Source organism: Fontimonas thermophila (assembly GCF_900113085.1).
Taxonomy (GTDB): Bacteria; Pseudomonadota; Gammaproteobacteria; order Nevskiales; family Nevskiaceae; genus Solimonas; species Solimonas thermophila.
This window is the reverse complement of record NZ_FOOC01000002.1, coordinates 57,672-114,827: the sequence shown is the minus strand read 5'-3', so window position 1 is coordinate 114,827 and position 57,156 is coordinate 57,672. Positions and strand designations below refer to the sequence as shown.

General features: G+C 64.6%; 54 protein-coding genes and 1 tRNA gene (1 of these 55 cut by a window edge). 8 read left to right on the top strand and 47 right to left on the bottom strand.

The window, feature by feature from the left end:
- The 12 genes from accD to leuC form a co-directional block, all read right to left on the bottom strand.
- Positions 1-408 carry the 5' end (the start) of an acetyl-CoA carboxylase, carboxyltransferase subunit beta gene (gene accD / locus BMZ48_RS02150; RefSeq protein WP_091531084.1) on the bottom strand. It extends 465 nt beyond the left edge of the window, so 408 of the gene's 873 nt are visible here — the first part of the coding sequence; its start codon is at positions 406-408; its stop codon lies off the left edge, out of view.
- Between the two features lie 81 nt (positions 409-489).
- Positions 490-1,308 (bottom strand): tryptophan synthase subunit alpha, encoded by an 819-nt coding sequence (trpA, locus tag BMZ48_RS02145; RefSeq protein ID WP_091531080.1) that lies wholly within the window; start codon positions 1,306-1,308, stop codon positions 490-492.
- Complete coding sequence (trpB, locus tag BMZ48_RS02140; RefSeq protein ID WP_091531882.1) at positions 1,305-2,504, bottom strand: tryptophan synthase subunit beta; 1,200 nt, start codon at positions 2,502-2,504, stop codon at positions 1,305-1,307. The genes trpA and trpB overlap by 4 nt, the downstream gene beginning before the upstream one ends.
- A 70-nt stretch (positions 2,505-2,574) precedes the next feature.
- Complete coding sequence (locus BMZ48_RS02135; protein ID WP_091531076.1) at positions 2,575-3,207, bottom strand: phosphoribosylanthranilate isomerase; 633 nt, start codon at positions 3,205-3,207, stop codon at positions 2,575-2,577.
- Positions 3,207-3,986, bottom strand: a complete 780-nt coding sequence (gene truA / locus BMZ48_RS02130) for a tRNA pseudouridine(38-40) synthase TruA (protein ID WP_091531879.1) — start codon at positions 3,984-3,986, stop codon at positions 3,207-3,209. The genes BMZ48_RS02135 and truA overlap by 1 nt, the downstream gene beginning before the upstream one ends.
- Positions 3,986-4,576 carry an energy-coupling factor transporter transmembrane component T family protein gene (locus BMZ48_RS02125; RefSeq protein ID WP_234981476.1) on the bottom strand — a complete coding sequence of 197 codons (591 nt, stop codon included), beginning with the start codon at positions 4,574-4,576 and terminating at the stop codon, positions 3,986-3,988. Before BMZ48_RS02125 ends, truA begins: the two co-directional genes overlap by 1 nt.
- Positions 4,577-4,653: 77 nt before the next feature.
- Positions 4,654-7,146, bottom strand: coding sequence for a motility hub landmark protein FimV (locus BMZ48_RS02120; RefSeq protein ID WP_159431047.1), 2,493 nt, complete (start codon positions 7,144-7,146; stop codon positions 4,654-4,656).
- A gap of 171 nt (positions 7,147-7,317) precedes the next feature.
- Positions 7,318-8,337 (bottom strand): aspartate-semialdehyde dehydrogenase, encoded by a 1,020-nt coding sequence (locus BMZ48_RS02115; RefSeq protein WP_091531063.1) that lies wholly within the window; start codon positions 8,335-8,337, stop codon positions 7,318-7,320.
- 38 nt (positions 8,338-8,375) lie between these two features.
- The gene (gene asd, locus BMZ48_RS02110; protein ID WP_091531060.1) at positions 8,376-9,497 is read right to left on the bottom strand and encodes an aspartate-semialdehyde dehydrogenase; all 1,122 of its coding nucleotides are present in this window, start codon (positions 9,495-9,497) and stop codon (positions 8,376-8,378) included.
- A complete protein-coding gene (leuB, locus tag BMZ48_RS02105; protein WP_091531055.1) occupies positions 9,494-10,573 on the bottom strand; it encodes a 3-isopropylmalate dehydrogenase in 1,080 nt (359 codons plus the stop codon). Before leuB ends, asd (BMZ48_RS02110) begins: the two co-directional genes overlap by 4 nt.
- Before the next feature lie 14 nt (positions 10,574-10,587).
- Positions 10,588-11,226: a 3-isopropylmalate dehydratase small subunit gene (gene leuD / locus BMZ48_RS02100; protein WP_091531052.1), complete on the bottom strand. Its 639-nt coding sequence runs from the start codon at positions 11,224-11,226 to the stop codon at positions 10,588-10,590.
- Positions 11,226-12,632: a 3-isopropylmalate dehydratase large subunit gene (gene leuC / locus BMZ48_RS02095; RefSeq protein WP_091531049.1), complete on the bottom strand. Its 1,407-nt coding sequence runs from the start codon at positions 12,630-12,632 to the stop codon at positions 11,226-11,228. Before leuC ends, leuD begins: the two co-directional genes overlap by 1 nt.
- A 115-nt stretch (positions 12,633-12,747) precedes the next feature.
- On the opposite strand from leuC, the gene BMZ48_RS02090 reads away from it, so the two are divergent.
- Both BMZ48_RS02090 and BMZ48_RS02085 read left to right on the top strand, forming a co-directional pair.
- Positions 12,748-13,632: a LysR family transcriptional regulator gene (locus BMZ48_RS02090; RefSeq protein ID WP_091531046.1), complete on the top strand. Its 885-nt coding sequence runs from the start codon at positions 12,748-12,750 to the stop codon at positions 13,630-13,632.
- 50 nt (positions 13,633-13,682) lie between these two features.
- Complete coding sequence (locus BMZ48_RS02085; RefSeq protein ID WP_091531043.1) at positions 13,683-14,063, top strand: hypothetical protein; 381 nt, start codon at positions 13,683-13,685, stop codon at positions 14,061-14,063.
- 4 nt (positions 14,064-14,067) lie between these two features.
- Here BMZ48_RS02085 and BMZ48_RS02080 read toward each other — a convergent pair whose 3' ends face one another.
- From BMZ48_RS02080 to prmB, 3 genes are read right to left on the bottom strand one after another with little or no spacing between them, the layout of a single operon-like run.
- Positions 14,068-15,234, bottom strand: coding sequence for an MFS transporter (locus tag BMZ48_RS02080; protein WP_091531040.1), 1,167 nt, complete (start codon positions 15,232-15,234; stop codon positions 14,068-14,070).
- Between the two features lie 4 nt (positions 15,235-15,238).
- Entirely contained in the window at positions 15,239-16,339 is a 1,101-nt protein-coding gene (gene aroC / locus BMZ48_RS02075) for a chorismate synthase (RefSeq protein ID WP_091531036.1), read from the bottom strand.
- Between the two features lies 1 nt (position 16,340).
- Positions 16,341-17,243 carry a 50S ribosomal protein L3 N(5)-glutamine methyltransferase gene (gene prmB, locus BMZ48_RS02070; RefSeq protein WP_091531033.1) on the bottom strand — a complete coding sequence of 301 codons (903 nt, stop codon included), beginning with the start codon at positions 17,241-17,243 and terminating at the stop codon, positions 16,341-16,343.
- Positions 17,244-17,332: 89 nt separating this feature from the next.
- Here prmB and BMZ48_RS02065 point away from each other — a divergent pair, with 89 nt between their 5' ends.
- The 4 genes from BMZ48_RS02065 (at position 17,333) to BMZ48_RS02050 (ending at position 20,874) form a co-directional block, all read left to right on the top strand.
- Positions 17,333-17,965 (top strand): SCO family protein, encoded by a 633-nt coding sequence (locus tag BMZ48_RS02065; RefSeq protein ID WP_091531030.1) that lies wholly within the window; start codon positions 17,333-17,335, stop codon positions 17,963-17,965.
- Positions 17,962-18,393 carry a copper chaperone PCu(A)C gene (locus tag BMZ48_RS02060; RefSeq protein WP_091531028.1) on the top strand — a complete coding sequence of 144 codons (432 nt, stop codon included), beginning with the start codon at positions 17,962-17,964 and terminating at the stop codon, positions 18,391-18,393. The genes BMZ48_RS02065 and BMZ48_RS02060 overlap by 4 nt, the downstream gene beginning before the upstream one ends.
- Before the next feature lie 5 nt (positions 18,394-18,398).
- Positions 18,399-19,292 (top strand): archaetidylserine decarboxylase, encoded by an 894-nt coding sequence (gene asd, locus BMZ48_RS02055; protein ID WP_091531022.1) that lies wholly within the window; start codon positions 18,399-18,401, stop codon positions 19,290-19,292.
- Between the two features lie 97 nt (positions 19,293-19,389).
- Positions 19,390-20,874: a M48 family metalloprotease gene (locus BMZ48_RS02050; protein ID WP_091531018.1), complete on the top strand. Its 1,485-nt coding sequence runs from the start codon at positions 19,390-19,392 to the stop codon at positions 20,872-20,874.
- 31 nt (positions 20,875-20,905) lie between these two features.
- Here BMZ48_RS02050 and BMZ48_RS02045 read toward each other — a convergent pair whose 3' ends face one another.
- The 18 genes from BMZ48_RS02045 to rnr all read right to left on the bottom strand — a co-directional run bounded on the left by BMZ48_RS02045 (position 20,906) and on the right by rnr (position 40,906).
- Positions 20,906-21,889 carry an NAD-dependent epimerase/dehydratase family protein gene (locus tag BMZ48_RS02045; protein ID WP_159431046.1) on the bottom strand — a complete coding sequence of 328 codons (984 nt, stop codon included), beginning with the start codon at positions 21,887-21,889 and terminating at the stop codon, positions 20,906-20,908.
- Positions 21,890-21,951: 62 nt separating this feature from the next.
- Complete coding sequence (locus BMZ48_RS02040) at positions 21,952-23,130, bottom strand: tetratricopeptide repeat protein (protein ID WP_091531012.1); 1,179 nt, start codon at positions 23,128-23,130, stop codon at positions 21,952-21,954.
- A gap of 52 nt (positions 23,131-23,182) precedes the next feature.
- Positions 23,183-23,482, bottom strand: a complete 300-nt coding sequence (locus BMZ48_RS02035; RefSeq protein ID WP_091531009.1) for a lipopolysaccharide assembly protein LapA domain-containing protein — start codon at positions 23,480-23,482, stop codon at positions 23,183-23,185.
- Between the two features lie 16 nt (positions 23,483-23,498).
- Positions 23,499-23,840, bottom strand: coding sequence for an integration host factor subunit beta (locus tag BMZ48_RS02030; RefSeq protein ID WP_091531006.1), 342 nt, complete (start codon positions 23,838-23,840; stop codon positions 23,499-23,501).
- A gap of 92 nt (positions 23,841-23,932) precedes the next feature.
- Positions 23,933-25,612, bottom strand: coding sequence for a 30S ribosomal protein S1 (gene rpsA / locus BMZ48_RS02025; protein WP_091531002.1), 1,680 nt, complete (start codon positions 25,610-25,612; stop codon positions 23,933-23,935).
- Positions 25,613-25,727: 115 nt separating this feature from the next.
- Entirely contained in the window at positions 25,728-26,453 is a 726-nt protein-coding gene (gene cmk / locus BMZ48_RS02020) for a (d)CMP kinase (RefSeq protein WP_091531877.1), read from the bottom strand.
- Between the two features lie 8 nt (positions 26,454-26,461).
- The gene (gene aroA / locus BMZ48_RS02015; protein ID WP_091531873.1) at positions 26,462-27,772 is read right to left on the bottom strand and encodes a 3-phosphoshikimate 1-carboxyvinyltransferase; all 1,311 of its coding nucleotides are present in this window, start codon (positions 27,770-27,772) and stop codon (positions 26,462-26,464) included.
- A gap of 38 nt (positions 27,773-27,810) precedes the next feature.
- Positions 27,811-28,680, bottom strand: coding sequence for a prephenate dehydrogenase (locus tag BMZ48_RS02010; RefSeq protein ID WP_091530998.1), 870 nt, complete (start codon positions 28,678-28,680; stop codon positions 27,811-27,813).
- Complete coding sequence (hisC, locus tag BMZ48_RS02005) at positions 28,677-29,810, bottom strand: histidinol-phosphate transaminase (RefSeq protein WP_091531870.1); 1,134 nt, start codon at positions 29,808-29,810, stop codon at positions 28,677-28,679. The genes BMZ48_RS02010 and hisC overlap by 4 nt, the downstream gene beginning before the upstream one ends.
- 24 nt (positions 29,811-29,834) lie before the next feature.
- Positions 29,835-30,941 (bottom strand): prephenate dehydratase, encoded by a 1,107-nt coding sequence (gene pheA, locus BMZ48_RS02000; protein WP_091530994.1) that lies wholly within the window; start codon positions 30,939-30,941, stop codon positions 29,835-29,837.
- A 94-nt stretch (positions 30,942-31,035) separates the two neighbouring features.
- Positions 31,036-32,211, bottom strand: coding sequence for a phosphoglycerate dehydrogenase (locus BMZ48_RS01995; protein WP_091530990.1), 1,176 nt, complete (start codon positions 32,209-32,211; stop codon positions 31,036-31,038).
- A gap of 98 nt (positions 32,212-32,309) precedes the next feature.
- A complete protein-coding gene (serC, locus tag BMZ48_RS01990; protein WP_091530987.1) occupies positions 32,310-33,392 on the bottom strand; it encodes a 3-phosphoserine/phosphohydroxythreonine transaminase in 1,083 nt (360 codons plus the stop codon).
- A gap of 41 nt (positions 33,393-33,433) precedes the next feature.
- Complete coding sequence (locus BMZ48_RS01985; protein WP_091530984.1) at positions 33,434-33,832, bottom strand: PIN domain-containing protein; 399 nt, start codon at positions 33,830-33,832, stop codon at positions 33,434-33,436.
- The gene (locus BMZ48_RS01980) at positions 33,829-34,083 is read right to left on the bottom strand and encodes a ribbon-helix-helix domain-containing protein (protein ID WP_091530980.1); all 255 of its coding nucleotides are present in this window, start codon (positions 34,081-34,083) and stop codon (positions 33,829-33,831) included. The genes BMZ48_RS01985 and BMZ48_RS01980 overlap by 4 nt, the downstream gene beginning before the upstream one ends.
- 124 nt (positions 34,084-34,207) lie before the next feature.
- Positions 34,208-36,886, bottom strand: a complete 2,679-nt coding sequence (gene gyrA / locus BMZ48_RS01975) for a DNA gyrase subunit A (RefSeq protein ID WP_091530978.1) — start codon at positions 36,884-36,886, stop codon at positions 34,208-34,210.
- A 173-nt stretch (positions 36,887-37,059) separates the two neighbouring features.
- A complete protein-coding gene (gene rlmB / locus BMZ48_RS01970) occupies positions 37,060-37,806 on the bottom strand; it encodes a 23S rRNA (guanosine(2251)-2'-O)-methyltransferase RlmB (protein WP_091530974.1) in 747 nt (248 codons plus the stop codon).
- 83 nt (positions 37,807-37,889) lie between these two features.
- Entirely contained in the window at positions 37,890-38,585 is a 696-nt protein-coding gene (locus BMZ48_RS01965; RefSeq protein WP_091530971.1) for a YiaD family glycine zipper/OmpA-like lipoprotein, read from the bottom strand.
- The gene (gene rnr / locus BMZ48_RS01960) at positions 38,582-40,906 is read right to left on the bottom strand and encodes a ribonuclease R (protein WP_234981474.1); all 2,325 of its coding nucleotides are present in this window, start codon (positions 40,904-40,906) and stop codon (positions 38,582-38,584) included. The genes BMZ48_RS01965 and rnr overlap by 4 nt, the downstream gene beginning before the upstream one ends.
- A 40-nt stretch (positions 40,907-40,946) precedes the next feature.
- Here rnr and BMZ48_RS01955 point away from each other — a divergent pair.
- A tRNA-Leu gene (locus BMZ48_RS01955) sits at positions 40,947-41,031 on the top strand.
- A 107-nt stretch (positions 41,032-41,138) separates the two neighbouring features.
- On the opposite strand, the gene BMZ48_RS01950 is transcribed toward BMZ48_RS01955, so the two are convergent.
- The 12 genes from BMZ48_RS01950 to BMZ48_RS01895 all read right to left on the bottom strand — a co-directional run bounded on the left by BMZ48_RS01950 (position 41,139) and on the right by BMZ48_RS01895 (position 53,612).
- The gene (locus BMZ48_RS01950) at positions 41,139-42,431 is read right to left on the bottom strand and encodes an adenylosuccinate synthase (RefSeq protein ID WP_091530967.1); all 1,293 of its coding nucleotides are present in this window, start codon (positions 42,429-42,431) and stop codon (positions 41,139-41,141) included.
- A gap of 48 nt (positions 42,432-42,479) precedes the next feature.
- Positions 42,480-43,469, bottom strand: a complete 990-nt coding sequence (locus tag BMZ48_RS01945; RefSeq protein ID WP_091530963.1) for an ATP phosphoribosyltransferase regulatory subunit — start codon at positions 43,467-43,469, stop codon at positions 42,480-42,482.
- A gap of 10 nt (positions 43,470-43,479) precedes the next feature.
- Positions 43,480-43,671, bottom strand: a complete 192-nt coding sequence (locus BMZ48_RS01940; protein ID WP_091530958.1) for a DUF2065 domain-containing protein — start codon at positions 43,669-43,671, stop codon at positions 43,480-43,482.
- Positions 43,668-44,519, bottom strand: a complete 852-nt coding sequence (gene hflC, locus BMZ48_RS01935) for a protease modulator HflC (protein ID WP_091530954.1) — start codon at positions 44,517-44,519, stop codon at positions 43,668-43,670. Before hflC ends, BMZ48_RS01940 begins: the two co-directional genes overlap by 4 nt.
- A 14-nt stretch (positions 44,520-44,533) precedes the next feature.
- A complete protein-coding gene (gene hflK / locus BMZ48_RS01930; protein WP_091530950.1) occupies positions 44,534-45,679 on the bottom strand; it encodes an FtsH protease activity modulator HflK in 1,146 nt (381 codons plus the stop codon).
- Between the two features lie 131 nt (positions 45,680-45,810).
- Positions 45,811-47,133: a ribosome rescue GTPase HflX gene (gene hflX / locus BMZ48_RS01925; protein ID WP_091530946.1), complete on the bottom strand. Its 1,323-nt coding sequence runs from the start codon at positions 47,131-47,133 to the stop codon at positions 45,811-45,813.
- A gap of 49 nt (positions 47,134-47,182) precedes the next feature.
- Positions 47,183-47,452 carry an RNA chaperone Hfq gene (gene hfq / locus BMZ48_RS01920; protein ID WP_091530943.1) on the bottom strand — a complete coding sequence of 90 codons (270 nt, stop codon included), beginning with the start codon at positions 47,450-47,452 and terminating at the stop codon, positions 47,183-47,185.
- Between the two features lie 86 nt (positions 47,453-47,538).
- Positions 47,539-48,474, bottom strand: a complete 936-nt coding sequence (gene miaA, locus BMZ48_RS01915) for a tRNA (adenosine(37)-N6)-dimethylallyltransferase MiaA (RefSeq protein WP_091530939.1) — start codon at positions 48,472-48,474, stop codon at positions 47,539-47,541.
- Positions 48,474-50,240, bottom strand: coding sequence for a DNA mismatch repair endonuclease MutL (gene mutL, locus BMZ48_RS01910; protein ID WP_091530934.1), 1,767 nt, complete (start codon positions 50,238-50,240; stop codon positions 48,474-48,476). The genes miaA and mutL overlap by 1 nt, the downstream gene beginning before the upstream one ends.
- A 105-nt stretch (positions 50,241-50,345) precedes the next feature.
- The gene (locus BMZ48_RS01905; RefSeq protein WP_091530930.1) at positions 50,346-51,578 is read right to left on the bottom strand and encodes an N-acetylmuramoyl-L-alanine amidase; all 1,233 of its coding nucleotides are present in this window, start codon (positions 51,576-51,578) and stop codon (positions 50,346-50,348) included.
- A gap of 94 nt (positions 51,579-51,672) precedes the next feature.
- Positions 51,673-52,143, bottom strand: coding sequence for a tRNA (adenosine(37)-N6)-threonylcarbamoyltransferase complex ATPase subunit type 1 TsaE (gene tsaE / locus BMZ48_RS01900; RefSeq protein WP_091530926.1), 471 nt, complete (start codon positions 52,141-52,143; stop codon positions 51,673-51,675).
- Positions 52,140-53,612, bottom strand: a complete 1,473-nt coding sequence (locus tag BMZ48_RS01895; RefSeq protein WP_091531863.1) for an NAD(P)H-hydrate dehydratase — start codon at positions 53,610-53,612, stop codon at positions 52,140-52,142. Before BMZ48_RS01895 ends, tsaE begins: the two co-directional genes overlap by 4 nt.
- 40 nt (positions 53,613-53,652) lie before the next feature.
- On the opposite strand from BMZ48_RS01895, the gene queG reads away from it, so the two are divergent.
- Positions 53,653-54,732 (top strand): tRNA epoxyqueuosine(34) reductase QueG, encoded by a 1,080-nt coding sequence (queG, locus tag BMZ48_RS01890; RefSeq protein ID WP_091531860.1) that lies wholly within the window; start codon positions 53,653-53,655, stop codon positions 54,730-54,732.
- On the opposite strand, the gene pgi is transcribed toward queG, so the two are convergent.
- Positions 54,726-56,348, bottom strand: coding sequence for a glucose-6-phosphate isomerase (gene pgi / locus BMZ48_RS01885; RefSeq protein WP_091531857.1), 1,623 nt, complete (start codon positions 56,346-56,348; stop codon positions 54,726-54,728). The two genes, queG and pgi, sit on opposite strands and share 7 nt — an antisense overlap.
- A gap of 167 nt (positions 56,349-56,515) precedes the next feature.
- Entirely contained in the window at positions 56,516-57,064 is a 549-nt protein-coding gene (locus tag BMZ48_RS01880) for an Hsp20/alpha crystallin family protein (protein ID WP_091530922.1), read from the bottom strand.
- Positions 57,065-57,156 lie beyond the last annotated feature (92 nt).

Genomic DNA, 57,156 nt, shown 5'->3' with positions numbered 1-57,156 from the left:
CGATCCGCCCATGAAGCCGAATTCAAAGGCGCAGGCCACCAGCGGCAATCCCATCAACTGCCCGCGTATCACCACCAAGGCGTCTTTTTCGTTGGTCTCGGCCTGCGCCTCGCGCAGACGCTCGGTGTACTTGCGGCTGTCCTTGAATTTGAGCGGATCCTTGGGGGCAATCTCGGTGCCAAGCTCGTGCCGCGGCTCGGGATCGAGGAAGTGATCGAGACGCTGACGCGCCGTGATCGCGTGGTGCGCGCCACATTTGGGGCACACCTCGAGCGTACGCTCCAGCTCGGCGCGATACAGCACGGACTGGCAGCTTTCGCACTTGGTCCACAGCCCTTCCGGGACGTTACGCTTGCGCGATCCGCTGGACAGCAGCTTGGAACCGGCGATCTTGTCGAGCCAACTCATAGGTCCGGAGACGAATACGGTAGCGGGAACCTCGGCAATGGTAGCGCGCCGGCCGGACACGCCACCGGCCGGTCAACTGGATCATTCCGACGACGCATCATCCAGCGCCCGCCGCAGTTCGCGCAAGCGCTCCGTAAGCGTCGGTACGATCCGCTCGGGCTGATCGGCAAGCCGCTCGATTTCGGCGACGAGCGCGCTGCCGACGACGACGCCGTCCGCCACCTGCGCGATCGCGCGCGCCGCCGCCGCATTGCGGATCCCGAATCCCACCGCGAGCGGCAAGGCCGTATGCCGGCGGATCATGGCCAGCTTCTCGGCGACGCTGGCGACGTCGAGACTCGATGCGCCGGTCACGCCTTTGAGCGAGACGTAATAGAGATACCCGCTCGCGGCACGGGCGATGGTTTCGATGCGAGCCTCCGGACTGGTCGGTGCGAGCAGAAAGATGCAATCGAGCCCGTGGGCGCGCAGCTCCGGCAGATAATCCGGTGCCTCCTCGATGGCCAGATCCACGATCAGCACCCCATCGACGCCGACCTCGCGCGCGCGGCGCGCAAATGCCGCCACTCCGTACGTCTCGATCGGATTCAGATACCCCATGAGCACGACCGGGGTACGTACATCGTCGCGCCGGAATTCGGCAACCTGATCGAGGATGTCGGCAAGCCCGGTGCCGTGCTTGAGCGCACGCTCGCAGGCGAGCTGGATCACCGGGCCGTCGGCCATCGGATCGGAAAATGGAACGCCCAGTTCGATCACGTCGGCGCCACCGCGCACCAGCGCGTGCATGAGCGCAACCGTATGCTCCGGCGCCGGATCGCCGGCGGTGATGTACGGGATCAGCGCTTTGCGTCGGGCAACGGCGAGCGCGGCAAACGTCTGCTGCAATCGGCTGCTCATGTCAGCTGAATTCCTTCGAGCTTGGCGATGGTGAAGATGTCTTTGTCGCCGCGCCCGGACAGATTGACGACGATGTGCCGGTCGGCGCCGAGGCGTGGCGCGAGCTGCCTGGCGTAGGCAATCGCGTGCGCGGATTCGAGCGCGGGAATGATGCCCTCGGTGCGGGTGAGCTCATGGAAGGCGGCCAGCGCCTCGTCGTCGGTCACCGCCGTGTAAGTGACGCGCCCGCTATCCTTGAGCCAGGCATGCTCCGGTCCCACGCCGGGATAATCGAGCCCCGCCGAAATCGAATGCGTCGGCAGGATCTGGCCATTGGCATCGGCCATGATGTAAGTGCGGTTGCCGTGCAGCACGCCCGGCTTGCCGGCTGACAGCGGCGCGGCATGTTCGGACGTCTGCAGCCCGCGGCCGCCGGCCTCGACACCGTACATCGCCACACCGGCTTCGTCGATGAAGGGGTAGAACAAGCCGATCGCATTGGATCCACCGCCGACGCAGGCGACCAGCGCATCCGGCAGACGGCCGATCTTTTCACGGCTCTGTGCGATCACCTCACGGCCGATCACCGACTGGAAATCGCGCACCAGCATCGGATACGGATGCGGGCCGGCCACCGTACCGATGACATAGAACGTGTCATCCACGTTGGTGACCCAGTCGCGCAAGGCTTCGTTCATCGCGTCCTTGAGGGTTTTCGTCCCGCTTCTCACAGGCACCACCTCGGCGCCGAGCAGTTTCATGCGATAGACGTTCGGCGACTGGCGCTGCACGTCCTCCTCGCCCATGTAGACGACACATTTCAGATCCAGACGCGCCGCGATCGTCGCCGAAGCCACCCCGTGCTGACCGGCACCGGTCTCGGCGATGATGCGGGTCTTGCCGAGATATTTCGCAAGCAGCGCCTGGCCAACCGTGTTGTTGATCTTGTGTGCGCCCGTGTGATTGAGGTCCTCGCGCTTGAGCCAGATCTGCGCCCCGCCCCAACGCTGCGTCAGATGCCGCGCGTGATACAGCGGCGACGGCCGCCCGACATAGTCGCGTAAATCCTCGTCGAACTCGCGCAAGAAGTCAGGATCGTCCTTGAGCCGCATATAAGCCGCTTCCAGCCGCCGCAGCGGTTCCATCAAGGTTTCGGAAACGAACTGGCCACCGTAGGGACCGAAATGCCCGCGGGCGTCTGGATAGCGGTAGTTCATGATGCGTACTTCATCAATGGAATCATCGGCAGCCGGGATCAGCAGCGCAGCCGGTGTATGCAAGACCTCTTCATCGACGCGCCCCGTCGGCGCGGCGCACCGCGCGCACGAATGCGCGCATCCGCTCCGGATCCTTGACGCCGGGACGGCGTTCGATGCCGCTGGACACATCGACCGCATACGGACGCACCGTGCGCACCGCCCGGCCGACGTTGTCGGCCGTCAGCCCCCCGGCGAGAACCAGCGGCAAGCCCACTGGCTTGATGCACGACCAGTCGAAGGTCTTGCCGCTGCCCCCCATCGCACCCGGCGCATGGGCATCAAGCAACAAGGCCTGCGCGCTGCGGAACTGTCGCGCCGTGCGTGAAAGATCCGTCGGCCCGCTCATCGCCACCGCCTTGATGTAAGGCAGGCCGAAGCTCGCGCAGAACGCCGCATCCTCACGGCCGTGGAACTGCACGACGTCCGGACGCAGTGCATCGATGGCCGTCTGCACTTCGCCGGCATCGGCATCCATGAACAGGGCCACGACGGTCACGAACGGCGGCAGTCCCGCGCGGATGACTGCGGCACGGCCGGGATCGATATAACGCTTGCTGCGCGGCACCAGCACGAAGCCCAGTGCATCCACACCCAGATCGACCGCCAGCTCGGCGTCCTGCTTGCGGCGGATCCCACAGAACTTGATGCGCGTTCGGGTCACTAGGCCGGAAACCAGGGCTGGGGAGGAGCAGGAAGCGCGAATTCTGCCGGATATTCCGGACCCACGAAATAGAGCCCATCCGCAGGCGCCGTCATGCCGGCGCGCCGGCGATCGCGCGAAGCCAGCACCTCGGCGACCCATTCCACCGGCCGCTTGCCCAGTCCGACGAGCGCAAGCGTGCCGGTGATATTGCGCACCATGTGATGCAAAAAGGCATTGCCGCTGATGTCGATGACCACGAAATCACCGCGCCGGCGCACCTCGATGCGGTCGAGCCGGCGCATGGGCGTCGGCGACTGGCATTCGGCGTCGCGGAACGCTGAAAAATCCTGCTCGCCGAGCAGACAACGCGCCGCGGCATGCATGGCATCGGCATCCAGCGGTTGCGGCCACCAACCGACGCGCTGGCGCAGCAATGCACTGCGCGCGCGGTGATTGTGGATCACGTAGCGATAGTGCCGACGCACGGCGCTGTATCGGGCGTGGAACTCCGCCCTCACCGGACGAATCCAGCGCAGACTCAGATCGGGCGGCAGATGCGTATTCGCCCCCAGCAGCCAGGCATACTCGCTGCGCGGAGCCGGTGAATCGAAGTGGATCACCTGCTGCACGGCATGCACGCCGGCATCGGTCCGGCCGGCCGCGGTCGCGACCAGGGCATGTGCGGCCACCGCCGACAGCGCGCGCTCCAGCTCGCCCTGCACGGTGCGCCGCCCCCGCAGTCCCTGCCAACCGGAGAAACCGCTGCCGAGGTACTCCACACCAGCGGCATAGCGGATCAGGGCGTCCACGTGTGCAGCCCTCCCAGCAAAGCCAGCGGTAGCAGCCACTCCCACCAGCGCGGCCGGCGCATCGGCGGCATGGACACGGCTGCGGTCGGGCCTTCCGCGCCCGATTCGATATCTGCGATCAGCCGCGCCGCACGGGCAGCCCAGGCACCGTCTTCGATCCGCCCGGCCCGCTTGAGCCGCGCCTGCATTTCCCCGACGCCCTCCAGCGCCAGCGCGACGCGCAGACCGATACGCCGCGGATCCACGCCGAGGATCCGCAATGGTGCGAGCAACAGCGCGATGGCCCCGATCAAATCCGCCACCGGGGTGACCGCCAGCAGCAGATACACGCATACGAGCAGGTCGATCAGCACCAGCGCACGGCGGATGCCCTCTGCGAATCCTTCGCGGCTCAATCCCGGCAGCGCCGGCAGCAGGGGTTCACCTGGCGTGAACCCGACATAGAGCACGAAAATGGCCAGCAACAGCCAGCGCAGACGCCAAACTCCACTCGCCAGACGGCTCATCGCCGACGGCACCAGCCTCCAATAGGCGAGTATCCCGGCTGCACACAATGCCGCAAGGGCATGAAGGCTCATGGCCGGCAGCGCGGATGAAAGCGCCATCAGGCACAGCAGGCGGACAGCGGGATGCATCCGCTCCCCGGGCAGAAAAATCAGGCCAGACGGGCGATCAACGCCTGGGCTTGCTGCTTCTGCTGCGCGTTGCCGTGCTGGACGACCTCGTCGAGCAGCGCGCGCGCCATCTCGTTGTCCCCCATATCGACATACGCCCGCGCGAGATCGAGCTTGGTGCTGGTCTCGTCACCCACCGCCCCGCCCCCCTCGATCGGCATGTCGGCCAGATCGATATCGTCGAGCTTGATGTCCGCGACCTCGGCGGCCAGTGCCTCATCCAGCGGACGCTGCGGCGCAGCCACCTCGGCGCTCTGCGGCTTGGGCGGCTCGGTATCGAGACTGATGGTATCCAGATCGAAATCCAGGCTGCGGGCTTCGTCGCGGCCGGCAGCGGGGGCTGCCGCTGCCGGCTCGGCAAGATCGAACTGGCTCAAATCGAACTCCAGCATCTCGGCCTTGTCCGTCGTGGCCAGATCTAGCTTGGGCTCATCGAGCTTGGGCGCATCGAACTCATCGAGCCTGAAATCGAGCACCGGCTCGGCCGCACGCGCCGGCTCGGCCGCGTCTGCCGGCTCGGCGGGGCTTCCGAGATCGAGATCGACCGATGCCTCCGCCGCTACCCCTGCCGGCTCGCCAAACAAAGGGGAATCCGGCGCCAGTTGCTGGCCCATGATGGTGACCTTCTGCCAGTCCGCCGCCGACAGCAGGGCACGGGCTGCCGCCGCGGCTTCTTGGAACTCGGCTTTCCTGCCAGCGGCAAAGTAGGTCTCGAGTAGCTTGAGACGGATATCCGCGCGATGAGGTTCTTTTTCGGCAGCCTGCCGGAGCAAGAGCGCAGCTTCGTCGTACAAGCCGTATGCGAGATGGAAGTCGGCCTCGGACACGGGGTCATTGGCGTCCAGATTGATCTGGACCGTCTGCGCCTCGAACTGGCCGGTCAGATCGAAATCGACTGCCTCGGTCGCCGCGCCTGCGGAGTCGGCGGGAACACCGGCCGGCACCGCCGCCGAAGGGGGCGTAGCGGCCGGCTGCGGATGAAGCTGCTGGGTGCGGATCTGTTGCGTCGCGGCGGGCTGGAGGCCAGTGCGCTGGGTTTGCGCGGCCTCCTCCTGGTCCAGCGCTTCTTGCAGGGCCTGGATCTCCTCCTCGACGCTGCGCGCCGCCGGTGCCGCGGCGGCAGCGGCAGATGCAGCAGCCGCCGGCCTGGGCACCACCGCAGGCTTGTGCACCGGGGCATTGCGCGCCGGCGAGGGTGCGGCCTGACCGCCGGCCCTGCGCCGCGCCAACACCCGCGACAGCAAATAACCCAGCGCGCCGACGATGAGCAGCCCGCCGATCAGCGGCAATAGCAAGGTCTCGATCAGCCCGGATTCCCTCGCTGCGGATGTGCCGCTGTTCAAAGATTCTTCCTGTGGCGGCTCGGATGCGGGCGGTGTGTCGTCCTGTGCGGCCGGGGTTGCCGCCTGTGGCGCCGGCGAAGCGGCCGCCTCCGCTACCGGCTGCGCGGTTTCGGAGGTTTGGGGTGCGGAAGAAGCCGCCACAGCGGCGCTGTTGGTGCTGGATACCGGTTCCGTCGGCATGACGGACGCCGGTTCTTCCGCAGCCGGCGGCTCCGGCGGAGGTGCATTCGACGCCGCCGGAGCCGGCACGGAAAGCGTAGCGGCGGCAGGCGCTGGTTCGGCCACCGGCGCTGCGTGTACGGGCTCGGGAACGGCGGGCGGGCGGCGCGGCACAACAGCCGCGGTCGCAGCCGGTTTCGGCACACCGCGCAGACGCTGGACTTCGGCGCGCGCCTCGGCCGGGTCGAGGGCGGTGATGGCCTCGGCCGACGGCACCTTGAGCATGGCGCCTTTGAGCAAGCCATCGATACCGCCATCGAAGGCCTGGGGATTGGTCCGGTAGAGGGCGAGCAGCACCTGATCCATCGTCGCCGACGGCGGGCGCAGGCGCGTGGCAATGCTCCACAGTGTCTCGGCTGCCCGCACCGGCCCGTATTGGCTGCCCGCGACTACGGGCTCTTGTGGAATCGGAGCCGGAGCGGCACGCGGCTGCGCCTGATCCGGCTGCATCGTCTTTGCCGAAGCAGGCGCGCTCGATCGTACCTCCGGCGGTGGGACGCCGCGCTCGGCCTTGGCGGCAGCTTCGGCCGCAGTTTCATAAAACGTGACGGCGGCGGCCTCCGGCGCGGTGTAATCCGGCGGATCGAGAAAGACCGTGTACTCACGGAGCAGGCGGTTGCCTCCACTGCTGACCTCGAGCAGCAAGGTCAGGAAAGGTTCGCGCGCAGGCTGATCGCTGGTGATCTCGATGCGCGGAACGCCGTCGGTCTTCACCTCGAACTTGAGCGAAGACAAATACGCCGGCCGTTCGATGCCAGCCTTGGCGAATTCGGCATTGCTGGCCAGGCCGATCTTAAGGGTCTGCAGCTCTGCAGCGCTCGTCGATGTCAGCGGAATCGTGGCTGAGAAGCGCTGATTCAGACGCGAGCGGACATCGATGTCGCCCAAGCCCAACGCGGCGGCGGCAGACATCCATCCCGCTGCGAACAGTGCCGCCATACGTGGGAACGAGCGCCTCATAAAGTCTCCGGTTCCAGCCTGCTTGCCGCGCGGCATGGGTATTCATGCGGCAAGTGAATTTACGCGTATAAACCCTTTTATACCCGATGAATTATCGATACGGCAACACGCCTTGGGCGAATTTCAGAGGTGCTCGCGAACCAGGATCTCGGCGGATGCGAGCGCATTCAGGGCCGCGGCGCGGCGTACGTTGTCGGCGGTGAGCCAGAACATCACCGTATCGGCAGCGCTGCCGGGACGCAGGCGTGCCAGGCGGACCGCCTCCGTGCTGGTGGCGTCGGTGACCGGCGACGGACAATCCGCGGCCTCTAGGCTGTCGATCAATTCCAGACCTGGCGCCGTGCGCAGAGCCTGGACGATCGCATCGAAATCCTGCGCCGCAGCCAGCTGCACTTCCACTGCCAGCGCGTAACCATAAAACACCGCCCCCTGGACAACCGTCAAACCGACGGCCAGTTCCGGGGTGTCTAACAGTGCACGCAGATCATCGATGACGCGCCGCTCGCGCTCGGTCGCACCGCCTGCACCGGCCGGGCCGATCTGACCGATGAGATTGAAAGCGATCTGCTGCGGAAAATGACGCCGCTCGTAATGGCGCGCATTGAGCAGCGCCACGGTCTCGCGTGCGAGATCCTCGAAGGCCAGGCGGCCGGCATCGGACACCGGCACGATGGCGGTGGCCGCGATGCGGCGGATGCCGGCCAGACGGTGTAAGGGTGCCAGTGCCAGCGCCAAGGGGACGACGAGGGCATCTGGAGCGGCGACGATGCCGCGCGCCTGGAAGCCGCGCAAAGCCGGTGCGTTGATTTCCGGCACGACGCGGGGGATCTCTGGATCGCGCCACAGGGTGCCGCCGGCATCGATGACGACACAGCCGGCGTCGGCGGCGCGTTCGGCCTGGGCCGCGAGCCGCGGGTCATCGGAGGCCAGGAAACACAGCTGCGCCTGGGTGAAATCGAAAGCCGTGGCATCGTCGAGCATCAGCGTCGTGCCGGCGAAATCCACACTCGCACCCTGCTCGGCACCGAGCGCCAGAGCGCTTATTTCACCAACCGGGAAACGACGCTCCGCGATCAGTTCCAGCAGGGCATGGCCGATGACACTGTCGGCGCCGAGCACGGCCACATCGAAACGACGACTCATCGGACTTTCAGAGCAGCGTGCAGGGCATGCCGGCGATTCTAGCCGTGATGCTCGAGCAGGATGCGCAGCATGCGCCGCAAAGGCTCGGCCGCTCCCCACAGGAGCTGATCGCCGACGGTGAACGCACCGAGATAAGTCGGCCCCATGTTGAGCTTGCGCAGGCGGCCGACGGCAACCTGCAGGGTTCCGGTCACCGCAACCGGCGTCAAATGCCTGATCGAATCCTCCCGCGTATTGGGGACGACACGAACCCAGGGGTTGTCGGCGCGGATCATCGCCTCGATCTCGGCCAGCGGCACGTCGCGCTTGAGCTTGATCGTCAGAGCCTGCGAATGGCAGCGCATCGCGCCGACACGCACACAGATGCCATCGACCGGCACCGGATGCGTCTCGCGGCCGAGAATCTTGTTGGTTTCGGCCTGGCCCTTCCATTCTTCCCTGGACTGACCGTTGTCGAGCGGCTTGTCGATGTAGGGGATCAGCGATCCTGCCAGGGGCACGCCGAATTGCTGCGTCGGAAAATCGGCGCTGCGCTGCACGGATGCAACCTTGCGGTCGATGTCGAGAATCGCCGCGGCCGGATCCGCGAGCTCGCCGGCGACCGCGCGCTCGAGCATGCCCATCTGCACCAGCAGCTCGCGCATGTTGGCCGCCCCCGCGCCGGATGCCGCCTGATACGTCATCGCAGTCATCCACTCGACCAGATCGGCTTTGTAGAGCGCACCGACCGCCATCAGCATCAGCGACACCGTGCAGTTCCCGCCGATGTAGTTCCTGACGCCGCGCGCGAGCGCCTGCTCGATCACCGGCCGGTTGACCGGATCGAGGACGATCACCGCATCGTCTCTCATCCGCAGCGCACTGGCCGCATCGATCCAGTAACCCTTCCAGCCGCTTTCACGCAGCTTCGGAAATACCGCGTGCGTGTAATCACCGCCCTGGCAGGTGATGATCACATCCATCGCGGCGAGCGCATCGATGCTGTTCGCATCCAGAAGCGCCGGCGTCTCGCGGCCAGCGATCTTCGGACCGGCCGCTCCGACCGCAGAGGTCGAAAAGAAATACGGTTCGATCAGCGCAAAATCGTTTTCCTCCTGCATGCGCTGCATCAGCACGGATCCGACCATCCCACGCCAGCCCACCATTCCAACTTTTGTCATTTCGAAGTCCTCAATGCATCGACGACGGCCGCACCCATTTCCTGCGTGCCGATGACCGGCTCGCCCGGCTGTGCGATATCGCCCGTGCGCTTGCCGTCCTGCAACACCTTGCGCACTGCGGCATCGATGCGGTCGGCGAGATCGGTGCGACCGAAACTGTATTTGAACATCATGCCCACCGACAGAATCATCGCCAGCGGATTGGCCTTGTTCTGACCGGCAATGTCCGGCGCGCTGCCGTGGATCGGCTCGTACAAACCCTTGTTGTTTGCGTCGAGCGAGGCCGACGGCAGCATGCCGATCGAACCCGCGAGCTGCGAAGCCTCGTCGGAGAGGATATCGCCGAACAGATTGCCGGTGACGATCACGTCGAACTGTCGCGGATTCTTGATGAGCTGCATCGCCGCGTTGTCCACGTACAAGTGCGTGAGCTCGACATCGGGATAATCCCGGCCGACACGGATCATCACCTCGCGCCACAGCCGCGAGGTCTCGAGCACGTTTTCCTTGTCCACCGAGCACAGCCGCCGCCGGCGCTTGCGCGCCGCCTGGAAGGCGACGTGGGCGATGCGTTCGATCTCCGGCACGCTGTAGTGCATGGTGTCATAGCCTTCGTCGTGCCCATCGGCGGTCTTGCGCCGGCCGCGCGGCTGTCCGAAGTAGATATCGCCCGTCAGTTCACGGACGATCAGCACGTCCAAACCTGCGATCAGCTCCGGCTTGAGCGGTGAGGCCGCAGCGAGCGCCTCGTAGGCCAGTGCCGGGCGCAGGTTGGCGAACAAACCCAGATCCTTGCGGATGCCGAGAATGCCCTGCTCCGGGCGTACCGCGCGCGGCAGCCCGTCGTATTTGGGTCCGCCGACTGCGCCCATCAGAATCGCATCGGCGGCACGCGCGGCTTGCTGGGTCGATGGGGGATAGGGATGGCCTTCGGCTTCATAGGCGGCGCCGCCGAGATGACCGAACGACCATGCGATCGGCTCGCCTTCCGCCTTGAAGACCTCGAGCACTTTCACGGCCTCGGCCATGACTTCCGGGCCGATGTAGTCGCCCGGGAGGATGAGGATGTTTTTCATTGTTTCAGGTGTCGTCATTCGAACAGCCAGGGAGCCTCGCGCCGCCGCTTGGCCTCGTATGCCTTGATCGCGTCGGCATGAGCAAGCGTCAGGCCGATTTCGTCCAGACCGTTGATCAGGTTGTGCTTGTGATGGGGATGGATGTCGAACCGGCAGACCCGGCCGCAGGGCAAACGCACCGTCTGCGCCGGCAGATCAATCGTGAACAGCGCATCGGCATCGGCCGCGACACACTCGAAAATCGCCTGTACCTCCTCGGCGGTGAGAACGACCGGCAACAGGCCGTTCTTGAAGCAGTTCGAGTAGAAGATGTCGGCAAAGCTCGGGGCGATCACGGCCCGGAAACCGTAGTCATCGAGCGCCCACACTGCGTGCTCGCGCGAAGAACCACAGCCAAAGTTGTCGCGCGCGACCAGAATCTGCGCACCGGCGTGCCGGGGATCGTTGAGCACGAACTCGGGGTTGGGCCGACGCGTCGCCGGGTCGATTTCGAGCGTTCCGGGATCGAGATAACGCCAGTCGTCGAACAAAAACGGGCCAAAGCCGGTGCGGCGGATCGATTTCAGATACTGCTTGGGAATGATCGCATCGGTATCGACATTGGCGCGATCGAGCGGCAGCACCTTGGACGTAACGACGGTAAAGGCGCGCATCAGTGCATGCTCCGGACGTCGACGAAATGGCCTGCAATCGCCGCCGCAGCGGCCATGGCCGGTGACACTAGGTGGGTACGGCCACCCTGACCCTGGCGGCCTTCGAAGTTGCGATTGGATGTCGATGCGCAGCGCTCGCCCGGTTCAAGACGGTCGGCATTCATCGCCAGGCACATCGAGCAGCCCGGTTCGCGCCATTCAAAACCGGCATCGAGGAAGATGTGGTGAAGGCCTTCGGCTTCGGCCTGGGCCTTGACCAGTCCCGAACCGGGCACGACCAGCGCCAGTTTCACATGAGGCGCTTTGCGCCGACCCTTGACGATGGCGGCGGCCGCGCGCAAATCCTCGATGCGTGAATTGGTGCAAGAGCCGATGAACACCTTGTCGATGCGGATATCGGTGATCGGCGTGTTCGGGGCAAGCCCCATATAGGCCAGTGCTTTTTCCATGCCGCTGCGCTTGACCGGATCGGCCTCACGCGCCGGATCCGGCACGCGCGCGGAAACCGGGACGACCATCTCCGGCGAGGTTCCCCAGGTCACCTGCGGCTCGATCGAGCGCGCATCAAGCACGACCTCGGCATCGAAACGGGCATCCGGATCACTGTGCAGCTGCCGCCAGCTTGCCACGGCGGCATCCCAGTACTGGGCTTTCGGCGCGTAGGGCCGACCTTTGACATAGGCGATGGTCTTGTCATCGACGGCCACCAGGCCCGCACGCGCCCCGCTTTCGATGGCCATGTTGCACAGGGTCATGCGCCCCTCCATCGACAGCGCTTCGATCGCGGTGCCCGCATACTCGATGACATAACCGGTGCCGCCAGCGGTACCGATGGATCCAATGATGGCCAGCGCAATGTCCTTGGCGGTGATGCCAACACCCACCTCCCCATCGACACGGATCCGCATCGCCTTGGCTTTCTTGAGCACCAGGGTCTGGGTGGCCAGCACGTGTTCGACCTCGCTGGTACCGATGCCGAACGCGAGCGCGCCGAAGGCTCCGTGCGTCGACGTGTGGGAATCGCCGCAGACCACGGTCATGCCCGGCAGCGTCGCTCCCTGCTCCGGGCCGACGACATGGACGATGCCCTGGCGCGGATCGTTCATGCGAAATTCGGTGATGCCAAACTCCGCGCAATTGGCATCGAGGGCTTCGACCTGCGCACGCGAAATCGGATCGCGGATACCGCGGATCCGGTCCGCCGTGGTCGGCACGTTGTGGTCGGCAACAGCCAGATTCGCCGCCACCCGCCAGGGTTTGCGTCCGTTCAGGCGCAGACCGTCGAACGCCTGTGGGCTGGTCACCTCGTGCACCAGATGACGATCGATGTAAATCAACGCCGAACCGTCGCCAAACTCCTTGACGACGTGCGCATCCCAGATCTTGTCGTACAGCGTTCTGCCCATGGTACACACCGGACTTACCCGCAAGAGGCGCGCATCTTAAGCAGGGAAAACAAATTACTCCAATGAATCGTTTTCATCTTTAGAATGCCTCATGAGAATGGATTGAACCGCCGACATGGATACCCAGCTACTCGCGGCCTTCGTCGAGGTCGCCGACACCGGCTCGTTCACCGCCGCCGCGCAGGCCTTGCATCTGTCGCAACCCGCGGTGAGCAAGCGCATCCAGGCGCTCGAAGCGCAGATCGCAACACCGCTGTTCGACCGCGTCGGCCGTCAGGTGCTGCTCACCGATGCCGGGCGTGCCTTGCTGCCGTATGCGCGCAAGGTCTTGCAGGACATCGAGGACGGCCGGCGCGCGCTGTCGCAGCTCGCCGGCGAAGTGCGCGGACGGCTGTCGATCGGCACCAGCCACCACATCGGCCTGCACCGTCTGCCACCGGTCCTCAGCACCTTTGCCCAGCGTTATCCGCAAGTAGACCTCGATCTGCACTTCATGGATTCGGAAGTGGCCTGCGAGGCCGTGCTCGGCGGCAAACTGGAACTGGGCATCGTCACCCTGCCCCTGGTTCCCATCCCCAATTTGGATGCGCGTCCGGTGTGGCCGGATCCGCTGGCCGTGGTCGTCTCGCCACACCATCCGCTGGCCAGACTCAGGCGCCTTGCGCTGGCGCAACTGGCCGAACATCCGGCCGTCCTGCCCGACGAAGCCACGTACACCCATCGCATCGTCCGCCAAGCCCTGCGCCAGCACGGCCTCGAACCGCGCGTGCGGCTTGCAACCAACTATCTGGAGACGCTGAAGATGCTCGTCGGCATCGGGCTGGGCTGGAGCGTGCTCCCTCTGTCGATGGCCGATCGCACGCTGCGGGTGCTCGCCATCCCCGGCCTGAAGATGGAGCGCATGCTCGGTGTCGTCCGTCACCGCCAGCGTACGCCGTCCCGCGCCGCACTGGCCCTGCTCGATCTCCTTCCGGCGGCCGCGCAGCACCGTTCAGCTTAAAGATTCCGACGGCCGCGCCGAAAACCAGCACAGTCATCGGCGCATCGACGATGAAAATCACGCATACCACACTGCAGTCCGCGCTCGCCCGCGCGCTCGGGGAACGGCTCGATCCCGGAATGCCGATGAGCCATCACGATCTGGTGCAGGTCTGGAGGCTGACGGGGCTGCGCACCGATGATCTTGAGAAAATCATCGAACATCTATACGCACTGCGCTGGCTCGACCGCACGGTCGTGGACGGACAGCCCTGGTATCGGCTGACACCGGCCGGCGCGATCGGGCTGCGGCTATGCCGCGAGAGCTTCTGGGCAAGCCTGCGCGATCGCCTCACGCTGATGCGTCTGCAACTGCGCCGCCGCACCCCGCCACGACCGTCTCCTGCACAGGGGCGCCGCCGCGCAGACCGTATCGCCTGCGACACGTCGTGAGCCTTCAGGCGCGTGTCGCAGGCAGCCAGCGCCACGCCACCCACCATCCCCCCAGAGCCACGGCACCCGCCGCATAAAACACCGCCTCCGGCGCGATGTGCTCCCACACATAGCCGGCGGCGAGACTGCCGATCGAGCCACCGATGCCATAGGCCACGGCGTTGTAGATGGCTTGCGCGCGCCCCTGCAGGTCGGCGGGAAACAGCCGCTGCACGTAGTGCATCGCGACGACGTGATAAGCCCCGAAAGTCACCGCATGGGAGAGCTGTGCGGCGACCAGAACCGGCCAGGCATCGACCGCAGCCGCCGTGAGGCACCACCGCAGCGCCGTCGCCATCAGGGCCGCCAGCATCAGTGCACGCGCACCAACGTGGACGAGCACGCGCCCAATGAAGACGAACAAAGCGATCTCGGCGAGCACCCCGATGCTCCACAGCATGCCGGCCGCACCACGGCTGTAGCCGTGTGTCTCCAGAAAAAGCGTGAAGAAGTTGTAATACGGCGCGAAACTCAGCTGCGAGGCGAGACAGGCCACCAGCAAGGCCAGCACCTGTGGACGGCGCAGCACGTCCTGCACCGCGCTGCGCGGCGCATCGAGCGGATGCAGCCGCGGGGACTCGGGCACAAACCAGGTCGCAATCGCCATCCCCAGCCAGAACGCACCCACCAGCCAGGGCAACCACAGGATGCCGGTCCAATCCAGGGCCCAGCCCAGGCCCATGACCGCGACGACGAAACCGACCGACCCCCACAACCGCACGCGGCTGTAATCGCCACCGCTTGCCTGCAGATGGGCCAGGGCCACGACCTCGAATTGCGGCAGCAAGGCGTGCCAGAACAGGGTGTATCCGATCATCAGCGCGCCGATCCAGAGCACCCCATCGACGAACGGAATCGCCATGAAGGTCAACAGTGCCGCGACCGCGGCCCAGCGGATCAGACCGATGCGTCGACCGCTGTGGTCGGCCCACCATCCCCAGGCCAGCGGCACCAGGGTGCGCATCACCCCCATCAACGCGAAGGCAAGGCCCATTTGCACGGCGGTAAAACCGCGCGCCTGCAGATATGACGCCCAGTACGGCAGGAACGCACCCACCGTCGCGTAGTAGAAGAAATAGAACGCGGCCAGCCGACCGTGCAGGCGGGCGATGCCTGCGGATGGCGCCGGCATGGTCTTAGGCGATCTCGCCCGGCAGACGCGGCGTATCCGGAACGACGTCCGCGTTCTGGGCGCGGTGGCGCAGCCAGTGGTCCATCAATACCAGCGCGAGCATGGCCTCGGCGATCGGCGTCGCGCGCAGTCCCACGCAGGGATCGTGCCGGCCGGTCGTGCGCACCTCAACGGCACCGCCGGTCGCGTCGATCGACCGGCCGGGTGTCGTGATGCTGGAAGTCGGTTTGACCGCAAGCCGGGCATACACGGTCTGCCCGGTCGAAATGCCGCCGGCGATGCCGCCGGAGTGGTTGCTCAAAAACCCCTGCGGCGTCATCTCGTCGCGATGCTCGGTGCCGCGCATCTGCGCAACACGCATACCGTCTCCGATCTCCACCCCCTTGACCGCATTGATCGACATCAATGCGTAGGCGATATCGGCATCGAGCCGGTCGTACACCGGCTCACCCAGCCCTGGCGGCACGTTGCGCGCCTCCACATACAAACGCGCCCCGATGGAGTCTCCTTCCGCCCGCAGCCGGTCGATCAATGCCTCCAGCTCGGGGAGGCGCGCCGGATCGGGACAGAAAAAGGGATTGGTGTTGACCGCTGCCCAGTCCTTGCGCTCTATGACGATGTCGCCCATTTGCTCAAGACAGCCGCGGATCTCGATGCCCAAACGCTCGCGCAGGTATTTTTTGGCGATGGCGCCGGCAGCGACCCGCACGGCGGTCTCCCGCGCGCTGGAACGCCCGCCGCCGCGGTGATCGCGGATGCCGTATTTCTGGATATAGGCGTAATCGGCGTGGTTGGGCCGGAATACCTGCTTGATCTTGTCGTAATCGTACGATCGCTGATCGGTATTGCGGATCAGCAAAGCGATCGGCGTGCCCGTGGTCTTGCCCTCGAAAACCCCGGAGAGAATCTCCACGACATCGGCTTCCTTGCGCTGCGTCACGTATCGGGACGTGCCGGGTTTGCGCCGATCGAGCTCGCGCTGGATGTCCTCGGTGGACAATGCAAGCCCTGGCGGACATCCATCGACCACGCACCCGATCGCCGGACCGTGCGACTCGCCGAAGCTGGTGACACAGAACAGCCGCCCGATGGTATTGCCGGACATGTCAGAGATGCTCCGCCAATGATTCGCGGCCGATCAGGAATACCCCGTCACCGCCGCGCTCGAACTCGATCCAGGTTACCGGCAAGCGCGGCCAGCGTGCCTCGAAGGCCTCGACGCTGCCGCCGACCTCGCAGATCAGGGTACCGCCAGGGACGAGATGGTCCACCGCCCCTTCGAGAATGCGCGCCACGACATCCATGCCATCGCTGCCAGCCTCGAGCGCCATGCGCGGCTCGTGCCGGTATTCCGGCGGCAAAGTCTTCCACTCCGCCGCAGAAACATACGGCGGATTGGCGACGATGAGGTCGTAACGGGCGTCTCCCAGACCCGAATAGACGTCGGATCGACAGGCGCGGACGCGATCGCCGACACCATGCCGGGCGATGTTCTTGCGACAAACGGCAAGTGCTCCGGTGCTCAGCTCGGCCAGATCGACCCGGGCCTGCGGAAACGTCAAGGCGCAGGCGATGCCGATACAGCCGCTGCCGGCGCACAAATCCAGAATCCGTGTCGGCGGCGCGGTCAGCCAGGGCGAGAAACCCCGCTCGATCAGCTCGCCGATCGGGGAACGCGGGATCAGCACACGCTCATCGACATCGAAGTCGAAGCCGGCGAACGAAATCTCGCCCAGCAGATATGCCGCCGGCTTGCGGGTGGTCACACGTGATCGCAGCAGCTTGAGTACCGCAGCACGCTCGCGCGGCGTCACCGCCGATTCGAGATAAACAGCCGGCAGATCGAACGGCAGATGCAGGCTGCGCAACACCAGGTAATAGGCCTCGTCGAGTGCATTGTCGGTGCCATGACCGAAATGCAGCCCCGCCTCGCGAAAGCGGCTCGCACCCCAGCGGATGAGATCGCGGACCGTGATCAAGGCCTCGGCTTCGTTCGGCAGGCAGGACATACAACGACTGGCGCAGAGCCGTGTGATAATGGGCGCGCATTATGCGGCGCCCTTTTCTGCCGCGCCAATGTCCCCGCAATGTCTCCGCAATGTCTGATGCATCTTCCGCGAACAAAACCGCGCTGACACTCTTGATCGCCGTGGTCGGCCTGATCGGCGGCGTGCTCGCCGCCGTCTATGTGCGGGCACCCAAGCCCGTGACCGTGCAGTCCGCAACCCTGCTGCAAACCCCGCGGCCGCTGCCGGAATTCACACTGACCGACCAGGACGGCGAGCCATTCACCCGCGACAATCTGCGTGGCAAGTGGACGCTGATCTTCCCTGGGTTTACTTACTGCCCGGACGTCTGTCCCACGACGCTGGGCCTGCTCAAGACGGTCGAAACGGCCTTGGGTCCGCGCGCGCAGCATCTGCAAGTGCTGCTGTTTTCGATCGATCCAGAACGCGACACACCGGATACGCTCAAACGCTATGTGGGCTATTTCAGCCCCACATTCCGCGGAGCCACGACGTCGGAGCCGGAACTGCAGCGCATCGCCCAGGCCCTGGGCGTTGCCTACATCAAGGTCGCGGGCGATACACCAGAAAGTTACACGATGGATCACTCCGCGGCGCTGATCCTGATCAATCCTCAGGCCGAGATCGCCGGCTACTTCACGCCACCGCTGAACGCCGACACGCTCGTGCAGGATCTGACCCAACTGCTGGGAACCACCCCATGAACCCCCGTCGCGCCATCGCAGCAGTGCTGGCCATCGCATCCGCGAGCGCCAGCGCACAGCCCTCCGCACACGTGCTGTCCGCCACCGACGCCTGGATCCGCGAAGCGCCGCCCGGCGCGACCGTGATGGCCGGATACGTCGTCCTGCACAATGCCGGCGCACAGCCGATCCAGTGCCACGCGGCCCGCGGCGATGACTTCGGCGCCATCGAAATCCATCGCACGGTGATCGAGGACGGGCGCTCGCGCATGCTGCGCGACCAGACCGTCGAAGTACCGCCCCATGGCCGCGCAGAACTTGCGCCCGGCGGCTATCACCTGATGCTGTTCCGCCCGCAACGCCCGTTCACCGCCGGGGATACGACACGCCTGCGCATCGACTGCGGCGAGCACAGCGTGGAAACCGTTTTTACGATCCGCAAAGGCTAAAACCGATGGCCGCCGCGACCGATGCCCGCTTTCGCGACCACCTCTTCGCCGCCATCCAATGGCTGCTGCCGACACGCTGGCTATCGACGCTCGTTTTCCGCCTCACGCGCATGCGCCAGCCGATGTGCAAACGCATTCTGATCCGCGTGTTCATGCGCGCGTTCAGAATCGATTTGTCGGAAGCCGAACTCGAAAATCCCGACAGCTACGACAGCTTCAATGATTTTTTCACGCGCGCACTCAAACCCGGCGCACGCCCGCTCCCCAAGGATCTGCAAGCTTTGATCAGCCCGGTCGATGGCACGATCAGCCAGTTCGGCGACATCCGCGAAGGCCGCATCATCCAGGCCAAGGGCCGCGACTACTCGGTGCTCGAGCTGCTCGGCGGCGATACCGAAGCGGCGGATGCGTTCATGAATGGCCGTTTCTGCACAATCTACCTGGCTCCGTACAACTACCACCGCATCCACATGCCGATCCATGGCCGCTTGAAACGCTGGTCCTACGTACCGGGACGGCTGTTCAGCGTCAACGCGGCAACGGCGCGGGCCATGCCCAACCTGTTCGCCCGCAACGAGCGTCTGAACGCCATTTTCGCGACCCCGGCCGGCGACATCGCACTGACCATGGTCGGCGCCCTGTTCGTCGGCTCGCTGGAAACGGTCTGGGCCGGATGCGTCACGCCGCCGCATCTGCGCGGAGCGCCGGCGCACTACGAGCCGATGAGTCCGGTCGTGCTCGGCCGCGGCGAGGAACTGGGCCGCTTCAACATGGGATCGACGGTGATTCTGCTGGCCCCACCCGACAGCGTGGAGTGGATACCCACGCTCGCCCCTGGCCAAACCGTGCGTATGGGCGAAGCAATCGGCCGCTGGCGCGGTACCCGTGCTGCCGGCTGAAGCGCTCGTGCGCGCGGCGGCCACCGTACACAGAACCTTTGTGCCCACCGCCTGTTCTAAGGCATACACTGGCCACACGGCCCGCCTGCCCCGACCCATGTCCAGATTGCTGACCGCCGTTTTCGCCGCGCTGAGCCTCTCATCCGCGGCCCTCGCCGATCCACCGTCGGCGCTTGACCTGCCGCAGATCGGCGAACCGGCCGACAACACCTTGTCACCGATGCAGGAAAAGCAGCTCGGCGCACGCGTGGTCGCCCAGCTCTATCAGGGCGGATACATCCTCGATGATCCGGAACTGACCGACTATCTCGCGACGATGGGCTGGAAGCTCGCGGCCAGCAGCGCCACGACGCCTCCGCCTCTGACCTTTTTCGTCGTCAAGGATCCGCGCATCAACGCTTTTGCCCTGCCCGGCGGCTACATCGGCTTCAATGCCGGCCTGCTTCTCGCCGCCGACACCGAAAGCGAAGTCGCCGGTGTCATGGGCCATGAGCTCGCGCACGTCACCCAGCGCCACATCGCGCGTACCGCCGAGGACACCGAAGTCGCCAACGTCGCCACCTGGCTTTCGGTCATCGCCGCCATCATCGCCGGCTCCGCCGATCCGGACGTCGTCATCGGGGCCTTGTCCCTCGGCCAGGCCATGAGTTACCAGCGCCAGGTCAGCTATACACGCGCCCATGAGCAAGAGGCCGACCGCATCGGCATCCAGACCATGGCCAGGGCCGGCTACGACCCGCGCGGCATGGTCAGCTTCTTCCAGAAGCTCGAACAACAATCGCGGCTTTATGGCAGCGGGCTGCCAGAAATCCTGCGCACACACCCCCTGAACACCAACCGGGTCGCCGAAGCGCGCGCACGTGCCGACGAGATACCCACCGTCGAACGCACCGATCCGATCGAGTTTTCGTTGATGAAAGCACGCGCGCGGGTGCTGTCCGCCGACCGCCCGAGCCTTGCCGTCGACGAATATGGCGCCAAGCTCGCCATCGGCCGTGATACAGCGGAAAACCGCTACGGCCTGGCGCTGGCGCTGGCGCAGCTGGGCGAAAGCCGGCGCGCGCTCGAAACGCTGGCCCCCCTGACCGAGAGCCATCCCCGCCAGGCCAACATCCAACTGCTCGCTGGACGCCTGCAGATGCAGACGGGAGCCCGCGACGAGGGACTTAAGACACTGGCGCGCATGGTGCATTTGTATCCGCGTTACGCACCGGCCGTGCTCGGTTATGCCGAAGGGCTGATGATGGCGCAACGCCCGGAAGAGGCGCGCCAGATCCTGTTGTCGCACGAGCCAGCGCTGGGCGTGCAGCTGCAGACGTACAACCTGCTCGCGCAAGCCGCGCGCGAAACCGGCAACATGGCGGAAGCCTCTTACCAGATGGCGACGTTTCTGTTCCTGCGCGGCGATGCCGGCAATGCGCTGGCCCAGCTCGACGCCGGCCTGCGCCTGCATGATCTCGACGACAAACAGCGCGCGCGGCTGCTCGCCAAGCGCAAGGAAGTCCGCGATTCGCTACCGGACAACTGGCGCTCCCCTTACGAGCGCGGACGCGCCAGCGCGGCTGCAATCACCGCGCCGTAACCATCCGGACTGATCCGATCCTCACGGCAGCTCACAGCAACCCGGCTGAACGCAGCCAATCACGGCAGTCGCGCACCATCTCGTCGAGCGTGCAGCTTTTGTAACCCAATTCCCGCTCGGCCTTGCGGCTGCTGCAGTAGAGGTTTTGCGACAGCAGCGCCACGGCATCGCGGGTGACATCGGGCTCACGACCGAAAAGCGGCGCGATCCACTCCTCGATGCGGGCATAGGCACTGAGGATGCCGGGATGCATGGCAATTATCCGCCGCCTTAAACCCAGTGCCTCGGCGATCGCACGTGCCAACCCCACATAACTTGCCTGCGCACCGCCGAGCAGGTAGTTGTGTCCTACCTGCCCGCGCTCGGCCGCCGCGATTTGCGCCAGCGCCACGGCACGCGCGTGGCAGAAACTGCCGCCGCCGGGCGGCACCGCCGGCAACCGCCCCTGCTGGACGAGACGAAACATGCGCGCCCAGCTGCTGGTGTCGTAGCGACCGATGATGTTCGATGGATTGAGAATGACTGCCTTGAGTCCGGCGCTGATGGCCCTGCGCACCTCGCGTTCGGAGAGCGCCTTGCTGCGGATGTAATTGATCGGCACCGCGCTGCCGCGTGTCGGCGTTTCCTCGGTGATGGTCCCGCCATGCAGACCATAGGCGACGATGCTCGAGGTATGCACGAACCGCTTGGCGCGCGCCTCGAGCGCTGCACGCGCAACGTTGCGCGTACCGCGGACATTGACCTTCATCTGCTCGACCTGCGCACGTACCCACAAACTGGTGTTGCCTGCCGTGTGGAATACGCAATCGACATGCCGCGGAATCAGATCCTTGAGCGATCGCATGTCGGTGATATCGCCGACGACACGTTCCACATTGCGGAATCGGTGCAGGACACTGATATCGGAGTCCACCCGGTGCAGGGCAATGACATGCCAGCCCTGCTCATGCAGGGCTTCGATCAGGTTCAGTCCGACGAATCCCGTCGCACCGGTGACGAACGCGGTCTTGGCCAAGCGCATCCTCCACGGACCGAGCGGTCCATCGGATGCGCAGTGTACTCAAACACGATGACGAATCAGCCCGCAGCGGTGCGCAGCACGTCGTCGGCCGGCGCCGTCGTGCCCCAGTGCTTGCATCCCGGACATTGCCAGAACATCTGACGCGGGCTGAAGCCACAGTTGCTGCACTGATAGCGGGGCGCCGACTCCATGAGCCGCAGCAACGCCTTGCGCAGGCTTGCCGCCGGCTTGTCGAGCCCTGCGGCGATGACATCGGGCTGGCGCTCCAGCACTTCGAGGAATTCGGCAAGCACGGCCCGGCTCGGACGGGCTTCGAGGCCCTGAGCCAGATGATCCAGGGGATCGAGCCCGGTTTCGGCGAGCAAACGGGCCTCGGCAATGAACGGCAGGCTGCTCGACGACATCTCTTTTGCGTCCCGCAAAAACTGCAGATAAGTCTCGCGATCCCCGGTTTGCTCGAAACAACGCCGCAGGGGTTCGATGACATCGGCGAGAAAGCGCGGATCCTGCTCGAAAGCGCGCAAATAGGCACGCGCGGCGGCGGCGGGATTCTTCTGTGTTTCGTACAGCTCGCCGAGCAAAAGCTGGGCGCGGATGCACCCGGCATCCTCGCTCAACGCCCGCCGCGCCAGCTCGATCGCCTCATCGATCCGCCCGGCGCGCCGGGCTTCTTCTGCAAGCTCGCAGTGATACTGGGCAATCGCCATCTGCTGGGATTCGCCTTTGGCTGCCTGCAGCCGCCGCGCAGCCTCGATCGCCCGTTGCCACTCGCGCGCCTGTTCGTGAATCGTGCGGATCGCCTCGAGCGATTCGATGGTATGCACACCGCTTGCGGCCAGCGCATTGAACAGTTCCTCTGCACGATCCATCATGCCCGCGGCCATGTAATCCTGTGCGAGCTCAAAACGCGCCTCGGCCGCCACCGGCGCAGCAAGGCCAGGGCGTGCCGCGAGGGTTTCGTGGATGCGCAGGGCACGGTCGACCTCACCGCGCTTACGGAACATGCGCCCTAGTGTCAGATGCAGCTCGGCCGTCGAAGGGTCGAGATCGGACACCGCCACCAACGCCGCAATCGCCTGATCGGGATCGTCGGACGTCAGCTGGGTCAGCAGTCCACCGAGCTGCTCGCTGCTGTATGACACACGGCCCGGCGCAGCCGGCAGGCGGCGCGCCAGCGCCCAGCCCAGTGCGATTCCCAACGGCAGCAGCAGCCAGCTGAACAGCGGATCAATCATTCCGGAATCCAGGGATGCCGAAGCTCATCGGCAGCAAGCGCCGCGTCCGGCATCAGCGTTGCGGTGTATCGGAAAGCGGCAGATTGCGCAGTGTGCGCAGTTCGATCTCAAGATCGCGCACTTGCTTGCGCAGCCGCCGCAGCTCGAGCTGCAGGCCGAGGATGCGGCCCAGGGCGAGCAGCAGCGCCACCAGCACGCCGAGCACGAAATCGGCAACCAGCAATGCAATCAGCGGAACTTCCCGCGCACCGAACAGATAATCGAAACGGACGCTTTGCGCGTTGAAATAGCCGACCGACGCACCGAGCACGAGTACGGCCAGCAACAGCAGCAGCACTAGGATGCGCCCCACGGTCGGGCTTCCCGGATCAGCCCGTGACCAGGGTCTGCGCTGGGGTCTGCGCCGGCGATTGCGGCGCGACTTTTCCAGTACCCAGATTCACGCGCTCGCGCATTTCCTTGCCGGGCTTGAAATGCGGCACCCGCTTGGGGGGAATGTGGACGGGCTCACCGGTCTTGGGATTACGCCCGATACGCGCCGGGCGATGATGCAGCGCAAAGCTGCCGAAGCCGCGAATCTCCACACGGTCGTCGCGCGCCAACGCGTTGCTGATCTGGTCGAGCACCAGTTTCACCGCCAGCTCGACATCCTTGTGCATCAGGTGCGGCTGCTGCGCGGCAAGGCGATCAATCAGTTCGGACTTGGTCATGGCGCGATCGATTTTTACGTATCGGATTGAACGATAAAGAAAAAAACAGGGCCGCGCAAGCGCGGCCCCGTTGTGTCGGACCAGTGCGAGAATCAGCCGTTGCGATCGCCGCCGATCTGCTCCTTGAGCAGATCGCCCAGACTGGTCTTGCCCGTGGCGGCATTGCGGCTGTACTCGGCGACCGCCTCCTGCTCTTCCTGGATCTCCTTCTCGCGCACCGAAAGCTGGATCGTGCGGTTCTTGCGATCCACGCCGATGAAGCGCGCCTCCAGCACATCGCCTTCCTTGAGGAGTTTGGTCGCATCCTCGACCCGATCGCGGGAAAGATCGTTGGCGCGGATATAGCCCTCGACCCCGTTGCCCAGATCGATCACGGCGCCGCGCGGATCGACGGACCGCACTTTGCCGGAAACCACGGTGCCCTTGGGATTGCGGGCGATGAAATCGGCAAACGGATCAGCCGACACCTGCTTGATGCCCAGGGAGATGCGTTCGCGCGCGCTGTCGATCGCAAGGACGACGGCCTCAACCTCCTGGCCCTTGCTATAGCGGCGCACCGCCACTTCGCCCGGTTCGTTCCAGTCGAGATCGGACAGATGCACGAGTCCGTCGATGCCACCCTCAAGCCCGATGAAAATGCCAAAGTCGGTGATCGACTTGATCACACCGCGCACGCGATCGCCCTTCTGGTGGTTCTGCGCGAACTCTTCCCACGGATTGGGCTTGCACTGCTTCATGCCCAAGGAGATGCGGCGACGTTCGCCATCGATGTCGAGAATCATGACCTCGACCTCGTCACCGACCTGAACAACCTTGGCCGGGTTGACGTTCTTGTTGGTCCAGTCCATCTCTGAGACATGCACCAGACCCTCGACACCGGGCTCGATCTCGACGAAGGCGCCGTAGTCGGTGATGTTGGTGACCTTGCCAAACAGGCGGGTCTTTTCCGGATAGCGGCGCTCGATATCCACCCACGGATCGGCCCCGAGCTGCTTCAAGCCGAGCGAGACGCGACGGCGCTCACGATCGTACTTGAGCACCTTGACCTCGATCTCCTGCCCCACCTGCACGACCTCGGCTGGGTCCTTGACCCGCTTCCAGGTCATGTCGGTGATATGCAGCAAGCCGTCGATGCCACCGAGATCGACGAACGCGCCGTACTCGACGAGATTCTTGACCACGCCCTTGAGCACCACGCCTTCCTGGAGATTGGCGAGCAGGCTGTCGCGCTCGGCACTGTACTCGGCCTCGAGCACCTCGCGGCGCGAGACCACGACGTTGTTACGGACCTTGTCGAGCTTGATGACCTTGAACTCGAGCGGCTTGCCTTCGAGATACGAGGTATCGCGGACCGGGCGCACATCGACCAGCGAACCGGGCAGGAACGCACGAACCGAACCGATGTCGACGGTAAAGCCGCCCTTGACCTTGCCGGTGATCGTGCCGATGACCGTTTCCTTGGTCTCGAAAGCCTTTTGCAGACGCTCCCAGGTCTTGATGCGCTCGGCCTTTTCCTTGGAGAACTTGGTTTCGCCAAAGCCGTCCTCGACCGTCTCCAGTGCCACCTCGACCTCGTCACCGGGTGCCACCTTGAGCTCGCCGTCGACCATGAACTCCTGAATCGGGATCACGCCCTCCGACTTCAGGCCCGCGTCCACGATCACGACATCCGGCTTGATCTCCAGCACCTTGGCATTGACGATGGTGCCGGACTGCATGGACTGGCCGCTTTTGAGGCTGGCCTCGAACAACTCAGCGAAACTTTCGCTCATCTAATTACTCGAAAAGTGAAACATCCCTTCGCAACCTGCTCGGGGTCCGTCTGAAGTGAAAAACCGGCCCACCGGCAGGGGCCGGGCCTTGCTTCTTTGCGCAGAAACAACGCCGTCAGACCAAGCGATACCGCTGCAACAAAGCCTCCACCCTTGCCTTCACGGCCTCGGGCGCAAGCCCCGTCGTATCAATCACTTCCGCATCATCTGCCGGCTTGAGCGGAGCGATCGGGCGGTTGCGGTCGCGCTCGTCGCGGGCGCGAATCTCTTCGCAAAGGGGCGCGAGTGTAGCCTGTATTCCCTTTGCGCTCAACTGTTTGAGCCGCCGCCGGGCCCGCTCTTCGGCGCTTGCGTCCATGAAAATCTTCAGCACTGCGTCGGGAAAAACGACCGTCCCCATGTCGCGGCCATCGGCAATCAACCCGGGCCGGCGGCGAAAATCCCGCTGCCGCTGCAGCAACGCGGCACGCACCTCTGGCACGGCGGCGATGACCGAGGCGAGCGCCCCCGTCGATTCCTTGCGCACCTCGTGCGTCCAGTCCTGTCCATCGACGACAATCCGCTCATCGTCCTCGGTGTGTCCCTCGAAGCGAATGTCCAAGGCCGGCGCCAGCCGGGCGATGGCCGCTGCCGCGCGCACGTCCAGATGCCGCCGCTGTGCGGCCAGGGCGAGGATGCGGTACAGCGCACCGCTGTCCAGCCGATGCCAGCCCGGCAGCCGCTGCGCGAGCCAGCGCGTCACCAAGCCCTTGCCAACGCCGCTGGGACCATCCACGGCGATCACCGGCACTGTGCTGCTACCCCCCGCAGCGGCCGATGGATCCGCAGAGATCGACGACATCGCCATGATCAAACCGCCGTCAGCGCCGCCAGCTGAGCAAAGTAATCGGGAAAGGTCTTCGAAACACAGCCCGGATCGTTGATCCGCACACCTACACCGCCGCAGGCCACGAGTGCAAAGCTCATCGCCATGCGATGATCATCGTAGGTATCGATGCTGGCGGACCGTAGCGCAGGCGGCGGCACGATGCGCAGATAGTCGGTACCCGCTTCGACGGTCGCGCCCAGCTTGGCCAACTCCGTCGCCATCGCGGCAAGACGATCGGTTTCCTTGACGCGCCAGCTTGCGATGTTGCGTAGCACGCACGGCCCGTCCGCGAACAAGGCCATCACTGCGGCAGTCATCGCCGCATCGGGAATGTGGTTGAAATCGGCATCGAACGCACGCAGCCGAAAACCGGCCGCCACCCCGGGCGAACGCGCCTCGGTCCAATCTTCGCCCTGGATGATCTCAACGCCCATGCCTGCGAGCACGTCAGTAAACCGCACATCGCCCTGCAGACTGGTCCGCCCCATGCCGAGCACGCGCACCGGGCCACCCGCCAGTGCGCCAAGTGCAAGGAAATAAGAGGCCGATGACGCATCGCCCTCGACCGTGAACGTGCCAGGGGAACGATAGCGTGCGCCGGCGGCAATCGTATAGCGTGGCGCACCGTTGGCATCAGTATCGCAATCGACGTGGACACCGAAGCGTTGCATCAGCGCGATGCTCAGATCGACATACGGACGCGAGATCAGCTCGCCCTCGACTTGCACGACCAGCGGCTGCGTCTGCGCCAGCAGCGGTGCTGCCTGCAGGATGCCGGTAAGGAACTGGCTCGAGGCATCGCCGCGCACCCGCACCGGCTGAACCACGCGTATCTGCCCCGGCTCGATCAACAGTGGCGGAAAACCCTCGGCATGCTCGTAGCGGATCTTCGCCCCCAGCGGGCGCAGGGCATCGACCAGATCCCCGATCGGCCGCTCATGCATGCGCGCAACGCCAAACAGCCGGTAGCGCCCGCCCATGAAGGCCAGGACGGCGACCAGGGTGCGGATCGACAGCCCGGAATTGCCGACAAAAATCTCCGCAGTGGACGCCGGAAAGCGCGACGCCCCACGCACGTACAGACCCGACCCCGACTCGCGCAACGAAACGCCGCAGATGCGCAGGGCATCGCGCATCACACGCGTGTCGTCGGAATCGAGCAAGCCGCGCAACTGCGTCTGGCCATCGGCGAGACTGGCGAGCAGCAGCGCCCGGATCGAGATGCTCTTGGAACCCGGCAACCGTAGTTCTCCGCGCGCATGGCGAATCGGCGCAAGATCCAGAAAAGGCAGACGAGGCATGCCTGGCGCAGCCGGTGAGGCGGGGTCTTTCATTCGATCTGTGCCAGATAGCGCTCGCGTGCGTCACGGGCACGCTGGAACAAGGCCTTGAGTGCATCCCAGCGACCTTCACGCATCATGGCGCGGATCTGTAGCAGGGCATCGATCTGACGATCGAGCAGGTCACCCACTGCATCGGCATTGGCCCGGATGATGTCGTGCCACATCTGCGGCGAGCTCGACGCAATGCGGGTGAAATCGCGAAACCCGCCGCCGGCATTCGGGAAGATGTCATGGTCGCGGTCCAGACCGGCGAGCATGTCGACGAAACCATATGCAAGCACGTGCGGCAGGTGCGAGGTGGCCGCAAAAATCGCGTCGTGCCGGCGCGCATCCATTTCTACGACCCGCGCACCGGCTGCCTGCCACAGGCGCATCACCAGCGAACGCGCCGCCGGGTCCTGCCCCTCGTGCGGTGTGAGAATGACGCGACGCCGATGAAAGAGTTCGGCTTGCGCATGCGCAATCCCGCTCTTTTCGGTCCCTGCGATGGGATGCGCCGCGACGAACCATGCCGGCACGCTGCCGCAGATACGTGCGACATCGTCGAGCACGGACTGCTTGGTGCTGCCAACGTCGGTGACGACCGCATCGGCGCGGCGTGCCGGCAGACAACCCGCGAGAGCCTCGGCCGTACGCAAAACCGGTACGGCGAGCACCACGACATCGGCACCGCGCACCGCGTCCGCCGGCGTGGTGCACACCTGGTCGATGATACCCAGACGCTGGGCCGTCTCGCGCTGCGAAGAATCCGGATCGTAGCCGCTGATATGCGCAACGGCTCCGCAAGCACGCAGCGCCCGCGCCAGCGAACCGCCGATCAACCCCAGTCCGACGATGGCTACATGCGAAACGATCACGCGGTCAAGGCCTCATCGAGCGCTTGCAGGAAGCGGTCGTTCTCGGCTTCGGTGCCGACCGTCACGCGCAGAAAGGTCGGCAGGCCATACGAACCCATCGGCCGCACGATGACTCCGCGCTCGAGAAGACCCTGGTGGATCGGTCGGGCATCGCGGCCGAAATCCACGGCCACGAAGTTCGCCTGCGACGGCAGCACGCGCAAACCACGCTCGGTCAGGGCCCGGGTCAGGCGCGCGCGCTCGCGCGCATTCAAGACCACCGAGGCACGCACGAAATCCTGATCGTCCAGCGCGACTTCGGCGGCAAGCAGCGCAAGGCTGTTGTTGTTGAAGGGCTGACGTACCCGGTTGAGCAAGTCGGCAACGGTCGGATGCGAGAGCGCATAGCCGATCCGCAGACCGGCAAGACCGTATACCTTCGAAAAGGTACGCGCGACCAAGAGGTTCGGAAAACGGTCGAGCCAGCGCCGTGTATCCGGCCGCAACGCCGGGTCCTGGTAGTCGTAATAGGCCTCGTCAAGAGCGACGATGACATCCGGCGGCACTTGCTCCAGGAAATGCTCGATCGCCGTGGGTTCCAGCCAGGTGCCGGTCGGATTGTTCGGATTGGCAATGAACACCAGTGCGACATCCGGACGTGCGCGCAGCATGCGCGCAAAGGCATCCATATCGTGTCCGTACGGCATCGAATCATCGGCCGGACGCGCCGGCACCACGACGGATTCGGCACTCTGCGCCTGCGCCGCCAGCGGATACACGGCAAAGGCGTAGGCGGAGAACATGACGGCACGACCAGGCCCTGCGTAAGTCCGCGCAAGAAATTCGAGGATGTCGTTGGAACCATTGCCCAGCGTGATGCATTCCGGGGCGATGTCGTGCATCGCAGCCAGTTTTCGTTTCAGACGGTGGCCACTGCCATCCGGGTAGAGCGCAAGATTGGTACTCTCCAACGCAGCTGCGAGCGCAGCCCGCACCTTCGGGCTCATTCCCAGCGGGTTTTCATTCGAAGCGAGCTTGATCGCGTTACCAATCCCCAGGCGCCGCTGCAGTTCCTCGATCGGCATGCCCGGCGTATAAGGCTCGATGTCCAGGACACCGGGCGCCGCGCGTTGTAAAAGTGGTTCTCTCATCGTTGGATCATTCATCGCCGGAAGCTAAACAACCGCGCGCGGATAGGATCCGAGCACCTTGAAATACGCCGCCGTCGCGCGGACCTCATCCAGCGCCTGACGCACCGCCGGCGTGCTGACATGACCGGCGAGGTCGATGAAAAAATAGTAGTCCTGCACCGCCGACCCCTTGATCGGTCGCGACTCGATGCGCGTCATGTCGAGTCCGGCATTGGCGAGCGGCTGCAGCAGCTTGAGCAGCGAACCGGGCTGGTTGCGGTGGCCGGACAGCACGATCGACGTGATGTCTTCCCCCGTCGGTGCCGGATCCTGTTTGCCGATGACCAGGAAGCGGGTGGTGTTGCTGGGGTCATCCTCGATGTTCGACGCCAGAATCTCCAGTCCGTGGATACGCGCTGCCTGCAGACTCGCAATTGCGGCAACCCCCACCCCTTCCTGGCGGGCCTGCAGCGCAGCCTGGCCGTTGCTCGAAACGGTCTCGCGGATGGCATGGGGCAGTTTGGCATCGAGCCATTTGCGGCATTGCGCGAACGACTGCGGATGCGCATAGATCTTGCGGACCGCGGCCAGATCACCGCCGACGGCAAGCAGGTGATGGTGCACCGGCAGTGTCACTTCCCCACAAATGCGCAGCTTGGTGTGCACCAGTTCATCGAGGGTATGGCTGACGACACCGCCGATCGAATTTTCGACCGGCACGACGCCGTAATCGGCTGCGCCGCTCTCGACATCGCGGAAAATCTCGTCGATCGCATTGTTGGCGCGGGCGCGCACGCTGTCGCCGAAATGCTTGAGCACGGCCGCCTGGGTATACGTGCCCTCCGGCCCCAGATAGGCGACCGTCAACGGCGACTCCAGCGACAGACAGGCGGACATGATCTCGCGCATCAACCGCGCGATCACTTCGTCCGTCAGCGGACCGCCATTGGCCTGGTTGCGCGCAATGACGCGGCGCAACACTTCGGCCTCGCGTGCCGGACGATAGTGATCCCCACCGTCACCCATACGCTGCTTGATATGGGCGATGGCCTGCGCGATACGCGCACGCTGCGAGATCAGCGCCTGGATTTGCTCATCCAGCGCATCGATCTCGCGGCGGGCTTCTTCGAGCGTCTGCGGATTGGAGTTCATGCCATGTAAGGCGCCGGCATAACCACTGGAGCGGGAAAGTTTAACCGTAACGGGTGCGGCCCGCCGGCCGTACACGCACCTGTGCGATACCGCTTCAGCGCGCCGGGATCAGACGGGTTGCCAGTACGCCATTGATCGCCGCGATCTCGGTGATCGCATCGTCTGGGATCGGCGTATCGACATCGACGATCGTATAGGCGAGGTCCCCGCGCGATTTGTTCAGCAGATCGGCGATGTTGAGTGCGCGCTTGGCCAGTGCCGTCGAGATCTGCCCCACCATGTTGGGCACGTTTTCGTTGACGATGCAAAGCCGCGTCTTGCCCGGCAGCAGTGGCAGGACGGCCTCGGGGAAGTTCACCGAGTTACGCACGTTGCCGTATTCGAGGAACTCGCGCAGTTGATCGGCGACCATGATCGCGCAGTTGTCTTCCGCCTCGATCGTCGAGGCGCCCAGGTGCGGAGTGGCGATGACACGCGGATGCCCCTTGAGCGTGTTCGCCGGAAAATCGCAGGCATAGGCGTGCAGGTGACCGTCGTTGAGCGCCTCGATGACCGCGGTTTCGTCGACGATACCCTCGCGCGCGAAATTGAGCACGATGCCCTGCTTTTTCATCAGCCGGATACGATCGGCGTTGATCAGGTGGCGCGTGGCATCGAGCAAGGGTACGTGGACGGTGACGAACTGCGATTTGGACATCAAATCGTCCACCGACAGAGCCTGGCGCACTCCTGCGTTGAGCTGCCAGGCGTTTTGCACGGTCATCGCCGGGTCATAGCCGTACACGGTCATGCCCAGCTCGAGGGCGGCATTGGCGACCTTGACGCCAATTGCGCCAAGGCCGATCACGCCCAGCGTGCGGCCTGGCAGCTCGAAGCCGACGAACTTCTTTTTGCCGGCCTCGACCGCTTCGTGCATGGCTTTGTCGTCGCCATCGAGCTTGCGCACGAAATCGAGCGCCTGGGGAATGTTGCGCGCCGCCATGAGCATCGCCGCGAGCACGAGTTCCTTGACGGCGTTGGCGTTGGCACCGGGCGCATTGAACACCGGCACGCCGCGCTTGGACATCGCCGCAACCGGGATGTTGTTGGTCCCGGCACCCGCGCGACCGATGGCCTTGACCGTGGCCGGGATGTTCATTTTGTGCATGTCGGCGGAGCGCACGAGAATCGCGTCCGGATTCGCGATTTCCGAGGCAACCTCGTAAAGATCGCGCGGCAGGCGCTCGAGGCCATTCACAGAGATGTTGTTGAGTGTGAGAACCTTGAACATGGATGTCTATCCGTGAAATGTCAGAACGGGAAGGCTTGCGTGGACGCACAGGCGACCGAAGACACTCCTTAATGCGCACTGCGCGCAACAGCGCGACATCAGCCACGCGTGCGGGCGAACTCCTTCATGTAATCGACCAATGCCTGTACACCCTCCAGAGTCATTGCGTTATACAGCGATGCGCGCATACCGCCGACCGAGCGATGGCCCTTGAGACCCGATAGCCCGGCAGCCTTGGCACCCTTGAGGAAATCGGCATCGAGTTCGGGATTCGCCAGCGTAAACGGCACGTTCATCCGCGAACGATGCGCCTTTTTCACCGGATTGCGATAGAACGACTGCGAATCGAGATAGTCGTAGAGCAGCGCGGCCTTGCGTGCGTTGCGTTCGGCGATCACGCCAAGGCCGCCTTGCTGCTTGATCCATTTGAACACAAGACCGGCGACATACCAGGCAAAGCACGGCGGCGTATTGAGCATCGACTCGTTGTCCGCCATCTGCTTGTAATCGAAGATGCCCGGCGTACCCGCCGCCGCCTGACCGATCAAATCCTCGCGCACGATGACGATGGTCAGACCCGCGGGTCCGATGTTCTTCTGCGCACCGGCGTAGATCAGACCATAGCGGGTCACATCGATCGGCCGCGACAAAATATTCGAGGACATGTCGGCCACCAGCGGGACATCCCCGGTATCGGGCTCGATATGGAATTCGACGCCGTGGATGGTTTCGTTGGGCGTGATGTGGACATAGGCCGCGTTCGGATCGAGCTTCCAGGTCGCCGGATCCGGAATATAGGTATACCGGTCGGCCTCGCTGCTCGCCGCGATGTTGACCTTGCCGTAACGGCCAGCTTCTTTCGCCGCCTTCTTGCCCCAGTCGCCGGTGAGCACGTAATCCGCGCTGGTCTTGCCGCGTAACAGATTCATCGGCACGAAGCTGAACTGCGCAGTGGCGCCGCCCTGCATGAACAGCACCTTGTAATGCGCAGGAATGTTCATGATTTCGCGCAGATCCTGCTCGGCCTCGTGGGCAATCGACATGAATTCCTTGTCGCGATGCGACATCTCCATGACCGACATCCCGGAGCCGCGCCAGTCCAGCAGCTCGGCCTGTACCTGCTCGAGCACGGCGAGTGGGAGCGTCGCCGGACCCGCACTGAAGTTGATGACTCTTGCCATTTCAGCTCCTTGTGTCAGTCATTCGAATTGATGTCACGCCATTACGCCCAGCGCTCGACGTCGAGGTTGGGGACTCCGGCAAACGCCGCCGGACGATCGGTCACCAGCACCAACTGATGGCTCAGCGCAGTGGCCGCCTGCAACAGATCGAGCGTCGACAATTTCTCGCCGGCGGCTTGCAGATAGGCACCCAGATTGACGGCCTGCTGCACCTCGGCCTGTCCAAAATCCAGCAGATGGACACTGCCCAGAAACTCTTTCAGCAACTTGCCGTAGCGCGCCTGTGCACGGGGCTGCAAGCGCAGCGCGGTTTCCGCCTCCATGCGTGCGAACACCGATACGGCGATATCGGTGGGTTTGAGCCGGTCGAGTTTGAGTACCACCGGCAGGCGCCCGCGCACGGCGCCGGCCAGCGTGTCCGAATCGAGCAGATACTTCACCAACGCACTCCCGACTCGCTGGGAATCGCCGTCGCCCGCCAGGCCTGGAAATCCAGCACCTCCTCGGCAAGCTCGGGGGCCGGATTGCGGAAATGCGTCTTGAGCGCCTCTGGCCAGTCTTTTTCCTCGTTGCGCGCAAGCCACTCCTGCACCGCTGTCACGATGATGCGGTTACGGGTCATACCGGAACGCTCGACCGCTTTGTTCAGCCGGTCGAGCGTGGCCTCATCGAAATGCACGCTGAAGTTCACCCCCTAATAATCACCTAACAGGTTATGTTAGTCAAGATGGGCAAACTCAAACGTCATCACCCAGTGGGCGATAGAACGATCCTCGGTCAACCCCAGCGGAACCGTTGGGCAGCCAGTCCGACCGTCAATCGGATGCAGGTGGAGTTGCGGGCGGTGCGGATTCTGCTCCGGCATCCTCGCCGACGATGCGATCGACCCCGACGAGGCGGTCGCCCTCGGTCGGCCGCATCAAGCGCACGCCCTGGGTATTGCGCCCCATCGCGCGCACATCGCGAGTCTTGAAACGAATCAAATTCCCGGCTTCCGAAATCAGCATGACCTCATCGCTGTCGCCGACCGCCACGGCACCGATCAGCCGGCCGGTCTTGTCGGAAAGGGCTTGTGCGATGACACCTTGACCGCCACGGCTGCGACGCGGGAATTGCGCGATCGGCGTACGCTTGCCATAGCCGAACTCGGAGACGGTGAGAATGTCGCCGCCATCGGCGACGATCAGGGCAATGACGCGCGCACCGTCCTGAGCTGGCGCATCAGCCGCTTCGTTGGCGGTATCGTCGGGTGCGGCATCCAGTGGCTCCTCGCTCTCGTCTTCGGAACCCGCAAACGTCTTGACCAACCGCATACCACGCACGCCGGTCGCTCCCCGCCCCATGCTGCGCACGTCGCTTTCGTGGAAGCGGATCGCACGGCCGGCATCGGAAATCAGGATGATGTCGTCATCGCCCTGGGTCAGGGCAACGCCGACGAGCTCGTCATCGACCCGCAAATCGACCGCGATGATGCCGTTGGCACGCACGTTCTGGAATGCGGCGAGTTCGGTTTTTTTGACCGTACCGCGGCGGGTCGCCATGAACACATAGGCTTTCTGCTCTGGCGTTACCTGATCGAAAGACTTGATCGGCAACACGGCGTTGATTTTTTCGTGCTCCTCGAGCGGGAGCAGATTGTTGAACGGCCGTCCGCGCGAGCCGCGTGAGCCACTGGGCAGCTCGAACACACGCAGTTTGTAGCACTTGCCCAGACTGGAGAAACACAGCAGCGTGTCGTGGGAATGGGCCACCCACAGACGATCGACGAAATCCTCGTCCTTGGTCGTCGCCGCGATCTTGCCGCGCCCGCCCCGCCGCTGCGCCTGATACTCATCCAATGGCACCGCCTTGACATACCCCTCGTGCGAGAGGGTGACGACCATGTCCTGCGGCGGGATCAAATCCTCGTGCGCGATATTGAGCGCGGCGCTGGTGATTTCGGTACGGCGCGCATCACCATACTGCTCTTTGATCTCCAAAAGTTCGGCGCGAATCACGGACAGCAGGCGCGCCTCTGAGCCGAGGATGTCGAGATAGTCGAGGATGTGCTCCAGAAGTTGCCGGAACTCGTCGTGGATCTTGTCCTGCTCCAGACCGGTCAAGCGGTGCAGGCGCAATTCAAGAATCGCAGCGGCCTGCGCTTCCGATAGACGATAACCGCCCTCGACGATGCCGAACTCTGCGGTCAAACCTTGCGGGCGTGACACATCGGCGCCCGCGCGTTCGAGCATCGCCGTCACCGGGCCCGGATGCCACAGCCGGCCCATCAGGCCCGCCTTGGCTTCGGCCGGGCTCGGGCTGCGCTTGATCAGATCGATGATCGCGTCAATGTTCGCCAGCGCAACCGACAAACCTTCCAGCACATGAGCGCGCTCGCGGGCCTTGCGCAATAAAAACCGCGTGCGCCGCGTGACCACTTCGCGGCGGTGACGAATGAAGATATCGAGCAGCTGCTTGAGCGACAGCAGCTTGGGCTGGCCGCCGTCGAGCGCGACCATGTTGAAATTGAAGCTCTCCTGTAGCTGGGTGTGCTGGAACAAATTGTTGAGTACGACCTCGGCATTCTCACCGCGACGCAGCTCGATGACGACGCGCATGCCGTCCTTGTCGGACTCGTCGCGCAGCTCGGTGATTCCTTCGAGCTTCTTGTCCTTGACCAGCTCGGCGATTCTCTCCAGCAAGCGCGCCTTGTTCACCTGGTACGGCAGCTCGGTGACGATGATCGCCTGCTTGTCGGAACCGAGGGTTTCAAAGTGCGTGCGCGCACGGATGATGATGCGGCCACGGCCGGTGGCATAGGCATCGACCAGCCCCTGCGCGTCGAGCAATATGCCCGCCGTCGGAAAATCGGGCGCCGGAATGTGCTGCATCAGTTCGCGCAGTTCGATGTCCGGATTGTCGATCAGCGCGATGCAGCCGGAAATCACTTCCGAAAGGTTGTGCGGCGGAATGTTGGTCGCCATGCCCACGGCGATGCCGGAACTGCCGTTGATCAACAGTTGGGGGATGCGCGTCGGCAGAACGGTCGGTTCGACCTCGGAGCCATCGTAATTGGGCTGAAAATCGACAGTTTCCTGATCGATATCGGCGAGCAGCTCGTGCGCCAGGCGCGACATGCGCACTTCGGTATAACGCATCGCCGCCGGCGCATCGCCATCGACGGACCCGAAATTCCCCTGGCCATCGACGAGCACGTAGCGCATCGAGAAATCCTGCGCCATGCGCACGATCGTGTCGTAAACCGCCGTGTCGCCGTGCGGGTGGTACTTACCGATCACGTCGCCGACCACGCGCGCCGATTTCTTGTAGGGCTTGTTGTAATCGTTGCCCAGCTCCTTCATCGCGTAGAGCACGCGGCGATGCACGGGTTTCAAGCCATCGCGCGCGTCCGGCAGCGCGCGACCGATGATCACGCTCATTGCGTAATCGAGGTAGCTGCGCCGCATCTCGTCTTCGAGATTGACGCTCAGAACTTCCTTGGCGAAATCAGTCATGTCGGCGACCTGCCACCGCGCTCAGCCGCGGCAACTTTCTCATGAAAATCAGAATTTTATGCGCGCACAACAAGCGCTTATTTTGATCGATGGATTGTAACACACTGCCGCCGCCCGGGTCTTTGGCATCAAGCAGGCGATCGAGCGCCCGTCGCGGGCAGGCGCGCATGGATCTAGCGACGCGCGGACATCGAACGCTGGCGCAAAGCCTCGTAGAGACAGACGGCCGCCGCCACCGAGACATTGAGGCTCTCGATCTTACCGTGCATCGGAATATGGACCAGACGGTCGCAATGTTCACGGGTGAGCCGGCGCAGACCCTCGCCCTCGGCACCCACGACGAGCACGGTCGGCCCGGTCAGATCGGCCTCGAACAGGCTCTGGGAAGCCTCGCCGGCGAGTCCCGTCACCCAGTAGCCCAGTTCCTTCAGCCGAGCCAGTGTGCGCGCGAGATTCGTGACCGTGGCGATGGGCACGCGCTCAGCGGCACCAGCCGCGGATTTGCGCGCCACCGCCGTCAGGCCGACGCTGCGGTCCTTGGGCAGAACCACGGCACTGACACCGACTGCCTCTGCCGTACGCAGGCAGGCGCCGAGATTGTGGGGATCCTGGATGCCATCCAGGGCCAGCAGCAAATGATCCGGCTCGGCGGTCCGGTAAAGCATGTCCTCGGGCATGAACGCTTTTTCCGGGACATACGCAAGCACGCCCTGGTGGCGCAGCCCCGGCGCTTTGACATCGAGATCACTACGCGGAACGATGCGCACACGCACGCCCATCGACTCGGCTAGGCGGTGCACCTCGCGTGCGCGCTGGTCGTGCCGGGTCTCGGCGAGCAGAATCTCGAACGGCTTGTCATGCGCATCTTTGAGCGCCGCCAGCACGGCATGGAAACCACCGATCAGTGTGGTCTTGGCCATGGCATGTCCTTGGATCGTCGTCGGTGGTGACTCCAAACGAAACGCCCCCGCACCGGGCGGGGGCGATCACGGCCATTCTATCGTCAGGCGCCCAGATACGGAGGCGGCGTCCAGGCCTGCTGCTCCTGACCCTCAATCACGGGCTTGATGACGATGTCCACGCGACGATTCTTCTTGCGCCCCTCGGCGGTCTCATTGCTGGCAATCGGCTCACGCTCGCCGCGGCCTTCTTGACGCACCCGTGTCCCAGGCAAACCTTGTCCCGTCATGTAACTCGCGACCGAAGCCGCCCGGCGTTCGGAAAGACTCTGGTTGTACTGGTCGCTGCCGGTGGAATCGGTGTGCCCGACGATGTGGATCACCGTTTTATCGTAGGTCTTGAGCACGTTCGCGATCTTGGCATAGGTGTTCAGCGCCTCGGGCTTGAGCTGCGCACTATCGACATCGAAGCTGACGTCGCTGGCGATACCGATCTTGAGAGATCCATCAGCCAGCTCGCTGATCGCCAGTTCCTTGCGCGCCGTTTCCTCGGCGAGCTGGCGTTCCAGCTCCGCCTTCTGCTTGTCCATGTAATGACCCACCGCGCCACCGGCAATCGCACCGACGACGGCGCCGACGATGGGGGCACCGCGGGCATGGCTGACCTGGTTGCCGATCACCGCACCGGCGACGGCACCGATCACGGCACCGGTCTTGGCCCGCTGATGTGGATCATCCGTCGCACACCCCGTCAAGGCAACGGCGGCAGCCACCATCATTGCAATTCTGGTTTTCTTCATCTGCGTTTCCTTCTCTGCTTCTGCGCCTTGGACATCTGCGCGGATTGTTTTCGTCCGGTCTTAATGCGCGATGAACGCATGACGACGTCGATCAATTCAAGATCGATCTTACGCTCGTCGAGATTGACGCGCACTACTTTGACCCGCACCCGGTCGCCCAGGGTATAAACCGTCTTGCTGCGACTACCGACCAAGCGATAAGCCCGCGCATCGTACTCGTAGTAGTCATTGCGCAGTGTCGAGACGTGGACCAATCCCTCGACGTAAAGCCCGTCGAGCTGGACGAACAAACCAAACGGCGCGACGCTGCTGACCGTGCCCTCGAAGCTCTCGCCCAGATGGTGACGCATGAATTCGCACTTGAGCCAGGTCGTGACATCCCGCGTAGCCTCATCGGCGCGACGCTCGGTCATCGAGCAGTGGGCGCCGAGCGCCACCATCCGCTCGTGATCGTAAATGAAGGTCTTGGGCTTGCCTTTCCGCAGCGCGTGCTTGATCGCACGATGCAGCACGAGGTCCGGATAGCGCCGGATCGGTGAGGTGAAATGCGCATAGTGCGTCAACGCAAGCCCGAAATGACCAACGTTGTCGGGGCTGTAACGCGCCTGCATCATCGAGCGCAGCATCACCGTCTGGATCAAGCTTGCATCGGGCCGGCCACCCATCTGCGCCAGGGTGCGGCTGTAGTCCTGGGCACTGGGCTTGTCCCCGCCTCCCAGGTGGAGCCCTTTGAGCGCGAGGAACTCGCGCAGTGCCGCCAGTTTGACCGGATCGGGGGGCTCATGGATACGGTACAGGCATGCCAGCCTGTGCGCGTCCACGAAGCGCGCGGCCTGCACGTTGGCAGCGATCATGCACTCCTCGATCAGCCGGTGTGCGCGATTGCGCTGCACCGGCACGATCCGCTCGATCTTGCGATCTTCCGAGAAAACGATACGGGTTTCGTTGGACTCGAAGTCGATCGCACCGCGGCGGCTGCGCGCCGAGAACAGGGCCTGGAAGACATCATCGAGCGCCTTGAGGTGACCGGCGAGATCGGCGTACCGGCGCGCGGCCTCGCCATGTGGCTGATCGAGGATTTCGGCAACCTCGTCATAGGTCAGCCGCGCCCGCGAACGCATCACCGCCTCGTAAAAACGCGACTTCACGACCTCGCCGTCGGGCATCACGCGCATCTCGCACACCATGCACAGACGGTCGACGCCCGGATTGAGCGAACACAAACCGTTGGAGAGCTTCTCGGGCAGCATCGGGATCACGCGCTGCGGGAAATAGACCGAGTTGCCGCGCCGCATCGCTTCACGATCGAGCGGCGAGTCGGGTCGCACATAGGCCGACACATCGGCGATCGCCACCCACAGGGTCCAGCCGCCTTGTGCGCCACGGCGCGCACGATGCGGACGGCAATAAACGGCATCGTCGAAGTCACGGGCATCGACCCCGTCGATCGTGACCAGCGGCAGAGCGCGCAAATCCTCACGCCCCGCGACATCCTCCGGACGGACTTCTGCAGGGATCGCTGCAACTTCGCGCATGACATCTGCCGGCCACTCGAATGGCAGGCCATGGGCACGAATCGCCGCTTCGATTTCCATACCCGGCGCCAGATGCTCGCCCAGGATTTCCTCGATGCGCCCGACCGGCAGCGTGCGGTCTCCCGGCGGTGTGATGAGCTCGGCAACGACCATCTGGCCATGGCGCGCGCCGCCCAGGTACTCCGGTGGAATCAGCAGATCGTGCTGCACGCGTGGATTGTCGGGAATCACATAGCTAACGCCTTGCTCGACGTGCAAACGGCCGACGATGGTGCGGCTGGCGCGCTCGATGACCTCGACGACCACACCTTCCGGACGCCCCTTGAAATCCTTGCCGACAACGCGCACGAGCACGCGGTCGCCATTCATCAACGCGCGCATTTGCCGCGGCGGCAGAAAAATGTCGTCGCCTCCGGCATCCGGAATCAAAAAACCAAAGCCGTCCCGATGCGCCTGCACGGTACCGGCGATGAGATTCATCTGCGTCACCGGGCCGAAAGCCCCGCGCCGGTTCTGCACGAGCTGACCGTCGCGCACCATCGCGAGCATACGCTTGGACAGCGCCTCCTGCTGATCGAGCCGGACGAGCCCAAAGTGACCGACCAGCTCATCGAGCGTCATCGGGCCATCTTCGGCGGCGAGCGTTTCGAGAATCAGCGTCCGGCTCGGCACGGGTTCTGCGTACCGTTGCTGCTGCTGGTCATAGTCCGGATCCCGGTCTTCCCAGCGCCCCAGTGGGATGCGGGAATCCTTGCCGTGACGGGAACGAAAGTGTTTTTGTTTCATTGACAAAGCTCGGGAGCGTCGCCACAATTCGCGCCCTCATGCCGAGGTGGCGGAATTGGTAGACGCACCAGTTTCAGGTACTGGCGGGTAACACCGTGGAGGTTCGAGTCCTCTCCTCGGCACCAAATCATGAAAGGCCGGATTCACCGGCCTTTTTCAGTTTCCGGCTCACCCCGCCCAGTGTACCGCTCCCACGACCCGATGGCCCGGAACCGGCCAGACCAGCGACCATTCAATCGAATGGATTACGCAGCACGATCGTGTGATCGCGGTCCGGGCCGGTTGAAATGATCGCCACCTGGGTGCCGGTGACTTCTTCGATGCGGGCGAGATAACGCCGCGCCGCAACGGGCAGATCCTCGTAACGCGTCAGCCCATACGTGCTCGATTTCCAGCCTGGGATCTCCTCGTAGATCGGCTCGATGCGCGCAAAACCCTCGGCGCCGATCGGCGGCGTCTCGACGGCCACCCCATCGACCTTGTAGCCAACGCACAGGCGGATCGTCTCGAGCTCGTCGAGTACGTCCAGCTTGGTCACACACAGCCCCGAGACACTGTTGTTGAAAATCGACCGCCTGGCCGCGACGGCGTCAAACCAGCCGCAGCGGCGTGGGCGGCGTGTCACCGTGCCGTATTCAGCCCCTTTGTCGCGGATGTGCTGACCGATCTCGTTGTCCTGCTCGGTGGGAAACGGCCCGGAGCCGACGCGTGTCGCATAAGCCTTGACGATGCCCAGTACGTAATCGAGCTCGCGCGGACCCACTCCCGTGCCGGTGGCGGCATAACCAGCCGTGGTATTGCTCGACGTGACGTAAGGGTAAGTGCCGTGATCGACATCGAGCAACGCACCTTGCGCACCTTCGAACAAAACGTTGTCACCACGCGCCAGATGCCGGCGCAACAGCTCGGTGACATCGGCCACCATCGGTCGAATCACCTCTGCATAACCGAGCAAATCGTCGAGCGTGCGCTGGAAATCGACTGGCGGTTCCTTGTAGTAATGCTGCAGCACGAAGTTGTGATAGGCGAGCAGCTCACCGAGCTTGGCGGCGAGTTGTTCGCGATGGAACAAATCGCCGACCCGCACGGCGCGGCGTGCCACCTTGTCCTCATAGGCGGGGCCGATGCCCTTGCCGGTCGTGCCGATTTTGGCCTCGCCGCGCGCACGCTCACGGGCCTGATCGAGCTGGGCATGCACCGGCAGCACCAGCGGTGCGGCCTCGGAGATCCGCAGGCGATCGCGCACGGATGCACCGGTGGCCTCGACCTTCTCGATCTCGGCGATCAGATGCGGCAGCGACAGCACGACGCCGTTGCCGATCAGGCAGGCGACACCCGGCCGCATGATGCCGGAGGGAATCAGGTTGAGCGCGGTTTTCACGCCGTTGATGACCAGCGTGTGACCGGCGTTGTGCCCGCCCTGGAACCGCGCGACGGCCTGCACGCGGTCGGTGAGTAGATCGACGACCTTGCCCTTGCCCTCGTCTCCCCATTGTGCGCCGATGATGACGACGGACTTCCCCATGACAAACCCTCGATGACGTCGATGCCGGCGCGCATGCGCCCGGCGCAGTTAGGTGGAAGAACCGAGCCTGAGCAGCTCGTTGAGATCGGCAGAAAAGCCGGTCGCCGGGCGTGACACGCCGAACTCGGCGCCGACACCGTCGTAGCGCCCGCCACGCGCGATCTCGCGACCGTGCCCGGGCACGAAGGCGGCAAACACCATGCCGGTGTGGTAGCGGTACCCGCGCAGCTCGGCCAGATCAAGATGGACCGCCGTGCGCGGCGACAGCTCGCGCAGCTTATCGATGGTGCGCTGGAGTGCGTCGAGCGCCTGTAGCACATCGCCGCCGGCGGGTTTGAGCGTTTCCCGCGCACGGGCAATGACCGATGCGTCGCCGTTGAGATCCATCAACTCGGCAATCGCTGCGGCAGTGCGTGTTGCAAGACCTCGCGCACGGGCGAATTCGGTCAGATCCGGATGCGATTTGCGCTGCAGGATCTCGAACAACACCGCCTCGTCGTCGGCGGCAAGCCCGGATTCGGCGATCAACGCACGGTAGATGCCGACATGCCCCAGGTCCAGATGGGCATTGCGCACGCCGGCCAGGCGTAGCGTGCGCAGCATCAGCTCGAGGATCTCCCAATCGGCATCCAGCTCCGACAGACCGAAGATCTCGCAGCCGACCTGGCGCGGCGAACGCGAGCCGCCGAGACTGTCGGCCTGGGTGCGCAACACCGAGCCGAGATAGCACAGCCGTACCACCGGTTGATCCGCGTAGCGCCGCACGGCGATGCGCGCCGCCTGTGGGGTCATGTCCGCACGCAGCCCGAGGAGGCGACCACTGGCCGGGTCCGTGAGCTTGAACGTTTGCTGCTCCAACCCCTGGGCCGTGCCCGTCAACAGCGTGTCCAAATGCTCGATCAGCGGCGGCAGGATCAACTCATAGCCGCGCTTGCGGTAATGGTCGAGCAGCTTGCGGCGCAGCGCTTCGAGTTGCCATGACAGCGGTGGCAAGGCCTCCTCGACACCCTCGGGCAGCATCCATCGCTTGATCGACATGACGACCGCCTCAGGCCAGGTGCAGCAGCAGAACGCCGCCGAGCATGCTCGCCAACCCGATCAGGCGCAGGCTAGACCCTTGCATCTGCGCCATCGTCAGCAGCATACGCCGCCACCGCGACGGCATCGCGAACGGCAGCAGCCCCTCGATGACCATGACCAATCCCAGCGCGCGCAGGAGCTCGGCCCAATCCAGATTCACTTCGCCCCACCGTTGAAATACTGGAAGAACGGCCCTTGCGGCTGCACCACCAACAGATCCTGACCACCGCCGAAGCTGTTGCGATAGACGTTGAGCGAGCGATAGAAGCTGTAGAACTCGGGATCCTGACCATATGCCTTGGCGTAGATCTCGGCGGCCTTGGCATCGCCCTCACCGCGCAGTTGCTCGGCGGTCTTGTAGGCATTGGCGAGGATGACCTGGGCTTGACGGTCGGCATCGGCGCGGATGCGCTCGGCTTCTTCGGCACCGCGGGCGCGCAAGTCCGCCGCCACGCGGGCACGCTCGGCACGCATGCGGTCATAAACGGATTCGCTGACCGCTTGCGGCAGGTTGATCGACTTTATGCGGACATCGACGATTTCGATGCCGAGCTCGGCCACATTCTTGACGACCTTGCGCTCGAGCTCTTGCATGATCACGTCGCGCTCGTCGGACACCGCCTGCTGGATCGTGCGCGAACCAAATTCGTCACGCAGGCCGCGGTTGATGATCGCCGACAAACGATCCATCGCTACCAGTTCCTGACCGCCGGTTGCGCGGTAATAGGTCGCAGGATCGGCGATACGCCATTTCACGAAAAAGTCGACCTCGACGTTCTTTTTCTCGACGGTCAGAAAGTTCTCGGTCTGATTGTCCAGCGTCAGCAGGCGACCGTCGAACTTGCGCACAGTATGGAAGAACGGGATCTTGATGTGCAGGCCCGGCGAGAACTGTGCGTCTTTGAGCTCACCCACCTGGAACAAAATGGCCCGCTCACGCTGATCGACGATAAAGAACGTATTGGAGACGACCAGCAACGCCACCACGACGGCGACGGCCAAAGTCATCGGACTGATGTTTTTCACTGGCGCCCCCTTTCGCGCGAGCGCGTGGTATCAGGACTGGGTACGTTGGTATTGCCGCTGCGCGGTGCCGTAGGCGACGGCGCGGTAACGTAGTCGGACGGAGCTTCGCTGCGTGGCAACGCACGCAAGAGCTGATCGAGAGGCAGATACAGCAACGGCGAACCCTTGTCGACATCGATCAGCACTTTGTTGCTACTGCCGTAAACGGCATTCATCGTATCCAGATACATACGCTCGCGCGTCACCTTCGGTGCCTTGCGGTATTCCGCGAGCAGCTGATTGAAGCGCGCCGCATCACCCTCGGCCTTGGCCACCACCTGGTCACGATAGCCCGCCGCTTCTTCGATCTGGCGCGCCGCCGCGCCGCGCGCACGCGGCAGACGGTCGTTGGCATAGGCCTCGGCTTCGTTCTTGAGCCGCTGCTGGTCCTCGCGCGCCTTGATCGCATCGGCGAACGCTGCCTGGACCGGCTCGGGAGGCTGCGCCTGCTGCAAATTGACTTCGGTGACGATCAGGCCTGTTTTGTATTCGTCCATGCGCTCCTGCAGCAACATCTTGGTCTTGTCGGCGATTTCCTGCCGCCCTTCGGTCAGGATGAAATCCATTTTCGACTGACCGACGACCTCCCGGACCGAAGACTTGGTCGCCTGACGCATGGTCAGATCGGGATCGGCCACATTGAAGACGTAGTCTTCGACCTTGGAGACGCGATACTGCACGGTGAGCTCGAGATCGACGATGTTTTCGTCCTGGGTCAACATCGTCGCGCGGTCACGCGTGGCACGCACACCGGTGACGTTGACGATCTCCTCTTTCTCGATCGGCCAGGGCAAACGCCACTGCAGACCCGGATCCTTGGTGGCAACGTATTGGCCGAAACGCAGAACGACGGCGCGTTCCTGCTCATCGACGACATAAAACCCAGAAGCGATCCACAGCAGGCCGACTGCGATGACGATCAGCCCGACAAAACTGCCTGGCAGACCGCCACCGGGCTTGGTGGTGCCGCCGGCGCCGCGACCATTGCCGCCGAAACGGGACCTCAAGCGCTTGAGCAACTCGTCGAGATCAGGCGGGCCATCGCCGCGCTTGGGACCCTGATTCCAGGGGTCGCGGCCGGGTCCAGGCTCATTCCAGGCCATTGAACGCTCCAGACATGGATTCGGTATCGGTGGGCTCCATCCGGCGCGCGGATGGAGCGGTCATCGGATTTAGTCGTGCACGCCGCGGCTGCGGCGGACGAAACGAGCGGATTCTAGCAGGCTGTCCGCCATCATTGCGTCGCTGCATGCACAGAGGGCGCCGCCATGCGCACCTGGGCATCGACATCGACGCGCAGACCAGCATCCCGACACAGCCGCTGCAGTTGTGCGGCCGGCAGTGCCACCCGCAGATGGAAATTGCCGCCGTCGTCTAGGCGTTCGTCGAGGACGGCGTTGCATGCAAACAGCTGCGCGCGCAGCCGCGCGGCCTGCGGCGGCAACACGAGCTCACGCACCTGGGGAACCCGTGCAAGCCGTTCGGCGATCGCTTCGCGCAGCAATTCGAGCCCGGCGCCGGTACGCGCGGAGACGAAGACGCGGTACGCAACGCCCTCGTCATCGCGCTCGATGCGGGGCGTTTCCTCGGCACGCAAATCGATTTTGTTGAACACCTGCAGCCGGGGCACGCCACCCGCGCCGATCTCATTGAGCACGTCCTCGACCTGTGCGATGCGCGCCATCCGTTCCGCATCGGCGGCATCGACCACGTGGAGCAGCAAGGCGGCTTCGCGCGCCTCTTCGAGCGTGGCGCGGAACGCCGCGACCAGATCGTGCGGCAGATCGCGGATGAATCCGACCGTATCCGCAACGACGATCGGATCGCCCGCAGCCAGCGGCATGCGCCGCACCGTCGTATCCAGCGTTGCAAACAGGCGGCTGGATGCGTATGCGGTATCGCCGGTCAAAGCATTGAACAACGTTGACTTGCCGGCATTGGTATAGCCCACTAGCGAAACCGTTGGCACCGCATTGCGTTCACGCGCGGCACGGCTGCGCGCACGGCGGCTGCGCACGGCCTCGAGCTGGCGCTTGAGCGAAGCGATGCGGTCGCGGATCAAGCGCCGGTCGGTCTCGAGCTGGGTTTCGCCAGGGCCACGCAGACCGATGCCGCCGCGCTGGCGTTCGAGGTGGGTCCAGCCGCGCACCAGGCGCGTGGCGATGTGCTGCAACTGCGCCAGCTCGACCTGCAGCTTGCCCTCGTGCGAACGTGCGCGTGTCGCAAAGATATCGAGAATCAGCCCCGTGCGATCGAGCACGCGCGCCCGCAGCAGCTTTTCGAGGTTGCGTTCCTGACTCGGCGAGAGCGTGTGATTGAAGATGACCAGCTCGGCCCCCTGCGCGGCCACCGCCGCCGCCACTTCCTCGGCCTTGCCACTGCCGATGAACAGCCCCGGGTCGGGCTTGTGGCGGCTGCCGCCGATCACGGCCAGCGCCTCGGCGCCGGCGGAGCGCGCGAGTTCGATGAATTCCTGACGGTCGGACTCGTAGTCGGTACCGGGGAACTCGAGGTGAACCAGAATTGCCTTCTGGCCGGCCTTGGGGCGCTCGAACATCAGGTCCAGTCAGCGTGGGCCGCAGCGGCACATCTGGCGCCGGAGGGCATCAGGCGGCCGGGGCAGTTCCGCTGTCCTGGCCTTCACCGCCTTCGTTGCCAGGCTCATAAAGCCGTACCGGGCGCGACGGCACCACCGTCGAGATGGCGTGTTTATAGACCATCTGGCTGACGCTATTGCGCAACAGGACGACGAAAGAATCGAAAGATTCGATCTGCCCCTGCAGCTTGATACCGTTCACGAGGTAGATCGAGACGGGAATGCGCTCCTTGCGCAGGGCGTTGAGGAATGGTTCTTGTAACGTATGACCTTTGGACATCGGACTCACCCTGTTCTGTAGTATCCGGCCGCGGCCAGACCGCGACCCGCCCGTCATCTGGGTAGGTGCAGTGTAGCATGCGCACCTCAAGCCGATACCACAGACCGCAGCAGCGCCTCCAGCGCCTGGGGCGCCTGTGGGTCGAGCACCTGCGCGTCGCGCTCGCTGCGCAGCCAGGTGAGCTGGCGTTTGGCGTACTGACGGGTCGCCGCGAGCGCCCGCTGGATCGCCTCGTCGAGTGAACATTCACCGTCGAGGTATGCCCATAGTTGACGATAGCCCACCGCGCGCATCGAGGGCAGATCCGGCGTCAGATCGCCACGGGCGCGTAAGCGTCGCACTTCGTCAAGAAAACCCTGCGCCAGCATCTCCTCCAGCCGACGACGGATCCGTGCGTGCAGCCAGGCGCGGTCGTGTGGCATTAGAACGAAACGGCACACGCGCCCTTCGATGCCCGCGGCACACGGCCGCGTCTTGAGCGCACTCATCGGCCGACCCGTCAACTCGACGATTTCCAGCGCCCGTTGGATGCGCTGCTGGTCGTTCGGGTGTAATCGTCGCGCGGTTTGCGGATCGAGGGCAGACAGCCGTGCATGCAGCGCCGGCCAGCCTTCTGCCCGGGCCTGTGCTTCGATCCGCGCGCGCAATGCGGGATCTGCAGACGGTAATTCGCTGAGCCCGTCGATCAATGCCCGGAAATACAGCATCGTGCCCCCGACGAGCAGTGGCGTGCGTCCGCGGTGCCGGATCTCGGCGATCAGTCGCCGGGCATCCTCGGCGAACCGCGCCGCGGAATAGGATTCCGCCGGATCGAGGATATCGATCAGGTGATGCGGTACGCGTGCGCGCATCTCGACGGACGGTTTGGCGGTACCGATGTCCATGTCGCGATAAACCTGCGCCGAGTCGACGCTGATGATCTCGACCGGCATGTGGTCGGCGAGCGCCAGCGCAAGCCCGGTCTTGCCCGATGCCGTGGGCCCCATCAGCACGATCACCGGCGGTGGGCTGGCCCCGGACATCAGCGACCGCGCAGAAAGAGGCGATCGAGCTCGCGCAGACCGACCTGCACCCAGGTCGGGCGGCCATGATTGCACTGACCGGAAAGCGCGGTGGCTTCCATGTCGCGCAGCAAGGCATCCATTTCGGCGAGGGTGAGGCGGCGGTTGGCCTTGATCGCCGCCTTGCAGGCAACATCGGCGAGCACGCGGTACTGGGCCTCGATGACTTCATTGAAATGCTGCGCGACCTGGTGACGCTCGTCGTCACGCACGAGCCCGCGTATCAGGCCGGCGACATCATCGCCACCCAGCAACGGCGGTACCGCACGTACGCACACGGTCGTAGGCCCGGTGCGGTCGATCTCGATGCCGCAGCGGTACAGCGCCGCGCGGCGTGCCTCCAGGGCATCGGCCTCGTCCTCATGCAGGGTCAGCGTCTGCGGGATCAGCAAGGCCTGCGCCGGGATCCCGCCGCCGTCCAGCTGGCGCTTCATCCGCTCGTAGAGCACACGCTCGTGCGCGGCATGGGCATCGACGAGCACCAGCCCGTGCCGGTTCTGCGCAAGGATGTAAACGCCGTGCAGCTGGGCCAGCGCATGGCCGAGCGGTGGCTCGTCCGCCATCCCGGCGGGGGTCGGGGACACAACCGGTTCGACGTAAGCCGCAGAGGGTTCGGCCAGATGCGGGATCTCGGGCTTGACCCGAACATCCAGCGCATACGGCAATGCCGGCTGCGGCGGAGCGGGCACGGCTGCGTCCAGCACGACGCGGTGGTGCCGCACCGGATCGGGACGCAGCCCGCGCAGCGCCTGATGCACCGCGCCAAACAGCAGATCATGCACGCGCGCGGCCTCGCGGAACCGCACTTCGGTTTTCTGCGGATGTACGTTGACATCGACCAGCGTCGGGTCGATTTCCAGGTACAGCACATACGCCGGATGATGTGTCGAGTGCATGACATCGGCAAAAGCGCGGCGCAGCGCGAACGCCGCCAAACGGTCGCGCACGAAACGACCGTTGACGTAGAAAAACTGCAGGTCCGGCTGCGAGCGCGCGAAACTCGGCAAGCCGATCCAACCATACAGCCGCATCCCCAAGCGGGATGCGTCGAGCTGCTGCGACTGAGCGACGAACTCGCCACCACAGATGGCCTCGATGCGCGCCTGGCGCGTCGCCTCGCGGTCGGCCGCGGCCAGATCCAACACCCGGCGCTGGTTGTGTTTCAGTGAAAAAGCAACCTCGAAATGCGATAGCGCGATCCGCTCCACTGCCTGCTGCGCATACCGGAATTCGGTACTTTCGGTCTTGAGGAACTTGCGCCGTGCCGGTGTGTTGAAGAATAGATCGCGCACTTCCACGCCAGTCCCGGGCGGATGCGCCGCCGGAACCGGCGCAGCGCTGTCGAGCTTGCCTTCGCCACCGAGCATCCAGGCGTGCGCGTCCTGTGCGGTCCGCGAGGTCAGCCGCATGCGCGAAACCGACAGGATGCTCGGCAACGCTTCGCCGCGAAACCCGAGGCTGGCGATGCGTTCCAGGTCACCCAGACTTGCGATCTTGCTGGTGGCATGCCGCTGAAATGCCAGCGGCAACTCATTCTTGGGAATTCCTGCGCCGTCATCGCGCACGCGAATGAGGCCGATACCTCCTTGTTCCAGCTCGATGTCGATACGCCGCGCCCCGGCATCGAGACTGTTCTCGATCAGCTCCTTGACAACGGCGGCGGGGCGTTCGACCACCTCGCCGGCGGCGATCTGGTTGATCAGTTGATCGGGCAGAATGCGGATCATCCGGACAGTTTACGGCGTTGCCGAAACCCTCGGTCCGGCACCTGGCGAAGGTGGTTCACCCAAAGACGCTTTGCGCAAGACCGCACCAGCGCGCGATGAAGCGCGCTAGCGAGAAATGCCCTTGGGGTACTCCGCGGCTTGCAGTCGCTCGCTGGTGAGAGCGTTGCGGCTGACGTACTGGGGTTCGGCCTCTGCCTCGACCGTCTGCTGCCGCGGCCGGTAGCTGTGGAAATACCCCTTGATGCCCTGGAAGATCTGCTCGGCCAGACTCGCCTGGAAAGCACCGGAGGCGAGCAACCTCTCCTCTTCTGCGTTGGTGATGAATGCCGTTTCGACGAGTACCGAAGGAATGTCCGGCGCCTTGAGCACGGCAAAACCGGCCTGCTGGACATCGGGCTTCTGCAAGCGATTGATCTTGGCCATCGACTGCAGGATGCGGCTGCCGACGTCGAAGCTCGCTTCCATCGTCGCACCCTGCGACAGGTCGATCAGCACAGCGGCGAGCTCGTGGTCCTTGTCCTGCAGATGGACGCCACCGACCAGATCGGCGGCGTTCTCTTTCTGCGCCAGCCAGCGCGCATGCTCGCTGGTGGCGCCGCGCTCGGAGAGCACATAGACGGCGCTACCGCGCATGTCGCGGCGGGTGAAGGCATTGCAGTGGATGGACACGAACAGATCCGCCTGGTGCTTGCGGGCGATGTTGACGCGTTCCCGCAAGCCCACGTAGTAATCGCCGTCGCGCGTCAACACGGCGCGCATGTTCGGCGTATCGTTGATCAGTTTGGCAAGCTTGCGCGCAATGCGCAGTGCGGCATCCTTTTCCAGCAAGCCGCTGGGGCCACGCGCGCCCGGGTCTTCCCCGCCATGCCCGGCATCGATGGCCACGACGATGGTTTCATCGCGCGGCGGGGCGCCCCTCGCCTGCTCGGCCGATCCGGCAGCCGGCGGCTGCGTTGGCTGTGGCGACGCCAGATCGATGACCAGGCGGTGACCATAATCGGCGCTCGGCGGCAGGACGAAACCGGTTGCGAATACCGGCTGATTGACGTCGAAGACGACGCGCATGGCATCCCCACGCTGGGCGCTGCGCACACGCGCCACCACACCCTTGCCGGTGACGGCATTGAGTCTGGCGAGCGCACGCTGATCCAGGCCCTCGATGTCCACGACCACGCGGTCGGGATCGGACAGGGTGAACAGCGCATGCTTGACATCTCCGTCGAGATCGAACACGACACGGGTCGCCTCGGGGCCTTCCCAGAGCCGCAGCTCGCGCAGCTCCGCCGCCGTGACCCACGGCGCCATCAGCATGAGTGCGACGGCCCAAGCCCAACGCATGCCCAAATCCCGAACGGTTTGGACGGAAATTAACCGGTATCACCTGCAAAAGCAAGATGCATTTCCCGTACAAACATCAAGATATCGCATCTTTTTAATTTAGATCCTGCAAAGTTCGGTATAGCGCGCAGACCAGCGCGCTCTCTCCGCCGATACGCAAAACCCGATGCGCGCCGTCGTGCGCGAGCTGTAACCGCAGCGTGGGAGTCGGAAGCGAATCCCCTGCGCGCTGCGGCCATTCGACCAGCCACACCGTGCGCTCGGGCGGATAGCTGTCGAGGCTCAGCTCCCACAACTCGGCCGGATCGCGCAACCGGTACAGATCCATGTGCAACACGCTGCGCATGCCGATGGCATAGGGTTCCAGCAGGGTATAAGTGGGGCTGCGGACGGGCTCGGTCACCCCCAGCGCGCGCAAAAACCCGCGCGCCAAAGTGGTCTTGCCGGCTCCCAGTTCTCCTTCCAGATAGATCACGGCGCCCGGCCGGTCCTCGAGAATGTGGGCCAGCGCACGGCCCACCGCCTCGGTATGGGCTGCGTCGAGCAAACGGATAAGGTCATTCATGATGGATTGAGCACAGTGCGCAGACACCCGATCAAATCCTGCGGCAACAGACCACGCTCGCCCGCGACGGCGGCGTGATCGCCGGCACAAGCATGCGCAAGCACGCCCAGCCGCGCGGCCACCGGTGCCTCGAGGCCCTGAGCCCACAGTGCGGCGACGATACCGGTGAGCGCATCGCCCATCCCGCCGACCGCCATGCCCGGATTGCCGTACGGACAGACACTGACCGGCGGGCCGCTGACGAGGCTACCCGCCCCTTTGAGCACGATGGTGCCGCCGTAGCGATGCTGCAGCTCGGCGAGCGCGCCGAGCCGGTCGGCTTGGATTTGCGCGCTCGAGCACTGCAGCAGCCGCGCCGCCTCACCTGGATGCGGCGTCAGGATCCAGTGCTCGCGGTGCCGCGGCGTGCGGGCGAGCAGGTTCAGCGCATCGGCATCGAGCAGCAAGGCGGCGTCGCTCGCGAGTACGCGCGCAAACAGCGCCCGCGCCCACTCGTCCTGACCGAGCCCCGGCCCCAAGACCACGACGTCTGCACGCGAAAGCAGGGCATCAAGCGCATTGCCGGTATCCACCCCGTGAACCATCAGCTCCGGCTGCGCCGCCGTCAGTGCCGCGGCATGCTCGGGGCGGGTCGCCAGGCTGACCAGCCCGGCACCGCTGCGCAGCGCCGCACGCCCGGCGAGCAGTGCGGCACCTGCCATGCCGCGATTGCCTCCGATGATCAGCACGTGGCCAAAGTCGCCCTTGTGCGCGCCGCGGGCACGGCGCCCAAGCCGGACCAGTTCGGCTTCATCCTGCAACTCGGCAACTGGTACCAGCTCGCTGGAAAACCGGGGGTCGATTCCCAGATCGTCGAACAGCCGCTGTCCGGCGCAATCGGGCCCTTGCCCGGTCCACAGGCCGAACTTGTTGCCGATGAAGCTCACGGTGACATCGGCCTGCACGCAGGCTCCGGGCGCATGCCCACGGCTGGCATCGAGCCCTGAAGGCACGTCCACGGCGAGCACCCGCGCCCCGCGCATCCGCGCCGCGTTGATCGCGGCGATGGCAGCGGCGATTGCGCCCTCCGGCGCGCGCGACAACCCGGTCCCGAGGAGCGCATCGATGACCCAGTCGCACTCCGGCAGCACCGCTGGGCAGGGCGCCACGACGTGGCCTGCAGCACTCCAGGCTGCATAGGCACGCGCCGCCTCGCCACGCTGCGGCACTCCGCCGACGGCATACACCCAGACCGTTGCCTGCGCACGCTGCGCCAGTTGGGCGATCTCATAGCCATCGCCGCCGTTGTTGCCGGGCCCGCAGACGATGACGATCCGGCGCGGCACGCCATGATGCGCAACCAGTGCACGCCAGCAGGCGGCGGCCGCGCGTTGCATCAGTGCGTAGCCATCGATACCAGAGGCGATCACGCGATGATCGAGGGCGCGCACCTGTTCGGCGACGTACAATCGGGTCCGGATATCCTGCATCGTCACAACAGTATAGAGCGCCGTGTCTGCGGCGACCCCGATGAATCCGGCTCTGGATCACGAGTTGCCTGCACGTATCGTGCAATGGGCGCGCGAGCTCGGTTTCTCCGATGCCGGCGTCTCGACGCGTGAACTCGATCAGGACCACGCCCATCTGCGTGCCTGGCTCGCCCAGGGCCGTCATGGCGGCATGGCTTACATGGCGCGCGACCCGGCATTGCGCGTCGAGCCCGAGCGCCTGCAGCCGGGTACGGTCAGTGTCATCAGCGCGCGCCTGCCCTACCGCAGCGCCCAAGCGGCCGATCCGGCGCAGGTGCTGGCCGATGGCACGCGTGCCTATATCTCACGCTACGCACTCGGGCGCGACTATCACCGGGTCGTGCGCGCACGCTTGCGCAAGCTGGCGCAACGGATCGAACAGGCCATCGCGCCGCATGGTTACCGGGTGCTCTGCGACAGCGCACCCGCGCTGGAAAAAGCGCTGGCCCGCGACGCACGCCTGGGCTGGATCGGCAAACATACCTTGCTGTTGCATCGCGAAGCCGGCTCGTGGTTTTTTCTCGGCGAGATTTACACCGATTTGCCGCTGCCCCCGCCGCGGACGCCGGCGGTCGAGAACGCCTGCGGCCGCTGCAGCGCCTGCATGCGCATCTGCCCGACGCAGGCCATCGTCGCGCCTTATCAGCTCGACGCCCGCCGCTGCATCTCATACCTCACGATCGAGCATCACGGACCGATTCCGCTCGAACTCAGGCCCTTGATCGGCAATCGCATCTTCGGCTGTGACGACTGCCAGCTCGTGTGCCCCTGGAACCGGCACGCGCAACTGTCCGCCATACCGGACTTCGCGCCGCGTCACGGACTCGATGCCGCCCGCCTGGTCGACTTGTTCGCCTGGAGTGAGGCCGAGTGGCTGGCGCGCACCGAGGGCATGGCTTTGCGACGCACCGGTTATACGCGCTGGCTACGCAATCTCGCGGTGGCGCTGGGCAATGCGCCGACGTCGGCAGAGGTGGTCGCCGCGCTCCGAGCCCGCGCTACGCATCCCGATGCAGTCGTGCGTGAACACGTTCACTGGGCACTTGCCCGTCACGGCGAGTCGGCCGCGCACGGTCAGTGATTCATCGCCCCGATGCGCTGGTACAGGGTCTTCGTCGAAGCATCCATCATCTCGATACGCGCCGGATCGAGAATCTGCTGCGCGAGCTGCTTGCCCAGTTCGACGCCCCACTGATCGAAGGGATTGATGTCCCAGATCACACTCTGCACGAATGTGCGATGTTCGTAGAGCGCGAGCAACGCACCCAGGTGATAGGCATCGAGGCGCGGCAACAGCAAGGTGTTGCTCGGCCGGTTGCCCGGAAATACACGATGCGGCACCGCGGCGTCGAGCGCCTCGCCGGCAAGCCCCTGGGCTGCGAGCTCGGCACGCACCTCGGTCGCCGTCTTGCCGCGCATCAGCGCCGCTGACTGGGCGAGACAGTTGGCAACCAGCATGCGCTGCATTTCCGGATAGGGATGCCCGGCCTCGACGGGCAGGATGAAATCGACCGCATGCACGGCCGGCCCCTGATGCAGCATCTGGAAATAGGCATGCTGGGCGTTGGTACCGACACTGCCCCACAACACCGGCGTCGTTGCATGATCGACCGGCAGTCCGGCCCGGTTCACACCCTTGCCGTTGGATTCGAGTTCAAGCTGCTGCAACCAGCCGCAGAACAGCTCCAACCGCTGTGCATACGGCACGACGACCTGGCTTGCGCAGCCGAGGAAGTGGGTGTTCCAGATGCCGAGCAGACCCATCAACACCGGCAGATTGCGCTCGGCTGGTGCCTCGACAAAATGCCGGTCGAGTGCATGTGCACCGGCGAGCAAGGCGTCGAAGCGCTCCGGACCCAAGGCGAGCACGATGCTCAGCCCGACTGCGCTCCACACCGAGTAGCGTCCACCAACCCAATCCCAGAATTCGAACATGTGGGCCGGATCGATGCCAAAGGCTGCAACCCTGGCTGCATGCGTCGATACGGCGACGAAATGCTTGGACACCGCCGCTTCTCCCAGTGCGGCGACCAGCCATTCGCGCGCACGCTGGGCGTTGGCCAGTGTCTCCTGTGTCGAGAACGTCTTGCTGGTGACGATGAACAGCGTCGTTTCCGGCCGCAGGCGCGCCAGGGTATCGTGCAACTCGGCGCCATCGACATTGGCGACGAACCAGGGGCGTGGCCCGTCGATCTGCGGCGCCAGTGCCGCGCACACCATGCGCGGACCGAAATCCGAACCGCCGATACCGATGTTGACGACGGCCTCGAAACGCGCACCGCGCGCGCCACGGCGCTCGCCGCTGCGCACGGCTGCGGCAAAGGCATACATCCGATCGCGTACCGCATGAACGGCAGCCGACACCTCACAGCCATTGGCGACAAACGACACACCCCGGGGCGCGCGTAGCGCCATGTGCAAGGCGGCACGCTGCTCGGTGTGATTGACCGGCTCGCCGGCAAACAGGCGCCGCCGCCAACCGGCCAGATCCTGCTGCTCGGCGAGATGCAGCAATGTCCCGAGCGCACCGGCATCGATACGCTGCTTGGAGTAATCGAGATACAGGCCGCAGGCTTCGGCAGCAAACCGCTGCGCGCGCGCCGGGTCCCGCGCGAATAGCGCGGACAGATGCACCTCGGCGAGGCGGGCGGCATGCCGGCGCAGATCCTGCCAGGCGGGCGTGCTGGTCGGTGACATCGGATAGCCTCGGATCGAACCGGCCGACAGGCTATCCACATCCACCATCAACGAAAAGAGCCGTGCGCTGAGCCACGCACGGCTCGGGGCATCGCCGGCCCGCCTGGCCTCAAACGCCTCACGTTGTGCCGGAGGATCTGCAGGGCCGCCGGGCCTGGCATCAGGGATCACGCGCTGGTGATCGGAATGCGCCTGCCGCTGCTCTGCGCATCGGCGCGACGCGGCACCTTGATGCGCACGACACCGTTGCGGAACGAGGCCTCGATGCGGTCGGCATCGGCATCCGACGGCAGATTCAGCTCGCGCTGGAAGGCACCGTAGCTGCGCTCGATGCGGTGGTAGCGGTCGGACTCCTCACGCTTGTCCTGGCGCTTCTCACCGCGGATCGTCAGTACCCCGTCGTGCACCGACAGCTCGAGATCGTTCTGCTCGACACCCGGAACCTCGACGGTGATCTCATAGCCGCTCTTCGATTCCGAGATATCGATCTGAGGACGCAGGATTGCCGGTGATTCCAGACGCGGCCAATCCTCCATCGACCACAGGCTCGGCAGACCGAAACCGCGGAAGAAATCGTCGAACACGCGATCGATTTCATCGTGCACCCGCCACAGCGGCGTCACCTCCTTGCCGCCGCGCCGGACCGGAAGCGGCCGCGCCTCCTGCTCCCTGCGCAACCAGTTCCAGGGAGCCCATTTGCTCAGGTTCGCACTCATCGAACACCTCCTGAACATCAGTTTTTGCTGCCGTCCATATGGGAACGCAGCGTTGAATTTCAAGAGGTTGCAGGAACAAGAGAGTGCAGAAA

What these genes read in the sequence shown, in the direction of transcription:
- trpA (WP_091531080.1), bottom strand. Translation starts at nt 1,308, where the DNA reads ATGAGCAGCCGATTGCAGCAGACGTTTGCCGCGCTCGCCGTTGCCCGA.
- trpB (WP_091531882.1), bottom strand. Translation starts at nt 2,504, where the DNA reads ATGAACTACCGCTATCCAGACGCCCGCGGGCATTTCGGTCCCTACGGT.
- BMZ48_RS02125 (WP_234981476.1), bottom strand. Translation starts at nt 4,576, where the DNA reads ATGAGCCTTCATGCCCTTGCGGCATTGTGTGCAGCCGGGATACTCGCC.
- BMZ48_RS02120 (WP_159431047.1), bottom strand. Translation starts at nt 7,146, where the DNA reads ATGTCTGCCGCCGCCGCGTTGGGCTTGGGCGACATCGATGTCCGCTCG.
- BMZ48_RS02115 (WP_091531063.1), bottom strand. Translation starts at nt 8,337, where the DNA reads ATGAGTCGTCGTTTCGATGTGGCCGTGCTCGGCGCCGACAGTGTCATC.
- asd (WP_091531060.1), bottom strand. Translation starts at nt 9,497, where the DNA reads ATGACAAAAGTTGGAATGGTGGGCTGGCGTGGGATGGTCGGATCCGTG.
- leuB (WP_091531055.1), bottom strand. Translation starts at nt 10,573, where the DNA reads ATGAAAAACATCCTCATCCTCCCGGGCGACTACATCGGCCCGGAAGTC.
- leuD (WP_091531052.1), bottom strand. Translation starts at nt 11,226, where the DNA reads ATGCGCGCCTTTACCGTCGTTACGTCCAAGGTGCTGCCGCTCGATCGC.
- leuC (WP_091531049.1), bottom strand. Translation starts at nt 12,632, where the DNA reads ATGGGCAGAACGCTGTACGACAAGATCTGGGATGCGCACGTCGTCAAG.
- BMZ48_RS02090 (WP_091531046.1), top strand. Translation starts at nt 12,748, where the DNA reads ATGGATACCCAGCTACTCGCGGCCTTCGTCGAGGTCGCCGACACCGGC.
- BMZ48_RS02085 (WP_091531043.1), top strand. Translation starts at nt 13,683, where the DNA reads ATGAAAATCACGCATACCACACTGCAGTCCGCGCTCGCCCGCGCGCTC.
- BMZ48_RS02080 (WP_091531040.1), bottom strand. Translation starts at nt 15,234, where the DNA reads ATGCCGGCGCCATCCGCAGGCATCGCCCGCCTGCACGGTCGGCTGGCC.
- aroC (WP_091531036.1), bottom strand. Translation starts at nt 16,339, where the DNA reads ATGTCCGGCAATACCATCGGGCGGCTGTTCTGTGTCACCAGCTTCGGC.
- prmB (WP_091531033.1), bottom strand. Translation starts at nt 17,243, where the DNA reads ATGTCCTGCCTGCCGAACGAAGCCGAGGCCTTGATCACGGTCCGCGAT.
- BMZ48_RS02065 (WP_091531030.1), top strand. Translation starts at nt 17,333, where the DNA reads ATGTCTGATGCATCTTCCGCGAACAAAACCGCGCTGACACTCTTGATC.
- BMZ48_RS02060 (WP_091531028.1), top strand. Translation starts at nt 17,962, where the DNA reads ATGAACCCCCGTCGCGCCATCGCAGCAGTGCTGGCCATCGCATCCGCG.
- asd (WP_091531022.1), top strand. Translation starts at nt 18,399, where the DNA reads ATGGCCGCCGCGACCGATGCCCGCTTTCGCGACCACCTCTTCGCCGCC.
- BMZ48_RS02050 (WP_091531018.1), top strand. Translation starts at nt 19,390, where the DNA reads ATGTCCAGATTGCTGACCGCCGTTTTCGCCGCGCTGAGCCTCTCATCC.
- BMZ48_RS02040 (WP_091531012.1), bottom strand. Translation starts at nt 23,130, where the DNA reads ATGATTGATCCGCTGTTCAGCTGGCTGCTGCTGCCGTTGGGAATCGCA.
- BMZ48_RS02030 (WP_091531006.1), bottom strand. Translation starts at nt 23,840, where the DNA reads ATGACCAAGTCCGAACTGATTGATCGCCTTGCCGCGCAGCAGCCGCAC.
- rpsA (WP_091531002.1), bottom strand. Translation starts at nt 25,612, where the DNA reads ATGAGCGAAAGTTTCGCTGAGTTGTTCGAGGCCAGCCTCAAAAGCGGC.
- cmk (WP_091531877.1), bottom strand. Translation starts at nt 26,453, where the DNA reads ATGTCGTCGATCTCTGCGGATCCATCGGCCGCTGCGGGGGGTAGCAGC.
- hisC (WP_091531870.1), bottom strand. Translation starts at nt 29,810, where the DNA reads ATGAGAGAACCACTTTTACAACGCGCGGCGCCCGGTGTCCTGGACATC.
- pheA (WP_091530994.1), bottom strand. Translation starts at nt 30,941, where the DNA reads ATGAACTCCAATCCGCAGACGCTCGAAGAAGCCCGCCGCGAGATCGAT.
- BMZ48_RS01995 (WP_091530990.1), bottom strand. Translation starts at nt 32,211, where the DNA reads ATGTTCAAGGTTCTCACACTCAACAACATCTCTGTGAATGGCCTCGAG.
- serC (WP_091530987.1), bottom strand. Translation starts at nt 33,392, where the DNA reads ATGGCAAGAGTCATCAACTTCAGTGCGGGTCCGGCGACGCTCCCACTC.
- gyrA (WP_091530978.1), bottom strand. Translation starts at nt 36,886, where the DNA reads ATGACTGATTTCGCCAAGGAAGTTCTGAGCGTCAATCTCGAAGACGAG.
- rlmB (WP_091530974.1), bottom strand. Translation starts at nt 37,806, where the DNA reads ATGGCCAAGACCACACTGATCGGTGGTTTCCATGCCGTGCTGGCGGCG.
- BMZ48_RS01965 (WP_091530971.1), bottom strand. Translation starts at nt 38,585, where the DNA reads ATGAAGAAAACCAGAATTGCAATGATGGTGGCTGCCGCCGTTGCCTTG.
- rnr (WP_234981474.1), bottom strand. Translation starts at nt 40,906, where the DNA reads ATGAAACAAAAACACTTTCGTTCCCGTCACGGCAAGGATTCCCGCATC.
- BMZ48_RS01950 (WP_091530967.1), bottom strand. Translation starts at nt 42,431, where the DNA reads ATGGGGAAGTCCGTCGTCATCATCGGCGCACAATGGGGAGACGAGGGC.
- BMZ48_RS01945 (WP_091530963.1), bottom strand. Translation starts at nt 43,469, where the DNA reads ATGTCGATCAAGCGATGGATGCTGCCCGAGGGTGTCGAGGAGGCCTTG.
- hflC (WP_091530954.1), bottom strand. Translation starts at nt 44,519, where the DNA reads ATGACTTTGGCCGTCGCCGTCGTGGTGGCGTTGCTGGTCGTCTCCAAT.
- hflK (WP_091530950.1), bottom strand. Translation starts at nt 45,679, where the DNA reads ATGGCCTGGAATGAGCCTGGACCCGGCCGCGACCCCTGGAATCAGGGT.
- hflX (WP_091530946.1), bottom strand. Translation starts at nt 47,133, where the DNA reads ATGTTCGAGCGCCCCAAGGCCGGCCAGAAGGCAATTCTGGTTCACCTC.
- hfq (WP_091530943.1), bottom strand. Translation starts at nt 47,452, where the DNA reads ATGTCCAAAGGTCATACGTTACAAGAACCATTCCTCAACGCCCTGCGC.
- miaA (WP_091530939.1), bottom strand. Translation starts at nt 48,474, where the DNA reads ATGTCCGGGGCCAGCCCACCGCCGGTGATCGTGCTGATGGGGCCCACG.
- mutL (WP_091530934.1), bottom strand. Translation starts at nt 50,240, where the DNA reads ATGATCCGCATTCTGCCCGATCAACTGATCAACCAGATCGCCGCCGGC.
- BMZ48_RS01905 (WP_091530930.1), bottom strand. Translation starts at nt 51,578, where the DNA reads ATGCGTTGGGCTTGGGCCGTCGCACTCATGCTGATGGCGCCGTGGGTC.
- tsaE (WP_091530926.1), bottom strand. Translation starts at nt 52,143, where the DNA reads ATGAATGACCTTATCCGTTTGCTCGACGCAGCCCATACCGAGGCGGTG.
- BMZ48_RS01895 (WP_091531863.1), bottom strand. Translation starts at nt 53,612, where the DNA reads ATGCAGGATATCCGGACCCGATTGTACGTCGCCGAACAGGTGCGCGCC.
- queG (WP_091531860.1), top strand. Translation starts at nt 53,653, where the DNA reads ATGAATCCGGCTCTGGATCACGAGTTGCCTGCACGTATCGTGCAATGG.
- pgi (WP_091531857.1), bottom strand. Translation starts at nt 56,348, where the DNA reads ATGTCACCGACCAGCACGCCCGCCTGGCAGGATCTGCGCCGGCATGCC.
- BMZ48_RS01880 (WP_091530922.1), bottom strand. Translation starts at nt 57,064, where the DNA reads ATGAGTGCGAACCTGAGCAAATGGGCTCCCTGGAACTGGTTGCGCAGG.